At 49.5% G+C, this 43,510-nt stretch carries 35 protein-coding genes; 27 read left to right on the forward strand and 8 right to left on the reverse strand.

What is annotated here, in order from left to right:
• The first annotated feature begins 159 nt into the window (after nt 1-159).
• Nucleotides 160-3,396 (forward strand): glycosyltransferase family 117 protein, encoded by a 3,237-nt coding sequence (locus tag EFB08_RS16500; RefSeq protein WP_123128075.1) that lies wholly within the window; start codon nt 160-162, stop codon nt 3,394-3,396.
• A gap of 284 nt (nt 3,397-3,680) precedes the next feature.
• Here EFB08_RS16500 and EFB08_RS16505 read toward each other — a convergent pair whose 3' ends face one another.
• Entirely contained in the window at nt 3,681-4,322 is a 642-nt protein-coding gene (locus EFB08_RS16505) for a DsbA family protein (RefSeq protein WP_123128076.1), read from the reverse strand.
• A gap of 138 nt (nt 4,323-4,460) precedes the next feature.
• Nucleotides 4,461-5,243 (reverse strand): SDR family NAD(P)-dependent oxidoreductase, encoded by a 783-nt coding sequence (locus EFB08_RS16510; RefSeq protein ID WP_123128077.1) that lies wholly within the window; start codon nt 5,241-5,243, stop codon nt 4,461-4,463.
• A 166-nt stretch (nt 5,244-5,409) separates the two neighbouring features.
• On the opposite strand from EFB08_RS16510, the gene EFB08_RS16515 reads away from it, so the two are divergent.
• Entirely contained in the window at nt 5,410-7,029 is a 1,620-nt protein-coding gene (locus EFB08_RS16515) for an FAD-dependent oxidoreductase (RefSeq protein ID WP_123128078.1), read from the forward strand.
• Nucleotides 7,030-7,380: 351 nt separating this feature from the next.
• Here the strand turns inward: EFB08_RS16515 and EFB08_RS16520 are convergent, their stop codons facing one another.
• Nucleotides 7,381-8,628: a DEAD/DEAH box helicase gene (locus tag EFB08_RS16520; RefSeq protein ID WP_123128079.1), complete on the reverse strand. Its 1,248-nt coding sequence runs from the start codon at nt 8,626-8,628 to the stop codon at nt 7,381-7,383.
• A 495-nt stretch (nt 8,629-9,123) separates the two neighbouring features.
• Here EFB08_RS16520 and EFB08_RS16525 point away from each other — a divergent pair, with 495 nt between their 5' ends.
• Nucleotides 9,124-9,807: a PKD domain-containing protein gene (locus EFB08_RS16525; protein WP_125077763.1), complete on the forward strand. Its 684-nt coding sequence runs from the start codon at nt 9,124-9,126 to the stop codon at nt 9,805-9,807.
• A 297-nt stretch (nt 9,808-10,104) separates the two neighbouring features.
• Here EFB08_RS16525 and EFB08_RS23550 read toward each other — a convergent pair whose 3' ends face one another.
• Nucleotides 10,105-10,284: a hypothetical protein gene (locus tag EFB08_RS23550; protein WP_123128081.1), complete on the reverse strand. Its 180-nt coding sequence runs from the start codon at nt 10,282-10,284 to the stop codon at nt 10,105-10,107.
• Between the two features lie 472 nt (nt 10,285-10,756).
• Between EFB08_RS23550 and EFB08_RS16540 the strand changes: the two genes are divergently transcribed.
• From EFB08_RS16540 to EFB08_RS16570, 7 genes are all read left to right on the forward strand, one after another.
• A complete protein-coding gene (locus EFB08_RS16540) occupies nt 10,757-11,611 on the forward strand; it encodes a cupin domain-containing protein (protein WP_125077764.1) in 855 nt (284 codons plus the stop codon).
• Between the two features lie 7 nt (nt 11,612-11,618).
• Nucleotides 11,619-11,852 carry a hypothetical protein gene (locus EFB08_RS16545; protein WP_123128084.1) on the forward strand — a complete coding sequence of 78 codons (234 nt, stop codon included), beginning with the start codon at nt 11,619-11,621 and terminating at the stop codon, nt 11,850-11,852.
• Nucleotides 11,853-12,241: 389 nt separating this feature from the next.
• A complete protein-coding gene (locus EFB08_RS16550; protein WP_165864932.1) occupies nt 12,242-13,591 on the forward strand; it encodes a serine hydrolase domain-containing protein in 1,350 nt (449 codons plus the stop codon).
• A 254-nt stretch (nt 13,592-13,845) separates the two neighbouring features.
• The gene (locus EFB08_RS16555; protein WP_123128086.1) at nt 13,846-14,511 is read left to right on the forward strand and encodes a TetR/AcrR family transcriptional regulator; all 666 of its coding nucleotides are present in this window, start codon (nt 13,846-13,848) and stop codon (nt 14,509-14,511) included.
• 5 nt (nt 14,512-14,516) lie between these two features.
• The gene (locus tag EFB08_RS16560; protein WP_123128087.1) at nt 14,517-15,836 is read left to right on the forward strand and encodes an ABC1 kinase family protein; all 1,320 of its coding nucleotides are present in this window, start codon (nt 14,517-14,519) and stop codon (nt 15,834-15,836) included.
• Between the two features lie 98 nt (nt 15,837-15,934).
• A complete protein-coding gene (rlmF, locus tag EFB08_RS16565) occupies nt 15,935-16,906 on the forward strand; it encodes a 23S rRNA (adenine(1618)-N(6))-methyltransferase RlmF (protein WP_123128088.1) in 972 nt (323 codons plus the stop codon).
• A gap of 105 nt (nt 16,907-17,011) precedes the next feature.
• A complete protein-coding gene (locus EFB08_RS16570; protein WP_123128089.1) occupies nt 17,012-17,413 on the forward strand; it encodes a DUF4383 domain-containing protein in 402 nt (133 codons plus the stop codon).
• Between the two features lie 148 nt (nt 17,414-17,561).
• Here the strand turns inward: EFB08_RS16570 and EFB08_RS23905 are convergent, their stop codons facing one another.
• Nucleotides 17,562-17,684, reverse strand: a complete 123-nt coding sequence (locus tag EFB08_RS23905) for a hypothetical protein (RefSeq protein WP_262707485.1) — start codon at nt 17,682-17,684, stop codon at nt 17,562-17,564.
• A gap of 369 nt (nt 17,685-18,053) precedes the next feature.
• On the opposite strand from EFB08_RS23905, the gene EFB08_RS16575 reads away from it, so the two are divergent.
• Complete coding sequence (locus tag EFB08_RS16575; RefSeq protein ID WP_123128109.1) at nt 18,054-19,136, forward strand: class I SAM-dependent methyltransferase; 1,083 nt, start codon at nt 18,054-18,056, stop codon at nt 19,134-19,136.
• Nucleotides 19,137-19,425: 289 nt separating this feature from the next.
• Nucleotides 19,426-19,893, forward strand: coding sequence for a GNAT family N-acetyltransferase (locus EFB08_RS16585; RefSeq protein ID WP_123128091.1), 468 nt, complete (start codon nt 19,426-19,428; stop codon nt 19,891-19,893).
• 93 nt (nt 19,894-19,986) lie between these two features.
• On the opposite strand, the gene EFB08_RS16590 is transcribed toward EFB08_RS16585, so the two are convergent.
• Entirely contained in the window at nt 19,987-20,652 is a 666-nt protein-coding gene (locus tag EFB08_RS16590) for a sigma-70 family RNA polymerase sigma factor (protein WP_123128092.1), read from the reverse strand.
• Nucleotides 20,653-20,810: 158 nt separating this feature from the next.
• Here EFB08_RS16590 and EFB08_RS16595 point away from each other — a divergent pair, with 158 nt between their 5' ends.
• Nucleotides 20,811-21,218: a hypothetical protein gene (locus EFB08_RS16595; protein WP_123128093.1), complete on the forward strand. Its 408-nt coding sequence runs from the start codon at nt 20,811-20,813 to the stop codon at nt 21,216-21,218.
• A 236-nt stretch (nt 21,219-21,454) separates the two neighbouring features.
• Complete coding sequence (locus EFB08_RS16600) at nt 21,455-23,551, forward strand: M3 family metallopeptidase (protein ID WP_227006373.1); 2,097 nt, start codon at nt 21,455-21,457, stop codon at nt 23,549-23,551.
• Nucleotides 23,552-23,686: 135 nt separating this feature from the next.
• Here the strand turns inward: EFB08_RS16600 and EFB08_RS16605 are convergent, their stop codons facing one another.
• Nucleotides 23,687-25,348, reverse strand: a complete 1,662-nt coding sequence (locus EFB08_RS16605; protein ID WP_125077765.1) for an AsmA family protein — start codon at nt 25,346-25,348, stop codon at nt 23,687-23,689.
• A gap of 261 nt (nt 25,349-25,609) precedes the next feature.
• On the opposite strand from EFB08_RS16605, the gene EFB08_RS16610 reads away from it, so the two are divergent.
• The 13 genes from EFB08_RS16610 to EFB08_RS16675 all read left to right on the forward strand — a co-directional run bounded on the left by EFB08_RS16610 (nt 25,610) and on the right by EFB08_RS16675 (nt 42,142).
• On the forward strand, nt 25,610-26,149 hold the full coding sequence (locus tag EFB08_RS16610) for a DUF2628 domain-containing protein (protein ID WP_125077766.1): 540 nt from the start codon (nt 25,610-25,612) through the stop codon (nt 26,147-26,149).
• Between the two features lie 338 nt (nt 26,150-26,487).
• Nucleotides 26,488-28,047: a glycosyltransferase family 39 protein gene (locus EFB08_RS16615; RefSeq protein WP_123128097.1), complete on the forward strand. Its 1,560-nt coding sequence runs from the start codon at nt 26,488-26,490 to the stop codon at nt 28,045-28,047.
• 819 nt (nt 28,048-28,866) lie between these two features.
• On the forward strand, nt 28,867-29,433 hold the full coding sequence (locus EFB08_RS16625; RefSeq protein WP_123128099.1) for a response regulator: 567 nt from the start codon (nt 28,867-28,869) through the stop codon (nt 29,431-29,433).
• 790 nt (nt 29,434-30,223) lie between these two features.
• On the forward strand, nt 30,224-31,087 hold the full coding sequence (locus EFB08_RS16630) for an ABC transporter permease (RefSeq protein ID WP_227006374.1): 864 nt from the start codon (nt 30,224-30,226) through the stop codon (nt 31,085-31,087).
• A 1-nt stretch (nt 31,088) separates the two neighbouring features.
• A complete protein-coding gene (locus EFB08_RS16635) occupies nt 31,089-32,396 on the forward strand; it encodes an ABC transporter ATP-binding protein (protein WP_123128100.1) in 1,308 nt (435 codons plus the stop codon).
• Nucleotides 32,393-33,712: a glycosyltransferase family 2 protein gene (locus tag EFB08_RS16640; protein WP_123128101.1), complete on the forward strand. Its 1,320-nt coding sequence runs from the start codon at nt 32,393-32,395 to the stop codon at nt 33,710-33,712. The genes EFB08_RS16635 and EFB08_RS16640 overlap by 4 nt, the downstream gene beginning before the upstream one ends.
• A 23-nt stretch (nt 33,713-33,735) precedes the next feature.
• Nucleotides 33,736-35,394 (forward strand): glycosyltransferase, encoded by a 1,659-nt coding sequence (locus EFB08_RS16645; protein WP_123128102.1) that lies wholly within the window; start codon nt 33,736-33,738, stop codon nt 35,392-35,394.
• 5 nt (nt 35,395-35,399) lie between these two features.
• Entirely contained in the window at nt 35,400-36,401 is a 1,002-nt protein-coding gene (locus tag EFB08_RS16650; RefSeq protein ID WP_123128103.1) for a polysaccharide deacetylase family protein, read from the forward strand.
• A gap of 18 nt (nt 36,402-36,419) precedes the next feature.
• Nucleotides 36,420-37,316, forward strand: a complete 897-nt coding sequence (locus EFB08_RS16655) for a glycosyltransferase family 2 protein (protein WP_123128104.1) — start codon at nt 36,420-36,422, stop codon at nt 37,314-37,316.
• A 30-nt stretch (nt 37,317-37,346) separates the two neighbouring features.
• On the forward strand, nt 37,347-38,351 hold the full coding sequence (locus tag EFB08_RS16660; RefSeq protein WP_123128105.1) for a glycosyltransferase family 2 protein: 1,005 nt from the start codon (nt 37,347-37,349) through the stop codon (nt 38,349-38,351).
• A gap of 423 nt (nt 38,352-38,774) precedes the next feature.
• Nucleotides 38,775-39,917, forward strand: coding sequence for an acyltransferase family protein (locus tag EFB08_RS16665; protein WP_165864933.1), 1,143 nt, complete (start codon nt 38,775-38,777; stop codon nt 39,915-39,917).
• Between the two features lie 249 nt (nt 39,918-40,166).
• A complete protein-coding gene (locus EFB08_RS16670; protein ID WP_123128107.1) occupies nt 40,167-41,072 on the forward strand; it encodes a glycosyltransferase family 2 protein in 906 nt (301 codons plus the stop codon).
• On the forward strand, nt 41,069-42,142 hold the full coding sequence (locus tag EFB08_RS16675) for a glycosyltransferase (RefSeq protein ID WP_123128108.1): 1,074 nt from the start codon (nt 41,069-41,071) through the stop codon (nt 42,140-42,142). Before EFB08_RS16670 ends, EFB08_RS16675 begins: the two co-directional genes overlap by 4 nt.
• Nucleotides 42,143-42,413: 271 nt before the next feature.
• Here EFB08_RS16675 and EFB08_RS23555 read toward each other — a convergent pair.
• Nucleotides 42,414-43,510: hypothetical protein (locus EFB08_RS23555; RefSeq protein ID WP_165864934.1), on the reverse strand; the 1,097-nt coding region annotated here is incomplete at its 5' end.

Consider the following 43,510-nt stretch of genomic DNA (forward strand, 5'->3'; position numbering starts at 1 on the left):
TAAGGGCAGGGTATGAGACACAGGAAATTCGCTTTTACGGTACGCGAGGGCACAGGGGCGTAAGGTAGGTTTAACATCTCATTAACATCTTTTTACAAACCGTTAACCTGGGTGCGTTGCCAGAGCCGGTAAGTTTGCAACGGACTTAATCTGCCTCCCATGAGCTTAAAAACCATCTCTCCCCGGCCGCTTCAAACAGCAATCCCCTCCCCTGCTCCTCTCCTTTTCACGAGAAAGCAATTCCTTCCGGTGTTCTTGGGAATGGGGACCGTTGCTGTAGGTTTTATCCTGATGGCCACCGACCCCACACCGCAGGGCTACGGTTTTCAGGGACTCACCCTTGGTCCCCTGCTGGTGGTCTTGGGATTGATTCTGCCGTTTTTTGGCATCTTCAAGAAAAACAGCCCCAAAACCGAAACGGCAGTTACCCCGGCTTGGCAATCTTTCCGGCGTTGGAATGGGGTTTTAGGCGGGGCTGTTGGGCTGCTGGCTCTAGTAGTTTACGTCCTGACGTTGGAACCCACTACCAGCTTCTGGGACACGGGAGAGTTTATCGCGGCAGCTTATAAGTTACAGGTGCCGCACCCGCCAGGAGCGCCGCTGTTTCTGCTCATGGGGAGGATATTTACTTTGTTGAGTTTCGGGGATGCGACCAAGGTAGCCTGGTGGATGAACTTCTATTCGGCGTTGAGCAGCGCGGGAACTGTACTGTTTCTGTTCTGGAGCATCACCCTGTTGGGCCAACGGCTCCTTTCCATCAGCAAAGAAGGTCCTAGCAAAGGGCAACTGATTTTGCTTCTGGGAAGCGGTACAGTAGGGGCGCTGGCGTTTGCCTTTACAGATTCGTTTTGGTTCAGCGCGGTAGAGGCCGAGGTGTATGCCCTGTCCTCTTTCTTCACGGCGGCAGTGGTGTGGACGGCCCTAAAGTGGCAAGCCCAGGCAGATTCCCCGGAAGCTGGCCGCTGGCTTTTGTGCCTGGCGTATCTGGTGGGGCTTTCCATTGGCGTGCACCTGCTCAACCTGATTGCTTTACCGGCGCTAGTCCTGCTGGTGTATTTCCAGAAATACAAACCCTCTTTTAAGGGTATCGTGCTAGCTCTTTTGATTGGGTGTATGCTGGTGCTGGCCATCATGGAGGGCGTGATCACCGGGTTGCCCTCAGTGGCGGGCTCCTTTGAAGTATTCTTTGTGAACAGCATCGGGTTACCGTACAGTGGGGGCGTAATTCTTTTTTTACTGGCGTTGACCGCCGCCACTGTGTATGGCTTGCGATGGGCCAGAAAAACCGGTCGGGTGTTGTGGCACCAGGCTTTGGTATCCCTGGTATTGGTGTTGTTGGGGTACTCCTCTTACCTCATGGTGCCCATCCGCTCAGGGTACAATCCGCCGATCGATGAAAACAACCCCGAAAACCTCCTGTCCTTTGTGAGCTACCTTAAGCGGGAGCAGTACGGCAGTAGACCGTTGCTTTTCGGGCCGCAGTTTAACGCACAGGCGCAGAGTTTTGAGAAAGGTGCTCCTATCTATGCGCCTAAAAACGGGAAATACGAAGTGGTGGATCACACCTATCAGCCCCTTTATGACGACAAAGACAAAACCCTGCTTCCCCGCCTGTACTCAGACCAACCGGTGCACCTGCGGGCGTATCAGTATTGGGTAGACGTACAGCAAGGGCAGAAACCAACCTTCGGGCAGAACCTGAGTTTCCTGTGGAACTACCAACTGAACCACATGTACTGGCGGTACTTCGGATGGAATTTCATCGGGCGGCAGAGCGAGGTACAGGGCGCCGGAGTTTTATGGCCCTGGGAGACGAAAACTAATGTTCCACCCGTTCTGGCGCAGAGCAAATACCGCAACCAGTTCTTTCTTCTGCCGCTGTTGCTGGGGGTTTTAGGGTTGTTTTCCCAATTCAGGCGGAAATCCACGGATGTCTGGGTAGTGCTGCTGCTATTCTTTTTCACGGGCCTGGCCATTGTCCTGTACCTGAATCAACCACCCGTTGAACCCCGCGAACGCGACTACACCTTTGCCGGTTCTTACTACGCCTTCAGCATCTGGATTGGGTTAGGCGTTTTGGCAGTTGGTGGGTTTCTGCGGCGTTTTCTAAAATCTGATGTCCAAGCCGCGCTTTCCGCCACAGTTCTGGCGCTTTCTGTTCCGGCCCTTCTCCTGGCCGAAGGCTTTGATGACCACAACCGCTCCGGTCGGTACCATGCCCTGGACTCGGCCAAAAACCTGCTGAATTCGGTAGCCCCCAACGCGATCCTGCTCACCAACGGCGACAATGATACTTTTCCGCTGTGGTACGCGCAGGAAGTGGAAGGCTTCCGGCAGGATGTACGTGTGCTGGTCTTGCCTTACCTCAACACCGATTGGTACATTGAACAGGCCCGTCGACAGGTAAACGCCTCTGCTCCCCTGCCCGGCACTTTGCCTCTTTCCCAGTATCAGTATAGTGGAAACAACTACCTGCCCTATGTACCAAACCCCTCGGTGCAAGACAGCGGCATGGACCTGAACCAGTACCTGCAACTCCTGAAACAAAACCACCCGGCCTTGCAGGTGCAGACCCAGGATGGCCGCACCTTGAATGCCTTTCCCACCAAACGCCTCAGCCTGCGGGTTGACAAAAACCAGGTGCTGAAAAATGGAACCGTCTCCCCCGAACGCACAAACCAAGTAACCGACTTCATGGCCTGGGTACTGCAAACCGAGGCGCTGGAGAAAAAGCACTTGTTCCTGCTGGACCTGATGGCGGCAAACCAATGGAAACGCCCTATCTATTTTTCCAGCACTGGCTCTGAGACTTCAGAATTAGGACTACAACCTTTTCTGCAACTGGAGGGCCAGGCGCTTCGATTGGTTCCAGCCCGGAACCCAGATCCGGGATCAGATGCCTACGTAGACCGGACCCGGACTCAGGAAAGTCTGTTGAATAAATTTCGGTACACGGAGCTCACCAACCCTAAGCAACCTTTCGAGGAGAATTTTGTGACCCAAATAGTACCGATATACCGACGAAACTTCGGGGAACTAGCCACAGCGCACCTGAAGGTCGGCGAGGTGAAACAAGCGCAGCAGGTACTCAAGGCCTGTCTCACCCTTATGCCAGACACCGGAGCCCCCCACAACTTTGAAAGCGCCAACCTGGTGTTACCCTTGGCTCAAGCCGGTCTCCCCAAAGAAGCCCGTGAACTGATAAACCTGCTCTCCCGACGCTTCGATGGGCAGCTCCAATACTACCAGAAACAGCCCGCTCACTTTGAACGGGAACGACAACTCAACCTTTTCGGCCTGCAGACCTTAGTTCGCGCCGCACAAGCCAGCGGGCTCCCTGAAGCTAGGGAGTTGGAAGCGTTGTTTATGCGGCACTATGAGGGATTGAGGGATTGAATGAGTGAGAGATTGAATTATGCGCAGAAGCTACTATGGCTCGTAAGCTACTTCAGTGACCCCTAATAACTCAGGAGAAATCAAGCGGCTACAAGGTCTTGCTGTTTTATCCTCGTAAGTCACGGAAGTAACTTCTGCTCCATAGATTGGGAAGTTGTAATTGAGGATTAGGCAATGCTTTTCCTGTGCTTTAGTTTAGACTTAAGCAGAATAATATAAAGTGGATTTGCCCCCACCCTCTCGTTCATTCTCTCACTCATTCAATCTCTCAATCATTCATTCCCTTAATAAGGAATCTGCAAGGCTTGGATCAGACGGTCTTCCAATTCGGGGAGTTCGCAGAAGCCGCGGGAGATGAGGCGGGGTCCTTGGGTGTGGTCAAGGTAGACACTGGGAAGGGTGTTGACGCCCATCTGCTCCACCAGATCAAACTCGTCCTGGGTCTGTTGGTAAATTTCATCAGTCTCGAAAACAGCCAGAAACAGGTTCTCCGGAATACCGAAGGGCCTCAGTACTTCCACCAGCACGTGGGTATTTGAGATATCAAGCCCGTCGGCGAAAAAGGCGGAGTGCAGGGCCCGAAGGATTTCCAGCGAAAGGCCGGGCCGAAGGTGCCGGACGGTCAGCAAAGCCCGGCAGGCTGGCTCAGTGTCGTAGAAGGTGCTTTTCTGCAGAAAGAAGCTGTAGTCGAACGGCAGGTGTGATTTGCCCTGAGCCCGATGCCAGTTCACCGCCAATCGGTCTTTTTCAGGGGAGGTCAACGGGTCCTGGGCATACGGATTCAAGCCCCCCACCAGCACCTGCACCGAAAGCCGCTCGAACCACAAGGCCCTCAACCTTCGGATAACGGGCGTAAAGCCGTAACACCAGGCACACATGGGGTCGGTGACGTAGAACAGCAGCGGATTTTCGGGCAAAGTTTGCATAGGCAAGAGGCAATGGTTCCTCTCTTTTTACCGTGAACCAAGGAGCAAAGGTTTACCCACCCCTGAAAACCGACAGCCCTGACAGCAAGATGAACCTCCTGTTTTTGGCCCTGATTCCTTAAAGCGGCCGGAAAACAGCTATTCGTGGTAGATCATTTTTACGGTCATGCCACCGTCAATGGTGAGGCTTTGGCCTGAGATAAAACCGGCTTTGTCTGAGCAGAGGAAAAGAGCGGCTTCGGCAATGTCTTCAGGGGTGCCCACCCGGCCTACAGGGTGCTGGTCCTTGTCCTGAGGGCTATGGTGCGGCTCGGTTTTCATGCCTTCCCGCTGCCAGGATCCGGTTTCAATCCAGCCGGGGCTGATGGCGTTCACCCTTATCATTGGTTGGGTCAAGCTTACGGCCAATGAATGGGTGAGCGCCTCCAGCCCACCCTTAGACGCGGTATAGCCAAACGTGTTGGGTTCTGACATAAAGGCTCGGGTAGACGTGATGTTCAGGATAGCCGGGTTGGTGGCTTTCTCTAAAAGCGGCACGGCGTATTTGGCGCACAAAAACGGCCCGCGAAGGTTCACCGCCAACACTTGGTCAAACTCCTCTACCCGCATCTGGCCCAACGGCTTTCGGGCCGGAGAGGCAATGGCGGCGTTGTTGATGAGTACATCCAGGCGGCCGTGCTGTTGCCTGATCTTGTTCATCAGTTGCTGCACCTGCTCTTCTTTGCTTACATCGCAGGGCATAAACTCCACCATTAGGTTCTGTTTCCGTAGCCAGCCCAGAGCATCGGCGCCAGCGTCCCAGTCAAGGTCGGTGATGATCACCTGGGCCTTTTCCAGCGCGAACGCCTGAGCCAGGCCGCGGCCAATGCCTTGGGCTCCGCCCGTAATGAGGACTATTTTGGAGGTGTAGTAGTTCTGCATGTGGTTTGGATTGGGCCTGTTTTCCTAAAAGAAGGCAGGAAATGCAGGGGGCACCGGTGGCCCTCTCCCCAAATTTACAGATCAACCGCCAATAACTTCCACCTTTTCTGCTCAGGCGCGTTAAAAAACACCAACAGGATTTATCTCTAACCAAAGGCAAGACAAAATGGAAAAGACTTCTATCTGGCGGCAAGATGCCGAAGAATACCATTACCCCACCTTGCAGGGAAACCTGGTGGCCGATGTGGTGGTGATTGGAGGGGGAATCACGGGCATCACCACGGCCCATCTGCTAGCCGCCGCCGGTAAACGGGTGGTGGTACTGGAAGCCCACAAGGTTGCTGAAAGCACAACCGGCTACTCTACTGGTAACCTGTACGCACCCGTGGGCGAGTACCTGCACCTGCTCAAAAAGAAGTACGACCAAGAAACAGTAAACACCCTTACAACTTCAAGGATTGCCGCCATCAACCTTATTGAAAGCCTGGTCAAGCGCTTTTCCATTGACTGCCACTTCAAACGGGTGCCCTGGTACCTGCTCACCGAGCACACCGAGGAAGATTCGTTTATCCGGAAGGAGTATGAAACGGCCCTGGCGGCTGGTTTGCCCGCCCACCTGGACAATGCACCTCCCCTGCCCTTCCCCGTCAGCTCTGCCCTCCGGATAGACCATCAGGCGCAGTTAAACCCCATGGCGTACGTGAAAGAACTGGCCGCTTACACCGCGGGCATCAACTGCCTTATCTTTGAGAACAGCAGCGTTTTGGAGGTAGAGGAAGGGAAAACCAACGTGGTCCACACCCAGCACGGCAAAGTACGCGCCAAGCAGGTCATCCACGCCACCCATACGCCCAAAGGCATCTGGTTTCTGCACACGCTTCTGGGCCCGTACCGCGAGTACGCCCTTGCCGTGTCTCTGAACTCGCCCTATCCCGAGGGAACATTCTGGGAATACCATGGCATGCACCACCACTCCATGCGTCCGTACACCAATGACCGAGGCGAGCATTTCCTGCTGATTCTGGGCGAATCGCACAAAGTGGGCCACAAGGAAGACAATGAAGAGAACTTCCGGAAGCTGGAGGAATTCGTGCGCCAGCGGTTCGATGTGAAGGATGTGGAATATCGTTGGGCGGCCCAGCAATACAAACCCGCCGACAGCCTGCCGTACATCGGCCGGAAGCACAGCGGCTCTGACATTTACGTGGCCACCGGCTTTGAGGCAGATGGTCTGACCTACGGCACCCTGGCCGCCATGATCCTCAGCGACTTGATTCTGGAACGCGAAAACCCATGGGCCGAGATGTATTCGCCCACCCGCCACCAACCCATGAAGGCCTCGGCCAAGTTTGTGAAGGAGAATGTGGATGTGATGATGCAGTACCTAAAGGACCTGCCGTACCGAAGCCAGGTAGAGGAACTCGCCGACATCAACGCCGGCGAAGGCAAGAACATTGAACTAGACGGCAAGAACTACGGCGCGTACCGCGATGATGCTGGAAAACTGCACGTGGTCTCGGCGGTCTGTACCCACATGGCCTGTCTGGTGCACTTCAACAAAGCCGAGAAAAGCTGGGACTGCCCTTGCCACGGCAGCCGCTTCGACGTAGACGGACACGTGCTGGAAGGCCCCGCCTACCTGGACCTTTCCCGCATGCAAGACAAACCCTCCTCTGCCAACCGTTTCAAGAAATTGACCTCCGCCGCGTTCTTTGCTGCCTCGGCCCTAACCGCGGTATATTTCTACCAGAAGTATGGGGGCAAGAGAAAGAAAAACAGGAAGTGAAGTAGAATTGAGGAATAGAGGCAATACCTGGTGGTTGCTCTTGGTTAAGAAACGAAATCAAGGGCAACAATCTTTAGTTAAGGAAACGGTTCTTCATCGGCCTTTGTCATCCCCCTACCGCCTTCAAAGGGGGACGAAATGCGCATAAATGCTTAGAAAAAACATGAATGATACCATTGGTCGCCGTTGTTGGTGTTTTCACCATCCTGAACTGCTGCGGTCAGCCTAAGGGCAACCACAAGGGTTTGTCCCTACTTCAGGGAATTGCTGTTTAGAGCCTGTTTATATAAAAACAGCCTCTAAACGGAGGTTTGTCAATTCGATGCTTTCGGTATGTAAATGGGTAAGCGATTACTTTTTCCCTTTAGGCTTTTTCTTTTTCCGGGAGGCGTTTTCAAAATCCTCCACCTCTTTCAACAAAGATTTCAGGTCAGGCTTTACCTCGGCGGAGAAGTCGATGGTGGCGGTGTAATCCTGCTTGTCTATTTCCAGCACCTTGATGGGTTTGCCCAGGTATTCCTCAATCTCGTCGAGGATCGGTTTTTCCTCGGGGCTACAGAACGATACTGATTTCCCTTTCTGTGTTCCCCGTCCGGTACGGCCTACGCGGTGCACGTAGTTTTCGGGGACATCGGGCAGGTCATAGTTTACCACGTATTCCACACTGGGAATGTCAATGCCGCGGGAGCTTACATCCGTCGCGATCAAGACTTTCACCTCGCCTTTTTTGAACCGATTGAGGGCAGCTAGACGGTCTTTCTGGTCTTTGTCGCCGTGCAGGGTATCGGCTTTGATTTCCACGCGTTCCATGGCGGCGTGCACCCGCTCAGCCCGCACCTTCGTGCGCACAAACACCAGAATTTTGCTGCCTTCATTTTCCTTGATCACGCGCTCCAGGAAGAAGCGTTTGTCGTCCATGCCCACATAGGCAACAGAGTGGTCTACGTTCTTGGAAACGGGGTCTTTAGGCGAAATCTGGATGCGGATGGGTTTGGTCACCAGCGAGTACGCCAGGTCTTTGATTTTCTCGTTGATGGTGGCCGAGAAGAACAGCGTCTGCCGTTTGCGTGGCAGGTGACGCAGCACGTCTCTAATGTCTTTGATAAAGCCCAGGTCCAGCATGTGGTCGGCCTCGTCCAGAATCAGAATCTCTGCCCGCTCCAACCGGATATGGCCCTGGCTCACCAGGTCAAACATGCGGCCCGGCGTGGCCACCAGCACATCAATGCCGTCTTCCAGTTTAGAGATCTGCGGCGCCTGCTCTACTCCGCCAAACACGGTCATGGTCTCCACCCGGGTATGCTTGCCCAAGGTATGGAATACCTCGGTGATCTGGATGGCCAGTTCGCGGGTGGGCACCATGACCAGGCATTTGATGCCATCATTGCGGGAGTACTGCTTGCGCTCGTGCAGCATGTGCAGCACCGGAATGGCGAAAGCCGCCGTCTTGCCGGTACCCGTCTGCGCGATGGCCAGCACATCCTCTCCCTTCAAAATAGGAGGAATGGCCTTGAACTGGATATCGGTGGGTTTTTTGAAGCCCAGTTTGTCCAGGGCTTTCTTGATGGCGGGGTTGATATGGTAATCTTCGAATTTCATGATCGCAGGTGTTTCGGCGCATGCCGATAAAAGAAGCGGTTTCTCCTTGTACGAAGCACAAGCAAAATCCTTCTGCAAAGGTGCGATTTCTTTCTGGGTTTTGCAGGAAGTCGTCAAAAATGGGAAGCGAAGGTGATTTTGGGTTCTTTTGTGGAAAGCACTTCTAAAACAGTGAAAAAAAGTAAATGGCTTTGGCCTGAGATAAGTGGCCAGTTCTACCCTCTGGGCTTAGCTGGCTAACACCCTCAGGGAGCAGGAATATAGAGACTTTACCTATACTTTTTATTAAAAATGCATGCGAAGGCTCTTCTTGGACCAGGCTATTTAAAAACCTTTTTTTTATAAGAATTCACCCTTTAAAAACACCGGTTTTATATTGATTTATTTTTGATAAAATATTAAATTCATTAACCTTTTGAAACTGGCTCGGCGAATAAATTTTTATGTTTAAGATGGTTATGAGATAGGCACCTACCTGATTAATTGTAACGAGATATGAAAAGTAAGTTTTCGTCTCTGGTAGTTTTGACTTTAGTTCTCTTGGGACTTTTTACTTCCTGCGAAGAAAAGCCTGAGGATGCTCCCACCCCTCACATCATTGCTCCAGTTGCACACGCAGGCAAGGACACAACTCTCTTAGTACCTTTCAGCACTATTAACCTTACTGGGGAAGGCAGTACAGACCCAGATTCAAACATTGTTTCCTACACTTGGGTAAAAATTTCTGGTCCTTCATCAGTTGATATAACTAATTTTCAGTCAATGAGGGCTTTTGCCAGCAACCTTGTGAATGTAGGCACTTATGAATTTGAGTTAACTGTCACAGATGCTGATAAGTTATTTTCTAAAGACACCGTGAAAGTTACGGTTGCAGTGCCACCTTGCACCAGCACCACTAAAGAAGTCATACTAAAAGACCTTATCTGGACCCAACCATGGCTTACGGAAATACAGATTGAAAACCCTCATGCCTATCTTCCTCCAAACAGCTATATAACAAACTTTTATATCAAAAGAGATTCTTCAGACAAGTGGGAGCTTATTATTCCATTAAATCATAATTCACCCGATTACGGTTTATTTCATGAGTGGACATATGGCAATAAAATGCTTGTTATCTGGCCGGGCCTCAATACAGAAGATGACACTCCTGATCTAAAAATTGAATATTGCCAGTAAATCTGTTGGTGGTAAACTTTATGTTGATTATCAGCCTGTAGAATTTCCCGCTTGGTCTACTATTTTTAATTTGGTTATATTCCCTCTTTTACCCAACAAGCAAATTGAATTAATAGAATAGCGTATGTAGCTAAAGGGGCCGGCGGCGTAACACGTCTTATATTTCCTTGATGAAGCCCAAGTTCTGCCTTTGGTTAGCCTCGTATAAAAAGGTTTTTAAGCCCCTCCAGCCTGATACGTCTTTGCTTATCGGGTCAAATATAAGTCTCCTAGTGACCACCAGTACATCCCTTCCTTTCAGGAAAGGTGTATGGTCTTGAACTGGTTATCGGAGGGTTCCCTGAAGCCCAGTTTCTCCATGCTTCTCTTGATGGCGGGGTTGATTATGGTAATCCTCGAACCTCCAAAAAGCGGTGTTTCGGCGTAGGCGGGTAAGACAAGCGGTTTCTCGTTGTAGGAATAACTTTCGAAAAGCAAGTGAAAAGGTGCGATTTCTTTCTCGGTTTTGCAGGTTAAGGCCCAGTTTACCCAAGGGTTTTGCGTTTAGGGGCCGTTTTTAGGAAAACTGCCCTAAACCTTCCATCTTCCTCCTGAATTAGTTATCTTAGGTAAGCGGTAGCGAAGTCACCTTTCGCCCCGGATTCCTACAGGAAACAGCCTGCCTGTTTTTCCTTTCAGCCCCTGGTCGCCCGTCTTGGCGCGGCCCCTCTCGTGGACCAACAGCAGCGCAGGCATCCACTTGCTCTGATACCTTCCTCCACAGACTCTATCTGACCTCAGTATTTTCTTAGTGAACTGCATAACGGAGAAGGACAGCCCAGGAAAGGCACTGCCCGGCACCATGGTCATTCATCGGGCCTGGCAATACTAAAAGGCTTTCCTTTTGGATAGGCACAGGAGGCAGACTACGCCTCTATAGGAGAAGGAATCCACCAAACCATTTTTTGCCATGAGAAACTACCTTTACTTACTAATCCTGCTTTGCACCGCCTGTACAAGGCCCATGAGCATGGAGAACCAACAAACCACCATCACCAAACTCATTGATGACGAGACCTACTTTATCGCCGCGGGAGATACTATCAACTGGGCAAAATGCTGGTTACAGACAGAGGAAGCCCAGTTTACTTTTACCTCGGCCAGAGGTATGTGGCAATATACCGGGTGGGACAGCATTAAAGCTAATTTCAGAAATCCTGAACCTTTTAAGCTTAACCTCAAACGCGACAATTACCATTACACCATAGGAGACAAAGTGGCTTTTGTCAGTTTTGACCAATACGATAACTGGGGAGGAACAGAAGGCCAGAAGAAGAAAGAATCACGTACCCTCAGGAAAGTGGACGACCAGTGGAAAATAGTGAATGTCAATGTGATTGATTATTCTTCCTATGACAACCTTAAAGAAAGAGCTCAGGCACAGTCTGTTTCCTACCACGGACCAATAGAAAACCTCCCGGTAGATAAGAGAACTTCCTTCCGCAACAAGGGTGGGCTGGGCGGCATGTCTGCGGCCTTTATGGAAGTACCCGCCGGGACAGACTTCGCACCCTTTCTTGAAGGCCTGCCGCAGGATATGTGTCCTGCTCCACACTGGGGCTACCTTCTGGAAGGTGCCATCCAATTGAAATATGCCGATGGTCGGGTAGAAACCATAAACAAAGGAGAAATCTTTTACTGGCCCGCACCGCATACCGGCAAAGTATTGAAAGATGCCAAGTTCATTGAGTTCAGCCCCGAGGAGGAATACCAGCAGGTCATGACGCACATCAGCAACAAGATGGCCCAACAGAAGAAAAAGTAAGGCTTTGATGAACAGACGACCATCCTTCCTTAACCCTTGCCTGAATAGTTTCAGGAAAGCCCTGAGGCTTGCAGGCCTTATTTTCCTGGTTGTGCTGGCATCGGTGGGGATAGGGATCGGCGGCGGCATGCCCCTTCCGGCTCCTTCTAAAAAGGAAACCAATGTGGAAATCACCGCTGAAGCAGACGAGCCGATGGATCAGGAGAAAACAGCCATGGATCTGCTAGACCTCAAGAGTTGAGACCGTTCTTCTTAAACTAATAGCTTGAGTTTGCTCTGCTTACCTGCGATGTTCCGTTTAGAGCCCCTTTTTAGAAAAACAGGCGTTTTCTGGAAAGGGGCTTTTCTATGGGTGCTCTGCCGAAGTTCCTATTGTCTCCTTTGCAGTTCATTTCAGCAGTGTTTATACCCTACTCTTTGGGAATCATTCAAAAAGCACTATCTTAAATAAGAACTCCGGGAACTCCCCAAAACCGGCTTGTAAAGAACGTTCCTCCACACATAGTCCGGATGACTTGAGTCCTGCTATTTACCCGAAGGTGTGGTGCATTCTATTTGTTTAGTGAGTCTTAAATTAAAGAAATCAATATGAAAAGGTTAACAGCAATCAAGTTAAAAGCCTTTACCTGCTTGCTTTTTCTTTCATTTCCTGTATTTGCGCAGAGCAGCATTAAAAACGATGATCCTTCCATCAGTATAGCTGATAAGATAGACGCTTACCTGGTCTCGGCCACAAACGCCTTCAAATTCAATGGTGCAGCCTTGGTGGCTAAGGACGGCGAAATAGTGTTCCATAAGGCATATGGCTGGAAGAACGTAGGTGCCAAAACCACCAATGACACCACTACCAAGTTTCCCATTCTCTCTATCACAAAGTCCTTCACAGCCATAGTGCTTCTAAAACTACAGGATCAGGGGAAACTTTCCTTAGGTGATAATCTAACCAAATACTTTCCAGACTACCCCAATGGTAGTAAAATCAAACTCGAACACCTGCTTACCCACTCCTCGGGTATCTACAACTACACCAACGATATTGATGAAGCAGATTCCGCATTAGTAAATCATCCGGTAGCCAAACAACGCGTTCTGGATGTTTTCTATAACAAGCCGCTGGAGTTTAAACCGGGCAAGGGCTTCAACTACAATAACTCCGCTTATTTCTTAGCCGGGATGGTCATAGAGAAAGTAACCGGTAAAAGCTATGAGCAAAACGTACGGGAGCTGATTTTTGAACCCTTGAACATGAGCAATTCCGGCTTTGACTTCCTGGGCTTACCGGCCAACGAGAAAGCTACCGGCTACCAGTTCCTTAATGGGAAAGAGCAGAAACCTTATTCCTATATGCATCACACGGTCAGTTATTCGGCCGCTGCCATCTACAGCACCACAGGGGACTTATTTAAATGGGCTCAGGCGATAGCTACCTGTAAACTGCTGGCATCTACCACTTGGAAAGAAGCATTTACGCCTAAAAACAACGGATATGGCTACGGCTTCCTGATGGGAAATTTCGGGAATAGAAAGTTTATAAAAAGCGCCGGTGGCTACCCAGGTTATGCTTCGGAATTTGTCTATTACCCCGAGGAGAAGGTGACGATAATCCTGTTGAAGAATGTCGCCAACTACGGGCAAGATCTTTGGCCAATAACCATGGGTTTATCCAATATCATGTTCCGGGCACCTTATGACCTATGGCAGCCCCGTACAGAAGTGAAGCTATCAGACGAAGTATTGCGCCAAAGAGCAGGAACCTACGGGGGTGATAAGTTACGCGTCACCTTCACCTCCAAAGATGGCCAATTACAAACCACCTTGGGAGGCATAGGTCAGTTAGGGTTGCTGGCAGAAAGCGAAGATGCCTTTTTCCTGGAGAATTTCAATACCCAGTTCCGATTTGTGAAAGGAAGTGATGGCAAGGTGGAGAAGTTGATCATTCATGAGCATGGCAAGGAGTATGAACTCAAGAAAGTGAAGTAAAAAGATACGGCCGTACAACAAAACATTTGGTACATTTCACTTCACCTTCCCCCAACCGTCAATACCATAAAACAACTTCATTTTCTACCAACCTCTATATTAAAGAACTAAAGCCCTCCTTCTACCTCAAATGAATAGCACTTCAGTCCTGTTTCTATAGCTGCCCTGTATCTAGTAAAAACTAGGGAAATATTCCTGATATACTAAACCTCTGCCCACTTCTGTTTGTTTGATTAGTAGACAAACTGAAGAAGATGGAAAACACAGATTTCAATACAAATCAGCCAACAGATACCAGAAACAGAATCATTGACGCCTTCATAGAGCACGTGCTGGAGACCGAGAAACAGCCGGTTTCGGTGTACAAGTTTGCCCAGAGCCTTGGCATTCCGGAGGAGGAATTCTACACTTACTTCACCTCATTTCAGGGGGTGAAAGGCGCCGTGTGGGACCGCATCTTTGACGAGACCTTCGCCATGATGCACACCCAGGAAGTGTACCAGTCGTACTCCGCCAAAGAGAAGCTCCTGTCGTTTTACTACACCTGGATTGAAGTCCTGAAGAAGAACCGAAGCTATCTGCTCGCCTTGTATGAAGGCCAACCGGACTTCAAAAAGATAACGCCTCAGGAGGTGAGAAGCTTCCGGGACAAGTTCAAGAACTTCGCCAAAGGCATCATTCAGGAAGGCAAAGCCGAAGGCGAAATCATAGACCGCAAGTACGTCTCAGACAAGTATGATGAAGCCCTATGGCTGGAGACGCTGTTCATCTTCCAGTTCTGGCTTAAAGACACTTCCGTCTCCTTCGAGAAAACCGATGTGGCCATTGAAAAGTCCGTGCGCCTGGCCTTCGACCTGATTGGAAGAACCGCCCTGGACTCCTTCGTTGATCTGGCCAAATTTCTTTATCAGTCTAAATAACCTTCATGAGCAGTAGCCAACCAGAGCAAAACCATATCCCCACCTCCAAGGTACAGCGGGCCACTAAATTCATAGGCACCGGCGCCAAAGTAGGCGGAAACTACATAAAGCATTACGCCAAGAAGATGGTGAACCCGTCTTTGAGCAAAGAGGAACTCCACACCAGTAATGCCCAGGACATCTACGCTTCCCTGAGCGAGCTGAAAGGCAGTGCCCTCAAAGTGGCGCAAATGATGTCCATGGACAAGAACATCTTGCCGCAGGCGTACCAGGACAAATTCACCATGGCGCAATACAGCGCGCCGCCGCTCTCCTACCCCTTGGTGGTGAGAACCTTTCAGAAAGCCTTCGGGGTAGCGCCAGAGGCAAAGTTTGACACGTTTACTACCTCGGCGGTGAATGCTGCTTCTATTGGGCAGGTACACAAAGCCACCAAGAACGGCAAAACGTATGCGGTAAAGGTGCAGTACCCCGGCGTGGCCGATAGCGTGACCTCAGACCTGCGCATGGTGAAGCCGTTTGCCCATCGTTTGTTGAACATGAACGAAAAGGAAATAAGCCACTACATGGAAGAGGTGGAAGAGAAGCTGCTGGAGGAAACCGACTACAAACTGGAGGTAAAACGGTCCACCGAAATCTCCCAGGCCTGTCACCACATCCCCCACCTGAACTTCCCCACCTATTACCCCGAGTTCAGCAGTGAGCGCATCATCACCATGGATTGGCTCGAAGGTGACCACCTGAAAGAATGGCTCCAGACCAACCCTTCGCAGGAAGCCCGAAACCAGATTGGGCAGGCGCTCTGGGACTTTTACCACCACCAGGTGCACAACCTGAAGAAAGTCCACGCAGACCCGCATCCGGGCAACTTCATTGTGCAGGAAAACGTGACGTTGGGTGTCATTGATTTCGGGTGCGTCAAGGTGATTCCGGAGGATTTCTACCGGGGCTATTTCTCTTTGATCAGAAAAGACTCCCTGCTGAACGAGGCCGAACTGAACCAGATTTTCTTCGACCTGGATTTTATCAGCGACCTTGACTCTGCCCAGGAGCAAGCCTATTTCAAGGGTGTTTTCAAGGAAATGATCTCCTTATTGGGCAAGCCGTTCCACTCAGACTCGTTTGACTTTGCTGATGACGCCTACTTCAGCCAGATTTACGCGCTGGGCGACAGAGTAGCCCGAGACAAGATGTTCCGGAACTCCAGACAGGCCCGGGGCTCGCGGCACGGGTTGTTCATCAACCGGACCTATTTCGGGCTCTACAGTTTGCTGAACCAACTCAGGGCCAGGATCCACACCACCAAACCAGATTGGCTTGCATAAAAGGAAAGCCGATCGGTTCACATGCTGTCCTTCCTTTAGGTTACCTTTGTGGTGCATCTGTTCAAGGTGCACCACTTTTTTTGACCAATACCGCTCCCATGCTTCCTAAAAAGAAAGAGCACCCGCAAGAGAAATCGGGGTTGCATCCCAGAAACAAACACCGCTCGCGCTACGATTTCAGGCAACTGATAGCGGTTTGCCCGGCGTTGCGCCCTTTTGTGCGGAAGAATGAGTTCAAGGATGAGTCTATTGATTTCTTCAACCCAGAGGCGGTGAAAACCCTGAACCAAGCGCTCCTGAAGCATTTCTACGGCATCGGGTACTGGGACATCCCCAAAAACTACCTCTGCCCGCCCATTCCCGGCCGCGCCGATTACATCCACCACATCGCGGATCTGCTAGCCAGCCTTAACCCCAAGGGAAATAAACCGCTTAAGGGCAACCACATCAAATGCCTGGACATTGGCGTGGGCGCCAACTGCGTGTACCCCATCATCGGGAACCGGGAATACGGCTGGTCTTTTGTGGGCGCGGATATTGACCCGGTTTCCATTGAATCCGCGAACCACATCATCGAAAAGAATCCTATCCTGAAAGGCCAGATAGAATGCCGGCTGCAACCCAACCCTAAAGACATTTTCAGGGGGATCATTCAGCCTGACGAACGCTTTGACCTGACCCTTTGCAACCCGCCGTTCCATGCCTCTGCGCAGGAAGCCCAGTCTGGTTCTATCAGAAAGATAAGGAACCTGAAGCAGCAGCACATCAAGAAACCGGTTTTGAACTTCGGGGGGCAGAGCAACGAGTTGTGGTGCCCAGGCGGCGAAGAAAGGTTCCTGGCGGATATGATCAGGCAGAGCAGGGATTTCGCGGGTTCCTGCCTTTGGTTTACTTCCCTGGTCTCTAAAAGCGCCCACCTTAAAGGCGTCTACAAATTGCTGGAGCAAGTCCAGGCCCTGGAGGTGAAAACCATTGCCATGAGCCAGGGAAACAAAATCAGCCGCCTGGTAGCCTGGACTTTCCTTTCTCCGGAACAACAAAAAGACTGGGCAGACACCCGCTGGAAGTAAAGATTAGGGCAGTGGTTAAGTACTTTTCTGAAACATTTATATAATAATTATGATTACTAATATAAAATTATCGTAAAAAACTATAAACCAATTACTTATAGCCCTATGACTACAAAAACAGCTTCTCTCCTCATTGGATTCACATTTTTAGCCGTGGGATTATTAGGTTTCGTCCCTAACCCCATTGTGGGAGATTCCCATAATGCCATTTTCCACGCTGATGCCGTGCATAACATGGTGCACATCATTAGCGGAGTTTTGTTTGTTTTAGTAGCCTTGGCCGCACCCGAACGAGCCGCTACTTTCCTAAAGATTTTTGGGGTGGTGTATTTCCTGCTGGGTGTCATCGGGCTCATGACCATCGGTTCAGAAGGCACGACTAGGTTACTCGGATTCTTACCCGTAAACGGCGCCGATAACTACCTGCACATTGGCTTGGGCATCGTGATCTTTCTGGCAGGAATGCTCCCGAGAACCAGAATTGCGGGAATGGGCTCCAGAATATAGTCAACCTTAGAACTCTCCTGTAAAAACCCACCTCCGGTAGTTCTTGCTTATATTTCTTTACCATAACATCAGAGAGCGTTTAGGACCTGTTTCCCAAAAATCAGGCCCTAAACGCTCTCTGATGTTACTTTTTCTCTAACCTGATTTCTCATTTCCAACTCAGGTTCAAGTCATAGGCATGGGCTTGGGACCCGTAGTTCTGGTGCATAGCAGCTACTTCGTTTTCCTGCGCGATCTGAATGACTTCCTCTATGTTGAGGTACGGCTGCAATCACTGGAGATCTTTCTCTACTTAATACGCCCCGTTGGTTTTGTAGCAATGCCGTAAGTGGCTGGATTTTGTAGGAGAAACAGGTGCCTGTTTTGATGCTCAATTCACTAAAAGCCCACAAAAACCCTGGTGGCATTTACCCTAAAGTCTGTCCTGCTTTTGGCCTCTTTCTGGCAAAACAGTTCATAAACCGCGCTTTCTTTTGCGGGTACCTTAATTGACCAAATGCGTATAACTACTTAACAGAAAAAGCAACCGCGTACGCTCCCTTAGCACAGCCCAACCAATCTTCGTTCCTCGCTTTCCTCCCGTAAGACAGGGCTGCTGTCACATGTTATAATGGATGTAGCATCATTAACGCTTGGCATTATGAAAGTCGATCAGGAATTTGATACCGCCAAGGCCCAGGCCTTCGGAAATGCGTTACTTGACACCATGAACAAAAGTGCCCTGTCCTTCATGATCTCCATCGGTCACCGGGTAGGGTTGTTTGACACCATGAGCCAGATGGATTTCGCGAGCTCCACCGAGATTGCCGAAACTGCCAACCTGGATGAACGGTATGTACGGGAATGGCTCGGGGCCATGGTGACGGGCGGAGTGGTGATTTACGCCCCCGAAACCCGCACCTACTACCTGCCTCCGGAACATGCTGCCTCGCTTACCCGTGAAGCCGGGCAAGACAACCTGGCGGTGTTTGCGCAATACAGCGCCGTGATGGGCAAGGTGGAAGATGACATTGTGGAGTGCTTCAAAAACGGCGGCGGCGTGCCTTACAAAGAATACCACCGGTTCCATGAAGTAATGGCTGAAGACAGCGGGCAATCGGTGATACCGGTTCTGGAAAGCCATATCCTGCCTTTGGTCCCCGGCTTACGCGAGAAACTGGAGAAAGGCATCCACATGCTGGATGTGGGCTGCGGATCGGGCAGGGTCATTAACCGGCTGGCCTCGCTGTTTCCCAAATCAAAGTTCACCGGCATTGATTTATCTTCCGAAGCCATCGCCTCGGGTAACGCCGGATCTGCCGCCCTGGGTCTGGAGAACGTCCATTTCAAAAAAGACGACCTCTCTAACTTCCACCTAGATGCTCCCGTGGAGAAATATGATTTCATTACTTCCTTTGACGCCATCCATGACCAAGGCAAGCCGCTGAACGTATTGAAAGGCATTTACAAGGCACTCAAAAACGATGGCGTGTACCTGATGCAGGATATCAGTGGAACCAGCCACCTGGAAGAAGACATCCAACACCCCATCGCCCCTTTTCTGTACACCATTTCCTGCATGCACTGCATGACGGTTTCCCTGGCACAGCACGGCGAAGGACTAGGGGCCATGTGGGGCGAAGAAGTAACCCTTGACTACCTGAAAAGAGCCGGTTTCACCAACATCCAAACCCACAAACTTGACCATGATATCCAGAACAACTGGTACGTGATCACGAAGTAGCTGTCCTCCTTAATTGTAGAAGAAACGGGCTGAACAGGAAAGTAAATCGGGAAGCAGGTCAGATGCAATCTTTCCTATTCCAGGTTGTACTTTCCTGTTCAGCTTTCGATTTTGGCTTCTTTTTAGTAAACTAGGCCTAAAATGGGAAGGAACGAACAAGGCTCTATAGCAGCTTTTCTGCTGCTTCCTGAATTTTAAATCCCCTCGCCTACTGGCCTTGGCTTTAAGCCCGATTTCCATAAAAGAGCCCTGAAACATTTCTAACCCTAAGAACCAAGCAGCTTCACCCATGAACTTCAGAGAGGCAACCGTTTCAGATATCGCGCAGATGCAGGTGGTGCGTCTTGCGGTGAAGGAGAATGTGCTGTCAGACCCGGCTTTGGTAACTGATGCACACGTGGAGGATTACATCACCTCCCGGGGGAAGGGCTGGGTCTGCGAGGTAGAGGGCACGGTGGTGGGTTTCGCCATCGCTGACCTGAAAGACCACAGCATTTGGGCCTTGTTTGTTGACCCCGCCTACGAGAAAAAAGAAATCGGGCGGAAACTGCATGACGTGATGTTGGACTGGTATTTCAAACAAACCAGGGAAACCGTCTGGCTAGGCACCAGCCCCACCACCCGGGCCGAGGCTTTCTACCGCACCGCCGGCTGGCAGGAGGTAGGCACCCACGGAAAAGGCGAGATCAGGTTTGAGATGGCGTATGAAGAGTGGGCGCAGAGAAAAGCCCTAAACTCTGCGCCTTCACTCTCTTAGAAAACCACTTATTTTCGGTTCAACCATCAGGTGACAACCGTTAAATATTTTGAAAAGAACCCTTCTTAAACTCAGTTCTGAGATTCTGTAACGCTACAGAGAAGCAATTCGCTTCATCACGTTTTCTGTGATCCGGTCGCACTTGCTTAGGTGGAAGTGCAGGATGTCTTCTTTTTTGTACAGGTGGCTCAATGATTTCCGAAGTAAGGCTTTGGCCCGGTTCAGCCTGACTTTCACGTTCGCCTCAGTAAGGTCAAGGCACAGCATGGTTTCGGCCACGTTCATTTCCTCTATTTCACGCATCACAAATACGGTGCGGTACTTTTCGGGCAGTTGCCGGATGGCCTCCTCCAACACCACGTGCAGTTCTGAGGACAGCAATTTGGTTAGCGGAGTTGGGATGTGTTCCGCTGATCTCAGGTTTACTTCACGGTCTACATTTTCATCGCTCATAGCACAGGCCAGTTTTCGTTTCTTCGCCCGAAGCAGGCACTCGTTGATGAGAATCCGGGTGAGCCACGTTGAAAAAGCCGATTTATAAGCAAACGTGTGAAGGTGTTCATAGGCTTTCACGAAGGCCGTCTGCATCATTTCCTCCACCTCTTCTTCATCGTCCAGAATACTCATTCCTATCCGGTAGAGCCGCTGGTTGTTCCGGCGCACCAGAACGGCATACAGGTCTTTCTCACCTTCCAGCACCCGGAGGATAATCTCCTGGTCAGGGATGGTGGCAGCTACCAAAGTTTCTCTTTTCCCCATTTTATCTGCTTGTCTTAGAATTAGAGCGAACAGAAGGCTAAAGGTTACAGCAGTAAGGGAAAATTATTTTTGTAACCTCCTGATTGTCTTCTGCTCTAATGAGTACAGCATGCAAGAGAATGCTGCTTTCATTTTACACCTAAAAACCGAAAAACGCCATGGAAACAAGTATTCAGAACACCGGACGAGTACAGCAGGTCTTAACCTATACCTACGGCCTGGTGCCTATCATTGCAGGGGTAGATAAGTTCACCAACCTGCTCACCAACTGGAGCGATTACCTCAGCCCGTTTGTCACCAATCTGCTGCCCTTCCCCCCTGAAACCTTTATGGCCATTGTGGGAGTCATTGAGATAGTGGCGGGGCTGCTGGTGTTCATCAGGCCGTACATAGGAGCATACGTGGTTATGGGCTGGCTGATTGCCATTGCCTTGACGTTGATTTTGGGCGGACATCATCTGGATGTGGCCGTGCGGGATCTGGTGATGGCGGTGGGGGCTTTTGCGTTGGCAAAACTCTCGGTTCCGGCTGGCTTCTCCCTTCCCTCCCGCGCGAGGATAGCGTAAACTGTGGCAGGTTGAGGCGGCAAGTGGTGCCTTGAAACAAAGGTATCCTTGCTGCCCTCCTGCATAAACTGCGTACTGCCTCCCGAAAAGAAGAAATTAGTATACAGAAACCTTACCCTCACGCGTTTAATGCTTAATTTTAAGCTTCCTTTCTCCCCAAATACAAGAAAGGAGAGCTTTCTTTTAAGTTTTTAAACAGCATAATGATTACAAAAACACTCTGCGTTCTCGCAACTATGGCTATCGGATTACTGGCAAGTGAACAGGCGGCAGGTCAGGCCACAGACAAAAACAATCCTCTTTTACAGAAGTACAACACCCCGCATCAGGTTCCGCCTTTTCACCTGGTCAAAGACGAGCACTTTAAACCGGCTTTGCTGGAAGGCATCCGGGTAAACCAACAGGAGATTGACGCCATCGTCAACAACCCAAAACCAGCTACTTTTGACAACACCATCCTGGCCATGGAAAACGCCGGTCAGTTGCTGGGCCGTGTGTCTACCGTTTTTTACAACCTGAACTCGGCCAACACCAACGAGCAGATTCAGAAAATCGCCCGCGAAATAGCTCCGGCATTATCGGCGCACAGCGATAACATCATCCTGAACAAGAAGTTGTTTGATCGGGTGAAAACGGTCTGGAATAACAAAAAGGACCTGAAACTGACTTCTGAGCAGCAAAAACTGCTGGAAGAGACCTACAAATCCTTCGTGCGCAGCGGCGCCAACCTGAACGATGCCGATAAAGAGAAGCTGAAGAAGATGAACGGCGAGCTGTCGCTCCTCAGCCTTCAATACGGGCAGAATATCCTGGCGGAAACCAACGCCTACCAATTGGTGATTGACGACAAGAAAGACCTGGCGGGCTTGCCGGAAGGCGTAGTGGCCGCTGCCGCGGATGCCGCCAAACAGGCCGGGAAAGAAGGCAAATGGGTCTTCACCCTGCACAACCCCAGCGTGATGCCTTTCCTGCAATACGCCGATAACCGTGAGCTCCGCAAACAGATCTGGGAAGCGTATTCCCTGCGTGGCAACAATAACAACGCCAACGACAACAAAGAGGTACTGCGCAAGATTGTGAACCTGCGCCGCGAGAAAGCGCAGTTACTGGGCTACAAAACCCACGCGCACTACGCCCTGGAGGAAACCATGGCGAAGAATCCGGAGAACGTGAACAAACTTCTGGATCAACTGTGGGCCCCAGCCCTGGCCGTAGCCAAACAAGAAGAGCAAGACATCCAGAAAATGGTAGACGCCTCAGGCGCCAAATTCAAAGTGGCTCCGTACGACTGGCGCTATTACACCGAGAAGATCAGGAAACAGCGTTTTGACCTGGACGAGCAGGAACTGGCTCCATATTTTAGCCTGGACAACATCCGGAAAGGTGTGTTCACGGTAACGGAGAAACTCTACGGCCTCAAGTTTAAACAACTGCCTAACCTGCCCAAGTACCACCAAGACGTGACCGCCTATGAAGTTACCGAAGCCGATGGAAGACTGGTAGGTATTATCTACATGGATTTCTTTCCGCGAGTCTCTAAAAGAAGCGGTGCCTGGATGACCTCTTACCGCACCCAAAAAATGGAGAAAGGCATACGTTTGGCTCCGGTGGTGTCTATTGTCTGCAACTTCACCAAACCCACCGGTGATGCCCCTGCCCTATTGACCTTTGACGAGGTAACCACGTACTTCCACGAGTTCGGCCACGCCCTGCACGGTTTGCTGTCTAATGTGACCTATGAAAGCATGGCCGGCACCTCGGTACCACGCGACTTCGTGGAACTGCCTTCGCAGATCATGGAGAACTGGGCCGCTGAGCCGGATGTCCTGAAAATGTACGGTACCCACTACAAAACCGGCAAACTGATTTCAGACGAGCTGATTCAGAAGATGAAGAAAGCCGGCACCTTCAACCAAGGCTTCGAGACCACGGAGTACCTGGCTGCTTCTTTGCTGGATTTGGCATATCACACCCAGACTACCAACCTGGAGGGCGACATTAACCAGTTCGAGAAAACCGCGATGGCCAAGGTTGGTTTGATGGAGCAGATTATTCCGCGGTACAGAAGCACCTATTTCAGCCACATTTTCTCTGGCGGCTACTCGGCGGGTTACTACAGCTACATCTGGTCGGGAGTGTTAGATACTGATGCGTTCCAAGTGTTCAAGGAAAAGGGTCTGTTCAACAAAGAGAAAGCCCAGTCGTTCCGGAAAAACATTCTGGAAAAAGGCGGCACCGAAGACCCAATGGAACTCTACAAGAAATTCAGAGGCGCAGAACCAAGCATCCAGCCCTTGCTTAAGAAGCGTGGTTTGACGCCGGTGAGCTTATAAGCCGATAATGCTTTTCAGATAGGTTAGCCTTCGCTTACCCTAAATCCCTTTTATCAGCCGTTTTCAGGAAAACAACCCGAAAACGGCTGATTTTTTTATGCCTTGGCTGTAAGTGTTTTTATGGGTAACCCGAACTTACATGGGAGCCCCAATCACGGAGAGCACGCCGTTGGCCAGGCAGTCTTTCCAGTAAGTGAGGAACGAGCGTTCACTTTTGCGTTTCACCTCAATTTTGCCTTCCCGCGGCGCTTTGCCATTATTTTCACTGTCAGATTTCAAGACCAGTTTATCGGCTAAGAGCGTTTTGATTTTCTTGCCGAACGACTGCTTTTTCTCTTTGTCCTTGGAAAGCAGGTCTACCTTGAAATCATCGTACTGAAGCTGTAGCCTACCGGTGGCCGAGGTCTTGGTTAACTCCACTTTAAAGGAGCCTTTCTGCACGTAGCCGCTTTTCACGCTCACAAACATGCTGGGCTCTATGATGGGGTTCAGGATGGCCGGATAGCCTTTGCCTATGGTTCCTTCAATAGAATGGTAGCCGTTGGGGTCCAACAAAGCCAGACGTACCGTGGCTTGCATGGCGGCTTTGCCCATGATAAAGCCCCGGGCTTTCAGCACCGCGGGGTTCTTCAGCGAGATAAGGTTTTTGTCATTAGTAAGGTTGGTGAGGGTCAGGTCTATGTTACTGCCGGTCACATAGCCCGTCCGGAGGGCTTTCTCAGACAGCTCCTCGTACCGAACGGCCAAATTCCGCACATTGACCTCCCGGATATTCACCCCAAAAGGAATTTTCTGCACCAGGTCATGCGGCATGAGGCCGTTCCCCTTGGAGGCGAAGTGCTTGCCGTCTTTATAGGCGCTCACCCTCGGGTTCTGCACCGCCACGCCTCCCACATAGAAATTGGCGTTCTGGGACAAGTTGGCGAAATCAACCTTGCTTAGCCGCACCTCTGGTACGTGCACGCTGAACCTGGTCACCGCCATTCCTGCTTTCCTGGACATCCCGGCCGCACTCAGCAAAGGCACCAGTTGCACGCGGGAGAAAATGAGTTCTTTTTTCTGGGTGGACACCCGGCTTAGGCCCGTCTTGATTCTGTAAAATCCATTGGGTAACGAAAACGCCGCTTCCTTAGCCGTGAGATCTATCTCCTTGCTGTAAAATGCCCGCGAGGGGTCCTGAAAAGAAGCGCTGTCCAGTTTCACGCCAGAGGCCTTCAGGTTTACCCCAGACAAAGAAAACACGTCTGTCTTTCGGTGAGCCTTATCTCTATATCGGAACGATCCATTTTTTATTTGGATCTCCCGGATGGCCATTTCCCTGAACTGCTTGCCTACCCGTTCGTGCAAAGGTTTAGACGAGGTATCCTGCTTCATTTGCCGCAGTTCCCATTCGGGGCTCTCCAGTTGAACCGAGCTCAGGCCGAAAGCTCCGCCAAAAAGCAGCTTCAGGAAAGGGATGCCACCTACCTGCACCTTGGCGGCCTTTACCTCTGAAAGACTGGCCGGTGCCTGGGCCGGAGTGCGCTGCTGCATTTGTTTCCAGACCTTTGGATTAGGAATGAGCCTGACGGAGTCCAGGGTGGCTGATCCGGCCAGTACGGAGACTTCCAGGTGGCTCATGCGCAGGTCATACATCCCCTTGGATTGGGTATGGACCTGCTTCACCAGTTTTTTTGCGGCCCAGGCATTCAGGTTCTTAGACACCACCAATAGCCCTACCAGCAGGACCAACACGATGGCTCCGGCCACCATCCAATACTTTTTACTTTTGGCGCTATGTCTCTCTGTCTTTTCCACGGGATGTAATTCTGTGAGTCTTGTACGCAGCAAGCGCCGGATCAATCATACTTTCCAGAACTGAAATTATGATAAGTAAGACAGATGCTTCCCTACAGGGTTTTAAGCCCGTTTTCCCGAAATTAACCTTGAAACGCTCGCCCGGTTTTACAGATCCTTTGGAGGTCAGCCGGGGAAGTCCTTGATTTTCCAGACCCCCCGTAGGCAAAAACGAGGAAACCTGGGGTGCGAATACCGCGAAATGGGCCAAGGCTTGTACCTTTGCACTACTCTTACCCACACAAACACGCGCTTATGCTGCCCGATGCCCCAGAACCAACCGCCGAGGACCAGGAAGATTTCTATAGAGCCTACTTCGGCACCGAAGCCGATTATTACCTGAACAAGCTGGCCCAATACCAGGCCGGAACCAAGTTCACGTTCAACATCGCGGCCTTCTTTTTCGGGCTTTTCTGGATGCTGTACCGCAAGATGTACCTTCAGGCGCTGATTCTGGTGCTGATCTTGTTTGTGGAGTCCTTTCTGCTGGGCCAAGCCGTGAAATACTACGGATTCTCCCAAACCAACGCAGGCTTGCTCAACAATTTCTTTACCGTAGCCTGGAGCACCGCCATCGGTTTTCTGGGCAACTGGCTTTACCTGCGGCAGGCCCAGGCCCGGGTCACGCGGGCTCTGCAAACCGAACCCAATGAGCAGGCAGCCGTCAACCGCCTGAGCGTGGAAGGTGGTTTCACTCTCCTGCCCCACATCCTGGTTGCCGCCATTATAATGGTTAGCCTGGTGGTCTATCGGTTTGTTTAGTAAAAAAAATAAAAGGGCTTTAGCACTCTTTTTGTCAAACCGGCCTTAAAACCTGGTTCAGTTCTTTGTAACCAAAAAGGAATCACAATCGGGTTATCACCAAACCTTTCCCTTCGAGGGATAAGAACAAGGCCTCTTCCTCCTCTTAGGTTAGTTTCGCTATCCTGCTGATTAGAGGCTCCTTTTCTGAAAACAGCCCTAAAACACAATGCATCGGTTTTATGGGTTGGGATCAGAAGTCGCGTTAAGTTTCCGTAGCGACTTACAAAGCTGGTTACATCGTTGTTACCTAAGTAAGATTCGGTTTAAATCAATACTTTTAGGCGCTAACCTACCGGATGATGCGCTCCACTTCTACCTCTATTCATTGGCTTCTGCTAGGCCTCCTGATCTTACTAAAGTTTGCCCTGCAATATGCACTGGTTGATTCTAGCTATGATCTACACCGCGACGAGTACCTGCACCTGGATCAGGCCAACCATTTGGCAGCGGGATATCTTTCCGTGCCTCCTTTTACTTCCTGGGTAGCCTGGCTTGTAAAAGCTTTAGGAAACACGGTATTCTGGGTGCGGTTTTTCCCGGCCCTTTTTGGGGCACTGACCATAGTGGTGGTCTGGAAAACGGTAGAAGAACTTGGCGGAGGCTTGTATGCCAGGCTTTTGGCGGGAATGGCGGTGCTTATCTCTGCGCTGCTGCGCATCAACATGCTGTTCCAGCCGAACTCCTTTGATATCCTCAGCTGGACGCTCACTTTCTATCTTCTGATAAGACATATCCGCACTCAGCGGCCGCTGCCTTTGCTTTGGTTGGGTTTGATCGTAGGAGTAGGGTTTCTGAACAAGTACAATATTGTCTTTCTGGTAATCGGGTTAATTCCGGGGTTGTTGCTTTCGGGCCAGGGCGGTATTTTTAAGAACCGGTATCTTTACCTCGGGGGTTTGCTAGCGCTGCTGGTGGTTTTCCCTAATCTTTATTGGCAGTTTACTCACCAATTTCCCGTGATCAGGCACATGCAGGAACTCAGTGCTACCCAACTGCAACATGTGAACCGGGCCGATTTCTGGCAAGACCAGTTGCTGTTCTTTTTCGGCTCGGTCTTTCTGCTAATCGGGGCCATGGTAGGGTTTGTGCGGTATGCGCCGTTTAAGCCCTATCGGTTTATTGCCTTGACCTATTGGATTTCTATGCTGGTGTTCACCTTCCTGCGTGCCAAGAGTTACTACACCATCGGATTGTACCCGATTTTGCTGGTCTTTGGGAGTGTTTACTGGGAACACCTTTTCCGGGAGGGTTGGAAACGTTCTACCCGTCCGCTGTGGATAGGGCTGAACCTTGCCTTGTTTCTGCTGCTGGTGAACGTGATCTTCCCGCTTCTTTCTCCCGTTGAAATTCAGGCCAAAGCCGATAAATTCAAAAAGCTCAACCTCCTGAAGTGGGAAGACGGCAAGGACCATCCGCTGCCGCAGGACTTCGCCGACATGCTCGGCTGGCAGGAACTCACCGCCAAAGCCCAACTGGCTTTTTCCCAAATCCCTGACGCGGAGAAGCCATATACATTGGTACTCTGTGAAAATTACGGCCAAGCCGGTGCCATCAACTTCTACGACAAAAGCCCTCTGCCCCCAGCCTATTCTTTCAATGCCGATTATATCCATTGGTACCCGATTCAGCAAGAAATAAAAGCCATCATCCTGGTTAAAACCGCGGGAGAACAACCCTTACGGGAGGAAGAGAAACAATATTTTTCGTCGGTAGTTAACGTGGGGGCCATTGAAACTGCCTTTGCCCGGGAACAGGGCACTACCCTCTACCTTTTACGAGGGGTCTCTCCCATCATGGTCCAGGAGTTGCGCAACCGGGCTTTAGAATTACAACGAAGCGGCAGCCTTTCAGACTAGCGGTTTAAGCAAGGAAGACATCTGACCCTGTTTTCAGGCAGTTTTCCTGTTTTCTTCATTAAAGGGCATTAAAAAAGGAGGTCCGCTCAACGAAACCTCCTTTATATTATAGATAAGAAGTAGGCTCTCTGCTCTTGCCCTTTAACGGATGGGCCTCATCTTCCATTTTCTCCTAATTTGAGACATGCTTTCTCTTGCCCTTTACCTGAATTTCTCCTCCTGTGGTAGGTACTCCTTCTTTTATATAGAATGAACAGCTTCCGTATTTTGATCTGGAGAATAGAAGGGTGCAGCACCTTCCACTTCTTACGCTTGGAGCTATTAATTAAATTATGTGTTCCTCGGGCCGAATCAACTTATTGAATAAATTTTATAAAAATTTGCACAACTTTTTTATAAAGAATAGTTTTTTACTATTACCTTCATATTTCAATCACTAAGACCTAATTCTGACGACCATTGGCAGGACACTATTTTAGTGCTCCTTAAAACCACGCAAAGAATGATTACGACCTTATCACTTCAGAGAATGATAGAAGATGCCTGTATGAAGAACGTAGAAGAGGAGCCTATATTTTTTCTCTCCACCAGAAATCGCTGAAGAAAACATAGCACTATCTGGCGTAGCCCTTCGGCTCTCTGACCAGCAACTACCGCAAAGGGAAGTAAAACTGGCTTTTCAAGCCTGAACTTGCCTTTCTTAGCCGGAATGCCCCCAAAATCGACCTTCTTTTCTCGCAATGGATTCTATCCTCAGTTGCGCGCGAACGAAGATGCAAGAACATAACTCAGAATAAAACTATTATAAGCACCAAAGGCATGGTCCCTAACGCTCCAACAAATACTACCACTTCTACCGAGGAAATCCCAGAAAAACCGGGTATCCTTTACATTGATAGTGAAGAAGACAATCTGGTGGTCTTCAAATCTTCCTTTCGGCGGTATTTCAAGGTTTTTACCGCCATGTCTGGCGAGGAAGGGCTCAGAATCCTGAACAGTGAATCTATTTCTCTGGTGATAACAGATCAAAGGATGCCTAAGATGACGGGGGTGCAGTTTCTGAAAAGCCTCCCCGAGGACCGAGACCTGATCAGAATCATCCTGACCAGCCACAGCGATACGGCCTCCATTCTGGATGCCATTAACAGTGGCAAAATCTACCGGTACATTCTGAAACCCTGGGAAAAAGAAAGCCTGAAGAACATCATGGAAACCGCTGTGGAAGAACTCAAGCAACGGCAGGCAAACAGGCACCTGGTAGAGGAGCTAAGAACCGAAAAGGAGCGATTGGAGCAGAAAATTGCCGAGCTCACCCAAAAGGTTAATCTCCAGAAAACCCAGTCCGCAACGCTTTCCCGTTCAGACAAAGACCCCCAGGATATGTAACCAAGCTTTAACAGAACCAGCGTTCAGGCTCTGTATAAAACTTGTTTATGTTTGTTCCGCAATTGTAACCAATCTTTTTAGCTCATTGAATGTACATATGGTATAAACCACTACACGTAGTCAAGGCATTAAAATTTCTACTTAAGAACTTTGGTACCCCTCCAATCTGATTTGAAATGAAGATTAGGGAAAGAAGCTTTTTAAGGGTTGTCAACCCTCCCTTGCCCTACAAAGGTTTTCAGCAGTCCATTTTGTTTTAGAGGTAGTTTTGGAAAACAAAGCTTAAAGCACAAACCTACGGTTTCCTCTGAAGGAAAATTTTCCTTCAGTCAGTTTTAGGTCTGCTTACCTTTTCAACTCCACCACTTACTTTTTTTACCGCCTCATTCCTACAACCAGCATCTAATTGCAATAAGAGACTGCCCAACCTGAACCAGAAGCTTGGGCACTCCCCTTTATTACTTCCATCAAAGAAAGTTGGGGCTTCATTTACCGCTCATGAATTGTGTTTTCTTTGCAACCCTAGAAAAAGGTTCTTTCCGTTTAAGCCTTACAAGAACTACTGAAATAGATGGTTACAGGCTAATTCAAGCATAAAACTGAAGTATACCAAGTCACACCCAACCTCATACTTCCCAATCCTTTATAAGATTATTTTATTTTTTTATTAATTTCATCCATTTATAAATTACTTTATGTATATTTATCGGAAGTAAATTATATTATTACATAAAAACATAAGAATTTATAGTCTTTTGCTATATTCTTATTACTACTTTTAAGTTAGAGTATGCTTCACAACAAGGTAGGGAGAGTACAATGGGACTGGGAGATAAACGCCAGTACGCACTACTGGGGAATAGATTTCAAGGAACTTTGGCATTATCGGCACCTATCGTATAGCCTGATCCGGAAAGATTTCTTGTTGAATTACCAGCAAACCATCCTGGGTCCCCTGTGGCTTCTCTTTCAACCGTTGCTTACCCTTGCCACGTATATTCTTGTCTTCAACAAGCTCATTGGGGTTTCTACTGGTGCGCTCCCGCCGGTCCTTTTTTACCTTTCCGGGATTGTCTTATGGAATTTCTTCAATGACACTTTTCTAAGCACCTCGTTCGTGTTCCGGGAAAATGCCCAGATTTTCAGTAAGGTTTATTTTCCCCGCCTCATCATCCCCTTTTCACAATTAGGAACCCAATTCCTACGCTTTGCCATTCAGTTCATCATGCTTTTGGCCATGATCGCCTACTATGTGGTAATGAAGGACTATGCATTTCCTGTCACCTTTCTGATAGTCACCCTGCCGGTCACCATTGTGTTGGTAGGACTTACCGGTTTGGCCCTGGGTCTTACGTTCTCGGTGGTGACCGCCAAATACAGAGACATTGTAAACCTGGTCACCTTTGGCGTGCGGTTACTTATGTTCCTAACCCCCGTGCTCTACCCGGTGAACTTTGTTCCGGCGGAGGTTAGATGGGTGGTTCAGTTCAATCCGCTTACTTCCTATTTTGAGTTGTTCCGGCTATCGCTGTTAGGCGAGGGAGTCATCTCCCCCATGAATGTGGGGTATAGTGTAGGGGTTACGTTTCTCCTGTTGATCATCTCCCTCCTGGTTTTCAATAAACAAGGAGACAAACTCATTGACGTGGTATAGTATGGGAGAAGTAGTCATTCAGGTAGAGAATCTTTCCAAGGTTTACCAGTTGGGGACCATTGGCACCGGGACCATCAAGCAAGACCTGAGCCGCTGGTGGAACACCTCTGTGCTGAAGAAAGAGGATTCATTTTACTATCCGCAGACCTCTGAAGAAACATCCGCCTCAAACCAAGGTCAAAAAGCCTTCTGGGCTCTACAGGACGTTTCCTTCGAGATAAAACAGGGTGAGGTTTGGGGCATTATTGGAAACAACGGAGCCGGAAAATCCACGCTGCTCAAGATCATCTCCCGCATTGTGAAACCTACGAAAGGGGTGATCCGGGGCAAAGGGAAGATCAGCAGCCTTTTGGAAGTGGGCACCGGCTTCAACCAGGAACTTACCGGCCGGGAAAACATCTTTCTGAGCGGCTACATCCTGGGGATGACCAAAAGGGAAATCAACGCCAAGTTTGACGAGATCGTGGATTTCTCTGGAATAGAGAAGTTCTTGGATACTCCCGTGAAACGGTATTCATCAGGGATGTACGTGCGGTTAGCCTTCGCGGTAGCCGCCCACCTGGAACCAGACATTCTTATCATTGATGAAGTGCTGGCCGTAGGAGATGCCGAGTTCCAGAAAAAATGCCTGGGGAAAGTTCGGGACGTCTCTAAAAGCGAGGGCCGCACCATTCTTTTCGTGAGTCACAGCATGCAGGCGGTGGGCAGTTTATGTGACCATGGTCTCTGGCTCCAGAAAGGCAGGCTAATGGAAACCGGTCCGGCTTCTACTGTCATCAACAATTACCTGAAGGGAGTAAAGAAATTTCAGTTGCACCATAGCTGGAGTAACATGGTGGAGGCTCCCGGAAACGAATTCGTGCGGTTTAAAAGCATTAGGCTGATTCCACATTTAAGCGATTTGGATGCCCCATTGGATATCAGGACACCCCTCACGGTGAAATTCCAGCTTTGGAACCTGGTAGACGATCAGGCCCTAAGCGTTGGACTCCACCTGTTTTCCTATGGCGGAGAATGCATTTTCGATATCCCCTCTCCTACGGTTTCTTGCCAGAAAGGCATTGTGGAAGGCGAATGCACCATTCCGGGAAACTTCCTGAACGACGGTTCTTACTACATTTCTTTAATTGTGGTGAAAGACACCTCTGTGAATCTTTTCTACCATGAAGAATGCCTGGCCTTTGAGCTGGAAGATTACCGCGGCGACATTAAATGGTTCGGGAAATGGATGGGGGCCGTGCGCCCTTCGTTCCCGTTCCATATTGAGCAGAAAGAATTGGTTATCCAGGAAGAACCCCAACTGCCATGAAATCACATCCTGCGTACCATATCGCCCATATTCCCCTGGATAGGCAGCTATTAGCTCTTCCACAATTAACTGATGGAGACCATGGCCATTACCTTGTGTTCTGGTGGGATCAGATGGCCTTGGGAGACCTATACCTGGCACCTAAGGAGGAGTTAACTTCTTCCACTTACAAGCTGAAAGTCATCGAAGCAATTCGGCCGGCGGTAAATCAATATGCCTCGGCTTTAGGTCTTCAGGACAACTGGGTACAGTGGCTGGAGAACGGAAACTCTGCAGACTGGGCTGCCTGGATGGAAGGTGTTTTCGCGAAAACACTCCCGAAACCCCTTCCCAGCAAGGTGGATGTTTCGGTGGTTATTTGCACCCGAAACCGATCAGTCCAGCTGGAACAATGCCTCATCAGGCTGCGGGAACTGCAGTGCCTGCCTGTAGAAGTGATAGTGGTGGACAATGCCCCGTCAGATAACAGCAGCCAACAGGTGGTGCGTCGGTTTGAAGAGGTATTGTATGTGAAGGAACCCCGGGCGGGACTGGACATTGCCAGAAATACGGGTGTAAAGAAAGCGAGCGCTCCTATTGTGGCGTACGTAGACGATGATGTTACCGTACATCCACTTTGGGTGTACCGGGTTTGGGAGACGTTCCAAAATCCTGAAACCGCCGCCATGACGGGCTTGGTGATTGCCGCCGAGCTGCAAACCGAGGCCCAATTCATCTTTGAGAAACACTGGAGTTTTAACCGAGGGTACCAGGGTAAATGGTATGATGCCAATTTTTTCCAAAAAAATCTCGCCCTGGGACCTCCGGTTTGGGAAATTGGGGCCGGAGCCAACATGGCTTTTCGGAAATCGGTGTTTGAGGAGGTTGGCTACTTTGATGAACTGCTGGACGTAGGAGCTGCCGGCTGCAATGGTGACTCTGAGATGTGGTTCCGGATTCTGGCGCAGGGCCATACCATCCACTACAACCCCAAAGCCATTGTGTACCATGAGCACCGGAAAGAACTCAGCGGCCTGCAGAAACAGATCTTCTTCTACATGCGTGGTTTCACTACGGCGGCCTTGCTGCAACAGGAACAACAACAACAGGCCAACTACAAAAGGCGTTTATGGCGTGTTTTCCCCAAATACTATGTTTTCCTGGCGCTCAGGGGATTTCCCAGGTACCGGTACCGCACCAGTACACTTTGGTCTGAAGTCAAGGGGATAGTTTCGGGGTATCGGTTTTACCTCAGAAACCGCGAAGCCTCCACTTCACCCAAGCAACATACGGCACCCAGCAAATCCCTAAAGGCAGCAATAGAAGTTACTCCCTGAAAGTAAAGCAGCCCCTTGCGTTTATGGCCCAGATTCTACAAAAAGCACCCGAAACGATCCCGAGCTATGGGAAACAGCCCGAAACGGCCCTTCCCTTGGTTTCGGTGGTGATTCCGTGCTATAACCATGGAAAATACCTGCGGGAGGCGGTGCAGAGTATCTGGCAACAGGACTACCCGACTATAGAAATCATTGTGGTAGACGATGGGTCGGTAGATACCACCCGCCGGGAGACCCAGGCGTTGGAAGGTGTCAAATACATCTATCAGGAAAACCAGGGCCTTTCAGCCGCCAGAAATACCGGAATCAGACACTCTACCGGAGAACTTCTGGTTTTCCTGGATGCCGATGACTGGCTTCTCCCAGATGCCTTGGCCACCAACGTGGCTTTTCTGCAACTAAACCCAAAGCTGGCTTTCGTCTCTGGGGCGCATGACAAAGTCTTTGAGCAGGAAGGAACCATCCGGGAAGAAATCTGGGAGGTACCCAAAGACCACTACCAGCAACTGCTGCAAGGCAATTACATTGGTATGCACGCCACGGTGATGTACAGAAGATGGATCTTTGACGAAGTACTGTTTGATCCCTCCCTGAAAAGCTGCGAAGACTACGATATCTACCTAAAAATAGCCCGGAAACACCCTGTGGCGCACCATACCAAGAAGATTGCGGCCTATCGGCTCCATACCGAAAACATGTCGGGGAACATTCCAAGGATGCTTTCCTCGGTGCTGATGGTGTTGAGGCGGCAAAAAAACGTACTAAAAACCGTTGCCGAACAAGCCGCTTATTCTAGAGGGCAACAGGTCTGGAAAGAGTATTATTGCCGCCAGTTATACGCCAGATCCATCTCGGAACCCACATCTCCCCCAAAAGAAAGCCTCTTGACCCTTTGGCAACACCGGCCTGGGTTATTTATAAAATATTATTTAAGGAAAGTGAATATGCTCAAATCGATTATTAAAAAGACGACCCCTTCGTTTGGACTAAGATGGCTGAACAGGGTGGGGCTGTACCAAAACCATTTGCCAGCCGTAGGCCATGTCTCCCTGGGAGACCTCCGCCGTACTGCTCCCCTTAGCCGGGAATTCGGGTATGACCGTGGGGGGCCGGTAGACAGGTACTATATTGAGAACTTTCTAAAGAAGGAGGCTCCCTCCATCTCAGGCCGGGTGTTAGAAATTGGGGACAATGAGTATACCCTGCACTTTGGGGGAAAAAATGTCACCAAAAGCGACATTCTCCACGTGAATGACAAAAACCCCATGGCAACTATCATCGGGGATATCAGCGATGCTCCGCAGATCCCGGATAATAGTTTTGACTGCATTGTTTTAACCCAAACGCTGCACCTGATCTATGATTTCAAGGCGGCCCTCGCTACCTGCCACCGAATCTTAAAGCCCGGCGGGACCTTGCTGCTCACCGTGCCGTACATTACCTCCATTGACAAAGACGAATGGGGAGCCATCTGGTACTGGGCGTTCACTGACAGGGTCCTGCGCAGAATCATGGCCGATTCTTTCCCCGGAGGCAAAGTGGAAGTTGGTTCCTATGGAAATGTGCTGTCTGCCTCTGCTTTCCTTTACGGCATGGGAAGGCCCGAGCTTTCCAAAGCCGAGCTGGACAAATATGACCCGCAATACCAGGTCATCAACACGGTAAAAGCTGTAAAAGCCTGAGACACTTGAGAGCACGTTTCCACCATATCTACCAGAAGCTTTTCACCAACAGGGCGGCGGTGCTCATGTACCACCGGATCGCTGACCCCGCGTCAGATATCTGGGATATAGCCGTGAGCCCTTCCAATTTTGAGCAGCAACTCGCTTACCTGCAGAAGAAGTGTCACGTGATTCCTTTATCGGAAATGGCAGAGCGGGTGGCTACCAGAAAAATTAAACGAAACAGTGTGGCCATCACCTTCGATGACGGGTATGTAGACAATTTCACCGTGGCAAAACCGCTGCTGGAGAAATATAATCTGCCCGCAACGTTTTTTATCTCTTCTGGCAATATCGGGCAGGAAACACCTTTCTGGTGGGACGAGCTGGAGCAGTTGATTTTGTTCACCGAGCAACTACCCTCCTCCTTCCAAGGCTTGGATTCCCTTGAAACCGTCGATCTGAGGGAGGAGACGTATTTGACAGCTGAAATAAGGCTGAAACACACTTCCTGGAAAGCCTGCGATGAGGCGCCTCCTACCAAACGGGCCCAATTGTTCTATTCCCTTTGGCAGCACTTGAAGCCTCTCTCCTACCAGGCGCAACAGGAGGTTCTACAAAGAATACGGGATTGGGCTGCCCCTACCGGTGAAACCCTGCCGGAACTAAAAAGCATGTCTTTAAACCAGTTACAGGAACTGGGGCAGAGCGCTCTTATAGAGATAGGAGCGCACACCGTATCTCACCCGGCCCTGGCCTTTCATGACTCGGGTTACCAAACCCGGGAAATGACCGAAAACCAGACCTTCCTTCGGGAAACCACAGGTCAACCTGTTAATTTGATGGCCTATCCCTTTGGGAATTACAACGCTGACACCCTGGCATCGGTGGCCCGCCTGAAGTTCAAGGCCGCCTTTACCACCGAAGAAAAATCAATTGACAAACACGCGCACCCCTTCCGGTTAGGTAGATACCAGGTAAAGAATGTACCTGCCCCGGCGTTTAGTGCTACCCTGCGTAGCTGGTGACTTTTTCTTACGAAGCCTATGAGTACCGTTTCTTCACCCCTTGTTTCTGTCATCATCGCTTTTCTGAACGAGGAGCGCTTTCTTACCGAAGCCATTGAAAGTGTGCTTCGGCAGGAGTACGACCACTGGGAATTGCTTCTAGTGGATGATGGGTCCACGGACAAGAGCACCCGCCTGGCCAAGGACTTTGCAGCACGTTTTCCGGGCAAGGTATTCTACTATGAGCATTCCGGCCATCAGAACAAAGGCCTAAGCGCCAGCCGGAATTATGGTTTAAGCAAGGCCAAGGGACAATACGTAGCTATCCTGGATGCCGATGACGTTTGGTTACCCGGCAAGCTGGCAAACCAGGTAGCCATTTTTAAGCAACACCCAGAAGTAGCCATGATCGCGGAAGCCTCTGAGTACTGGTATAGCTGGGAAGATGACGGAAAAGAGAATGTTTCTATTGCGGTGGGTGCCCCCCAGGACAAAACCTATGATCCCCCCGCTTTACTGGAGCATCTGTACCCACTGGGCAAAGGAGCCGCGCCGGTACCCTCCGGACTGATCCTGGAAACGGAAGCGTTTAGGAGATTAGGCGGTTTTGAGGATTCTTTTCGGAAGGAATACGGGCTTTATGAAGACCAGGCCTTTCTGAGCAAGATGTACCTCAAAGAGAAGGTATACGTTTCCTCGGCCTGCAACAACCGCTACCGCCAGCGCCCCGAGTCCATTGTTTCTAGCGTGCACGCCGACGGCAAATACCACGCCGTCCGGAAGTTCTTCCTGCACTGGTTGCAGGAGTATCTCCAGAAAGAACAGATTCAGGACAAAACCACCCGATCACTGCTTCAGAAGGCGCTGTTTCCCTATGAATTCCCCCGTTTGTACTTCCTTTCCCATAAACTGCTCAGAAAACTGAAGCGTTTTTAGTTTCCAAGTCTCGGAGTAACCAATAGAAGTATGCCTGCCATCACGGTCTTAATGCCAGTCTACAATTCAGAGAAGTTTCTGGCCGCAGCCATAGAGAGCATCTTACACCAGACTTTCCAGGATTTCGAGTTTCTGATCATAGACGACGGTTCCACTGACCAGAGTTTGGCCATCATCCGGTCCTACGATGATCCCCGGATCCGATTTTACCAGAACGAGCAGAATTCAGGGATTTCGCCTACGTTGAACCGGGGCATCCAACTTGCCCAATCTGAGTTGATTGCCCGCATGGATGCCGATGACATCGCCTATCCTACTCGCCTTCTGGAGCAGTATGCCTACATGCAGGCCCATCAGGATTGTGCCATGGTATCTTCTTTGGTGCGGGTGATCTCTGAAACCGGCGAAACTATCCGGCAGGACACTTTTGAAAGCAGGTTCCTGTACTACAACCTCAACTTCATCTGCTGGATTTACCACCCTACCGTGCTATACCGTAAGAAGGCGGTGGAGGAGGCAGGCATGTACACAACGGCGTACTCAGAAGACTACGAACTCTTCTGGCAACTTGCCCGGAACCACAAAATCTACAATCTCCCCCAAGTCCTGCTGGACTACCGCGTCACTGGTCAAAGCCTGCATCAGGTCCTGAAGAAGAAGGAATATGACCAAGCCCAGAAAGACCAGGTGCTCAGAAACCTTAGGTATTACGCCGGGGAAACCTATACCATTCCCGAAAATTACCTGCGGTATTTTCAGCATGATTTTACAAAACTACCCCAAAAACACCGGGTAAGCAGCCTTGCGCAATGCATCAGGGAATTGGGTTTTCTAAACCAAAAAATCCTTGCCAAAGAGAACGTTAACCGTGATGTAGAAGCTATAAAAGAAGCAGCTTATTACAAGGAAAGGTTTATGGTTTTAGCCTTTGCCAGGCTTTTGCCGAAACCAGAAGCGGTAATGTTTCTGGTTCGGGTGGGGCATCTTAAGCTTCTAACCCGTTTGCTTGTTGCAAAGCTCTCCCATCAAAAGTGAAAATTTCAATAAATTTCATTACCTAAGTTCAAATTTTATCTTTAAATTTAAAGTATCGAAGAAATTGCGCTCAGCACAATCTATTCGCGATTTCGGGTGATTGAGAAAAGCATTAAAAAGCTTCCTCTCTCTAAAAAGAATATAAAGCATCCTCCCTCCTGTTTACTTTATGCAGAAGGGATAGACCTGTAAAAATTGACCTCAAGTATCAGGTATAAGCATTTAATAAGAAATAAGTAATTTATAAAATAAGACATCTTTAAAGGCATTTAAACCATACCCTAACCTAAAGAAAGACAAACCAAGATATTTTAATAAAAGGCCATTTTAGGCTTAAAACCCAGAAAATGGCTTTAAAGCCGATTCTAAATCAAATAACACTTCACCATGGCATCCGGCTGGTTGCTATAAATCATAATTTCATTGGAAAAGGAGTTACTCATAGGTTCCAACCTGAAGGCAAATAATTTTGATTTGCTCCGGTTTCTGCTGGCGGTAACGGTCATCTTTAGCCACAGTTATGTGATCTATCACGGAAAAGTAGTAGACACTGAGCCTTTCATGATCTTTTCCAAAAACCAGGTGGATTTGGGGGGTATTGCGGTAGACGGTTTTTTTATCATCAGCGGCTTTCTGATCTTACATAGCTTCAGGAACAGCACTACCTCTCTGGAGTTTCTGAAAAAGCGGATTCTGAGAATATACCCCGGTTTTGTGGTGGCTTTCGCCATCAGCATGCTGCTTTTCGGACCTTTAGGCACCATTGACCAGGAACATCCCTGGGGAAACCTGATGCCCTATTTTGACTCCTTCAGTGAAAAACTTTTCCTGCTGAACACTGCTACCTTACAGGTTCAAAAGGCTTTCGGTAGTTTTACGGCCTCGCCTCTTCCCAACCAGATCAATGAATCTCTTTGGACCATCCAATATGAATTCATTTGCTACTTAGCCATTCCATTTATCGCCTTTTTCAACATTTTCAAGAGAAAATGGATAGTCCTTGCGTTCTTTCTGACGGCTTATTCCCTGCTGGTTTTACAAGAGGCGGCTGACCTATTTCTTTGGGAAGGATACAGAGGAAGAATCATTAGTCATCCGGTCTATTTCCCGCGCTTTTTCTCCTTCTTTTTTGCCGGATGCTGCGCTTACGTATTCAGAGAAAGGGTTGCCAGAAACTCGTGGTTGCTTATGATTACTGTTTTCAGCCTGGTAGCAACTTCCCTCTGGGGCGAGGGTTTTCGCCTGATTGCCCCTTTTGCCCTTACCTACCTGATCTTTTATCTGGCCTATTTTCCTAAAGCCCAGTTCACTAAATTCTCAAAGTACGGTGACTTTTCATATGGCACCTACCTGTACGCCTGGCCTATTCAGCAATTGGTGCTGCATTTCTGGGGAGAATACCTGAACCCGATTTCCTTATTCCTGATATCAGTCCTTTTCACCGTTTTAGTGGCTTATGTCAGTTGGCATTTGGTTGAAAAACGTTTCCTGAAACTTAAGGAAAAACCTGCGCTGCTCTCCTTTATTCCACTTCGTCTTTTCACGGCTTCTGGCCTAAAAAAATGAAGCTTGTTTGAAAATTAAAGAGCACCAAAAGAGAGCAGCAGATAATAGTTACCAAAGGGGTTTCAGCCTGTTTTGAGAAAAGCATGCTGAAAACGAAACACCAGAATACGTTCAAAGAATAGAGGCTTGTTATTTTAGACCTGCAGACTTCTGTTCACTAAATATTTAGTTGTGCTTACAAGGATTCCATCTTCTCCGCCTACCATTTTGCCTGTGCCCACCGGTACAAAGAGGCCTCTATGGTCTGTTATGATCCCGGTCTATAACTGTTCTTCTTATTTACCCGAAACCCTGGAAAGTGTTCTGATGCAAGGGTTTCCGGAAGATGAAATGCAAATAGAGGTTATTGATGATGCCAGCACCGATGCCTCTGTGGAAGAGTTGGTACAACAGATAGGAAAAGGAAGGGTAAAATATTACCGGCAACCGAAAAACGTAGGAAGCCTCCGGAACTTTGAAACCAGTATCAATCGGGCGCAAGGAACATTGGTGCATTTGCTGCATGGCGATGACCGGGTACTGGGTGGCTTTTATAAAAGAATGGGTGGCCTTTTCAAGCAATTCCCTGAAGCCGGAGCAGCTATGTGCCGGTTCCGGTACATAAACGAGAAAGGCGAATTCCTGTACAACCAAACCCTGGAAACAGAAAAGGAAGGAATCTTGGAAAACTGGCTGATCAAGGCTGCTATCCGAAATCCCTCGCAGTACGCGGCCACGGTGGTGCGGCGCAACGTTTATGAGCAATTGGGCAGTTTCTACGGACTGACCTATGGTGAAGACTGGGAAATGTGGGTAAGAATCGCCAGGAACTATCCGTTTGCCTACACTCCTGAAATCCTGGCCGACTACCGTAAGCATTTCAGTTCCATCTCCAGCAACAAGTTCTTGACCGGGCAAAATTCTGAAGACATGCTGCAGGTGATGAAATTGATTCAGGAGATGCTGCCAGAAGAGCACAAGAAAGAAGTACTTCAGAAATCAAAGAAATTCTATGCCCATTACGGCATCAGAGTGGCAAATCAGGTTTGGCAAACAGCGCATCACAAAGACGGGGTAAAAGCCCAGATCAGGAATGCGGTAGGCATGCACCTGGATGTTCCCCTGCTTTGGGGAATCGCAAAAGTGTACTTGAAAATAGCCCTTAATAGATCATGAAAGCCGGGGTCTCAATTGTCATCTGCACCTATAACGGCGCGAAGCTTCTTCCTGAAACTTTGCGGCATATTGCTCTGCAACAGGTTCGACCGGATGTACCCTGGGAGGTGATCATCGTTGATAATGCTTCAACAGATGATACCGCAAGGGTTGTCAAAGAAGAATGGCAGAAGCACAGCAATCCGGTGCGCTTTTCGTTACTGCATCAAGCCAAGCCCGGGCTTACGTTTGCCCGGGAGTTGGGGTATGCGCATGCCCAATACGATTATATTCTCCTGTGTGATGACGATAATTGGTTAAGCCCCAATTACGTGAATCTGGCCTATGATCTGATGGAGGAGCATCCGAACATTGGGGTATTAGGCGGCTATGGAGATTTGGTGTACGAAGAGGAGCCTCCTTACTTCGCCACCCAACTGCGCCTGTTTGCCAATGGACACCAAGCCCCCGAGTCAGGGAAAGTAGCAAAAAACACCGTCTACGGAGCGGGCAGCGTGCTAAGGAAATCGGCTTATGACCAGCTTTTCCGAATCGGGTACACCCCTATTCTGACCGACCGTCTTGCCTCAGCCCTCAGTTCGGGAGGAGATTATGAAATCTGCTATGCCTTGGCTCTGCTTGGCTATGACATCTGGTATGATGAGCGGCTCACCTTTATGCACTTCATGGTAAAGGAGCGCCAAACCTGGGAATATTACCTCCGCTATCTGAAAGAAAGCTCTTCTTGTTTCGAGGTACTGGATGCCTATAATATCCTGATCAACCAAGGCAGCAGGTCTGAGCTCACCTTCAACTATCGGTTTATCAAGGGTTTTCTCTATTACATGCAGGAAATAGCCCGATTAACCATCCAGAAGGTAGGTTTAGACCCAACTTCCGAAGAGGCCAAGATAAACAAGTTGCTGTTTTTAGGGTATAAAACTAGGCTGTTTGGCTATAGAAAGTACTTCAAAGTCAGAAAGAACTTCCTGCAGTTGCTGCAATTCAATAATGAGAAGCTAGCACCCAATACTAAACCAGTTGATGAATCTCTTTTCCCCGTCAGAAAGCTAAAACACAACCTCTTGTAAGGCGGTGGCTATTCAAGATAAACAAAATGGAAAACATTTCTCTCTGGCGACCTTGGCTCGTGAGGGTTAGTGAATTACAATACATCTGGACACCCTTGTAGTTTACTGCAAAAAGTGGAAGTTTGTCCACAAAGAAAGAGGGGCTATCAAAGGCTAAAACTTAAGTCTTAACCTTTGATAGCCCCTCTTTCTGGGCAAAGATCCATATTTAAGACCTTCGGGTTTATTTTTGGCGGAGAGATTTAAGTTATGGAGGGATTAGAGGAAATCTTCAAGGATTCAAGCTGAAAGCCGAGACTACAGTTTCCTTCTCTTCAAACCGCTCTTCCAATTTGTCACCAAACCTTGAGAAAACAGTTTCTAAAGTTAGACCGGGAATATAGCTTTTTTGAAAGTACCAGGCGGGTTGACCCACAAAGCCACCAATGTTATTACGTACATGGGTGTGGTACAGGAACCACAAACGCTGCCCCCCCGAAACCTGTTGAAGAGCAGGATCTAATTTCTGAAGATACTCTTCCTTGTTTGCAGAAATGCCTTTCAGGTCTTCACCTTCAATTGCCGTGAATTTTAAGTCATACGCTTCTTTGTAGTAAAGGTAGGCGTGCCACATATTCCAGTAAATGTACACTGTATCTCCTTCCTTGAACCGCTCATTGATGAACAAAAGTGCCTCCCTGTTTGCTTCTTTTTTATAGAAGGCATTGGTGTTCAAGGTTTCCCTTACCCCATTCCAAACCGGAACAGCCAACAAGAACACGCAAACCAGCAACTTCACAGGAATTTTCTTAGGCAAAGCTTCTTGAACGATCTGTGCTCCGTAGCCTACCCACAAGAAAAGCATGGGGGCCAGAAACAGCACAAACCGTTCATGGAAGGGATAAAACTTCAACCCTGAGGCAACAAGCGTCAAAAGCACCGGGAAAAACAGAACGCTGAACTTTAAAAACTTTTTTCGGGCCATAAATACCAGTCCCATTCCCAGGAGCAGCATAGAAAGGAACCGAAGCTGAACTAATACAAACCCAAAAGGGCCTGCAAACCTGATTTTCTGCCCCAATGGATGCTTCACCAGTGCATTGACCTTATGCAGAAACCAATTCAGGTCCTCGGTAGATGAAGGAGGGAAAGGCATAAAGGCACTGTAGACTTTCTCGAAGAAGAGGGTGAGCCAGGCCGAGTCCTGGTAGCGGCCCAGGAAGAGGGCGTAGACGGCCGCGAAGGAGGCCAGCCACAGGCCGAAGGCCGGGGCGTACCCCAGCAGGGCGCGCAGGCCCCCGCGCCGCAGCGCCCGCAGGCCCACGGCCGCCCCCACCCCGGCCAGCACGAAGACGGCCGAGTAGGAGAACCACAGCAGCCCGGCCCCGG

This window comes from Rufibacter latericius (assembly GCF_003721515.1).
Classification (GTDB): domain Bacteria; phylum Bacteroidota; class Bacteroidia; order Cytophagales; family Hymenobacteraceae; genus Nibribacter; species Nibribacter latericius.

Bases quoted from the DNA above. Each gene is read 5' to 3' on its own strand.
- EFB08_RS16500 (WP_123128075.1), top strand. From the start codon at position 160: ATGAGCTTAAAAACCATCTCTCCCCGGCCGCTTCAAACAGCAATCCCC.
- EFB08_RS16505 (WP_123128076.1), bottom strand. From the start codon at position 4,322: ATGCAAACTTTGCCCGAAAATCCGCTGCTGTTCTACGTCACCGACCCC.
- EFB08_RS16510 (WP_123128077.1), bottom strand. From the start codon at position 5,243: ATGCAGAACTACTACACCTCCAAAATAGTCCTCATTACGGGCGGAGCC.
- EFB08_RS16515 (WP_123128078.1), top strand. From the start codon at position 5,410: ATGGAAAAGACTTCTATCTGGCGGCAAGATGCCGAAGAATACCATTAC.
- EFB08_RS16520 (WP_123128079.1), bottom strand. From the start codon at position 8,628: ATGAAATTCGAAGATTACCATATCAACCCCGCCATCAAGAAAGCCCTG.
- EFB08_RS16525 (WP_125077763.1), top strand. From the start codon at position 9,124: ATGAAAAGTAAGTTTTCGTCTCTGGTAGTTTTGACTTTAGTTCTCTTG.
- EFB08_RS16540 (WP_125077764.1), top strand. From the start codon at position 10,757: ATGAGAAACTACCTTTACTTACTAATCCTGCTTTGCACCGCCTGTACA.
- EFB08_RS16545 (WP_123128084.1), top strand. From the start codon at position 11,619: ATGAACAGACGACCATCCTTCCTTAACCCTTGCCTGAATAGTTTCAGG.
- EFB08_RS16555 (WP_123128086.1), top strand. From the start codon at position 13,846: ATGGAAAACACAGATTTCAATACAAATCAGCCAACAGATACCAGAAAC.
- EFB08_RS16560 (WP_123128087.1), top strand. From the start codon at position 14,517: ATGAGCAGTAGCCAACCAGAGCAAAACCATATCCCCACCTCCAAGGTA.
- rlmF (WP_123128088.1), top strand. From the start codon at position 15,935: ATGCTTCCTAAAAAGAAAGAGCACCCGCAAGAGAAATCGGGGTTGCAT.
- EFB08_RS16570 (WP_123128089.1), top strand. From the start codon at position 17,012: ATGACTACAAAAACAGCTTCTCTCCTCATTGGATTCACATTTTTAGCC.
- EFB08_RS16575 (WP_123128109.1), top strand. From the start codon at position 18,054: ATGAAAGTCGATCAGGAATTTGATACCGCCAAGGCCCAGGCCTTCGGA.
- EFB08_RS16585 (WP_123128091.1), top strand. From the start codon at position 19,426: ATGAACTTCAGAGAGGCAACCGTTTCAGATATCGCGCAGATGCAGGTG.
- EFB08_RS16590 (WP_123128092.1), bottom strand. From the start codon at position 20,652: ATGGGGAAAAGAGAAACTTTGGTAGCTGCCACCATCCCTGACCAGGAG.
- EFB08_RS16595 (WP_123128093.1), top strand. From the start codon at position 20,811: ATGGAAACAAGTATTCAGAACACCGGACGAGTACAGCAGGTCTTAACC.
- EFB08_RS16600 (WP_227006373.1), top strand. From the start codon at position 21,455: ATGGCTATCGGATTACTGGCAAGTGAACAGGCGGCAGGTCAGGCCACA.
- EFB08_RS16615 (WP_123128097.1), top strand. From the start codon at position 26,488: ATGATGCGCTCCACTTCTACCTCTATTCATTGGCTTCTGCTAGGCCTC.
- EFB08_RS16625 (WP_123128099.1), top strand. From the start codon at position 28,867: ATGGTCCCTAACGCTCCAACAAATACTACCACTTCTACCGAGGAAATC.
- EFB08_RS16630 (WP_227006374.1), top strand. From the start codon at position 30,224: ATGCTTCACAACAAGGTAGGGAGAGTACAATGGGACTGGGAGATAAAC.
- EFB08_RS16635 (WP_123128100.1), top strand. From the start codon at position 31,089: ATGGGAGAAGTAGTCATTCAGGTAGAGAATCTTTCCAAGGTTTACCAG.
- EFB08_RS16640 (WP_123128101.1), top strand. From the start codon at position 32,393: ATGAAATCACATCCTGCGTACCATATCGCCCATATTCCCCTGGATAGG.
- EFB08_RS16645 (WP_123128102.1), top strand. From the start codon at position 33,736: ATGGCCCAGATTCTACAAAAAGCACCCGAAACGATCCCGAGCTATGGG.
- EFB08_RS16655 (WP_123128104.1), top strand. From the start codon at position 36,420: ATGAGTACCGTTTCTTCACCCCTTGTTTCTGTCATCATCGCTTTTCTG.
- EFB08_RS16660 (WP_123128105.1), top strand. From the start codon at position 37,347: ATGCCTGCCATCACGGTCTTAATGCCAGTCTACAATTCAGAGAAGTTT.
- EFB08_RS16670 (WP_123128107.1), top strand. From the start codon at position 40,167: ATGATCCCGGTCTATAACTGTTCTTCTTATTTACCCGAAACCCTGGAA.
- EFB08_RS16675 (WP_123128108.1), top strand. From the start codon at position 41,069: ATGAAAGCCGGGGTCTCAATTGTCATCTGCACCTATAACGGCGCGAAG.